The following is a 57,011-nucleotide window of genomic DNA, read 5'->3' on the forward strand; positions in this document are numbered from 1 at the left end:
CCCGGATCTCTTTCTTGTAGGCATGCATAGCGACGACAAAGTCCTCCCGCGGCCACCCCGTGATCGCTGGGATACCCTCGTCCAATCCGCCCGCCTGATGGCATGTCAGACATTCGCCGGAAAGATATTCACCGTAGTCCGGATCGCCGACGATGGCGAGAATGGCGGGATCAAGCGCGTGGTCGGTTGCGGTCGATGTAGGTTCGGCTTCCGGAATGTCGCTCGGCTTGTCTGAGAAATCGCGTAAGTAGGCGATGACATGCGACCGGTCCTCAGCGCTCGGCATGCCGATGAAATTCATCCGCGTCCGCGAAACCAGGCTTTTAGGATTTTCGAGATAGGCGTCCAGACTGTCAGCCGTCCAGATCAGGCCATCGGCCCCGGCACGGATCAGTCCTTCAGAATAGCGGAAAGCCTCGACCGAACCGGCGACGCGGCCAAACACCCCGTTCAGGTGCGGGCCGACAGCGTTTCGGGCTTCCTTACCGACACGGTGGCAGGCCTTGCAGACCTGGAACAGCCTTGCCCCGGTCTTCGCATCTCCGATTTCGCTCGCGGCAACAGGGCCGGACGCAGGTGAGACGGCAAGCATCACGGCAAGGCTGACTGCCTTGATGATGCGAGCCGTCCACACACTCATCCGGACATCCCTTCTTACTCGGCCATCGCTTTCAGGTAAGCGATAACTGCCGTGAGATCGTCTTCCTTCTTAAGGCCGGCGAAGGCCATCTTGGTCCGCTTGATCATCGACTTGGGCTTGGCGAGGAAGGTCGCGAGCGTTTCCTCATCCCAGACCAGCCCATCAGCGCCAGCTTTCTGCATATCCTTGGAGTATTTCTTGAAACCTTCCGCAGTACCAGCGGCTCGTCCAAAGATACCATTCAGGTGCGGGCCGATCTTGTGCTTCGCCTTATCGCCGACAGCATGGCACGCCTTGCATTTCTTGAAGACCTTCTCGCCAGCCTTGACCAGCGCCGGATCCACAGCCGGAGCGGCGGCGACCTGGGTCGCTTCCTCTTTCGTTGCCTCGGTTTCTTCCGCAGCCGGAGCCGCAGAGGAATGTTTCGAGGTCGGGTCGTCCGGCGTCACGTCGACAACCTGCGCACGGGCGGTGATCTTCACCTCCGGCTTGCAGTCCGTCATGCAGGGGGCGCGGTTCTTCCAAACGGCGGTCTCGGGACGGTCATCCGCATAGAAGCCACCGGCGTTCGGCATGACGACCTCTGTGAAGTTCTCCCGGCTGAGCTCGAAATCCTCATCGACCAGATCGTTCAGATAGAGCAGATAGGCCGTCAACGAATAGGTCTCGTCAGCCGTCAGGGACTGGGCATCGCCAAAGGGCATGGCCCGGTGCACATAATCCCAGACCGTCGAGAGATAGGGCCAGTAGGACCCGATCGTCTTGACCGGACGGGCGCTGGTCAGCGTGTCCCGGCCGCCGGCCAGCACGGGCCAGCGATCAACAGCCTCGCCGAAATCACCATGGCAGGAGGCGCATCGTTCCGCAAAAATCGGCTCGCCGTCCACTACCGAGCCGTTGCCTTCGGGCAGGCCCAGACCATCAGGACGGACATCGATATCCCAGGCAATAACCTCGTCCGGAGTGGCCGGTCGACCAAGGCCGGTCGGCTCCGCCAACGCAGGTCCCGCAAGGCCGACCGCGATGGTCAGCGCCGCCAGATTAAGAAATCTCGACATTCTCCGCCTCCCCGTTCGCGTTGACATGCCAGGTCTGAATCCCGTTGTTGTGATAGATTGAGTTTTCACCCCGAACGGCACGCAGCTCGTTCTTGGTCGGCTGCACATAACCGGTGCTGTCGACAGCGCGTGACTGCAGGAGTAGCGGGCTGCCGTCCCAGTCGAACTCGTAGTAAAAACGGTGCATCGACTTGTCCCAGGACGGCCCGTCGATCCGCGCCTGCTGCCAGTTCCGGCCCCCATCCGTGGTGACATGCACTTCCTTGATCGTGCCTCGACCGGACCAGGCGACGCCGGTGATGATCGTCCGGCCCTTGCCGTGCGTGATCGGAGCCTGCGGGCTCGGGTTAGTGATCACCGACTTGGCGTCCATCTCCCAAGTGAAGCGACGGGCTTTCCCGTTCGCCATCAGGTCCGTGTATTTCGAGGTTTCCTCGCGATGGTGCCAGGGCATGTCGCCGACTTCGATCCGGCGCAACCACTTCACCCACATGTTGCCTTCCCATCCGGGCACAACCAGACGCACCGGATAGCCTTGCTCCGGGCGCAGTGCCTCCCCGTTCATGGCGAAGGCGACCAGGCAATCGTCAAGGGCTTTCTCGATCGGCACGGAACGGGTCATCGCCGCGGCGTCGGCGCCTTCCGGCATGATCCATTTAGCGTTGGTCTTGAGACCAGCTTCCTCAAGGATCAGCTTCAGCGGAATGCCGGTATAGATGACATTGTGGATCATGCCGTGGGTGAACTGGCAGCCGTTCAACTGCGCGCCGCGCCACTCCATGCCACTGTTGGCCGCGCATTCCAGAAAATAAGCGCGGTTCTCACGCGGGAAGCGCTTCAGGTCTTCCATCGTGAAGACAAGCTCGCGCTCGACCAGACCGTTGATCATCAGCCGGTACTTGGCCGGATCGACTTCAGCGACACCACTATGATGCCGCTCGAAACAGAGACCGTTCGGCGTGATCACACCATCCAGCTCGTGCAGCGGAGTGAAATTGATCGAACTCACCGGGTCCGCTGTCAGCCAGGGAACATTCCGGCGCCGAACATGGGCCTCATAGGGTGACGGCGTGCCGTAGGGCTTTGCGTCAACGCCCTCGCCAAGCTGGTTTGCCCAAGGTTGAACCTCAAGGATCGCGGGATCGCCCGCTGCCAGTGCCGGCGCCGCGGCGAGTGCGCCACCGGCAGCCAAGCCGCCCTTCAGGAAGGTTCTGCGTGAGGTTGGTGTTTTCTCAGTCATCTTTCCGTCTCCGGCCCGGTCTATCCGGCAATTGTCTTCACGGCTGAATTCGGGGTGATTTCGACCCGTCCCTTTCGGGCGACATATTGCTCGACAAGGTCGTAGATCGGCGGCCCCTCGGTACCCTCGTTTACCGACGCCCAGCCTGCGACCACGTAGGACTTGCCCGGGTCGATGGCCTCGCCGGTCTTCAGCAGGGTCATTCCTGATATACGGCTGCCAATCGGCTTGTTGACGTTGATCGAGTAGCCCATGCCTCCGACACGCACCATGTCGCCGCCCTGCTGATAGTAGGGGTCGGGATTGAACAGGTTGTCGGCGACGTCTTCGAGGATGGTGTGGATCAGTTCGCCCGTCATCTCGCTGCGATAGACGTTGGGATAGGTCATCGACGTCGCGCCGTAGATATCTTCGCGGGTGATATCGTCACCCGGCAGCAAGCTTGGCCCCCAGCGGAAGCCCGGCGACAGCGCAATGTCGGCTTCACGTTCCTCAAGCAGCGCCTGACAGATCAGGTCGTCCCAGGTGCCGTTGAAGTTCCCACGGCGGTACAGCAGGGATTCGGTCTGGCCGATCACTTCGCCGAGTTCCGCCTTGAACGGGGCGCGCTGGGCGTCGACCAACGCAGTCATTTCGGGATCCGGTGCGATCACGTCCGAGAAGATCGGAATCAGGCGGTATTTGAAGCCCTTCACACCACCGTCGCGGACATCCAGATCGAGCCGGGAGACGAACTTGCTGTGGGAGCCGGACGCGACAATCAGCGTATTGCCGACCTGGACCGGCTCCGGCAGGGCGTCATGCGTATGCCCCGACAGGATGACATCGATGCCCTCGACCTGGCTCGCCATCTTGCGGTCGACGTCGAACCCGTTATGGGACAGTACAACGACCAATTCGGCACCATCAGCGCGTACTTCCTCGACCACCTCGCGCATGCGCTGCTCGCGGATACCGAAGGAAAGGTTCGGGAACATCCAGCCCGGATTGGCGATCGGCAGATACGGGAAGGCCTGACCGATGACGGCGATCTTGACGCCGCCGCGCTCAAAAATCTTGTGGGAGTCGTATGCCGGCTCGTTCCATTCACTGTCGAAGATGTTCGCGCCAAGGAAGGGGAACGGCAGTTCATCGACAATCTCGGTCACCCGGTCGATGCCGTAGGTGAACTCCCAGTGCGAGGTCATCGCATCCGGCTTCAGCGCGTTCATGACATTGACCATGTCCTGCCCCTGCGTGCGCAGGGCGGTCATGGAGCCGTGCCAGGTGTCACCGCCGTCAAGGAACAGCGCGTCCGGCCGGTCGGCACGGATTGACTTCAGGACCGTGGAGATCCGGTCGAAACCACCGATCTGGCCATACTCACGGGCGAGGGCCACAAAATCTTCCGAGGTCAGCGCGTAAGCCTCGGGAGTGCCGGCTCTCAGGCCATAGGTGTCTAGGAACTTCTTGCCGGAAATATGCGGCGGCAGGCCAGCGGATTGGCCGACACCGATATTGATCGACGGCTCGCGGAACCAGACAGGCATGAGCTGGGCATGGCAATCGGTCAGATGAACCAGGGTGACATTACCTGTCGTCTCGAAGTCCAGCAGCTGATTCTGGGTAAGCCGCTGTTGTGCGGCGAGCTGGGCCCAGTTCCCGAAACCGCTCAGTCCGACGATTGCAGAGGCGGCAAACGACGTCTGGAGGAAATCGCGGCGCGACAACATGACATGAGGCTCCTTCAACAAGTCCCGTTTCGGAACACAATTCTCCTCACTGAAACACCCTGCATTTCAGGTAAAGGAGCAGATAAAGCGTTTAAAATCCGACCGTGTCCGGAGCCCTAAACGGACCCCGGACACGGAACTGGATCAGTTACGCAGCGCCGGTGTTTCGACCGAGAGGCCTTCACCACGCGATGCAAGATAGAGTTCAAGGGCGGTAAACTCGTCCGAGCCGCGTTTGAACGGTGTTGCGCGGATATTGTCCATGCAACCTTTGAAGCGGCGGTGGATCGAGCCCATGCCCTGCCATTTCAGACGGTAGACAGGGAAGCCGTTGATCTGACCCTGGCTGAGATGGTCAGCCCGGATCATGTTGCCGTAATTGTTCTCGTGGCAATGGGCGCATGACATATCGAGCTGGCCGACGCGGGTGTAATAGAGCTCTTTACCCCGCTTCCACCATTCGGCGGCCGGACCGTCGACCTTCACCTTTACAGGCATGCCACGGGATTGCAGGCCGATAAAGGCCGTCATCGCCACCATCTCCTGGCTTTCCCATTTCCACGGTTTGGCCTTCTGATGCTCTTCGCGAGACCAGTTGATGTGATCCTCAAGCGCGAACAGTGTCTTCTTGCCCTCGTGCCATTTCGGCATTGAGGCCCTCAGGCCCTTCATGCTTTCAGCGGCATCGCCGTGGCAGTCCGCGCAGGATTTTCCATCCGCACCATCAGCCGTTTCCCACAGCTCCGAGCCGTATTCCGCGAAGATCATTGCCGGGTTCTCGAAATCGTCGGTCTGCAGCTCCTGTGTTTCGGCATTCCGGAACCGCCAGCCGGACAGGATTTCTGACAGGGGCGAGTCCGCCGGTGCGTCCAGCTTGGTGACAAAGGCCTGACCGTCAACCACCAGTTCGGCATCTTCGTTGGCCAACGCCACGTTAGCCGTGGCCGCGAAGAGTCCAATGACTCCCATTGCCAAGAGTTTTTTCATGCCATCCTCCCATGTCTCCGTTCGTTCACGCGACGGAGATCTTTTTCTCGATGTCGTAGACGGAACCGTCATCATCGGTCCATTCGAACCGCATGGTTCCGGATTCCGTCAGCTTGACCGAGAACTCAACATAGGGGTTCGCGGCGACGGCAGGTTCCATGTCCATCCAGAACACATCCGTGCCGTTATATTTGGCGACGAACTTGTTGATGATCTTGCGCGGAATCAACTTGCCGGTCTTCCGGTCCTTGCGCTGACCCGACTCCATCGGATGACTGATCAGGGTCTTGATCGTGATTGCCTCACCGGCCTTGGCCTTTTTAGGCACTTTCACGCGGGGTTTGATATTCGCCATGATTCTGTTTCCTCCGTCCTCAGCCGCCGCAGCCGCCGATCGTCACCTTCACTTCGCGCCGGGCCATTTTCGTCGATCCGTCCGCCATTTTCGCGACAGCCACGATATCCTGCGTGCCTGCCAGGCGGATCCGCGTAGACGCGCGGCTCTCGGCGCTGGCCTTGGTAAAGTGAAACGTTCCGACACCCGGACTCGGGTTCCCGGCCGCCAGGATCATGATCTCGGTCGCGCCCGCAGCGGCCACTTCGATCGGCACGGTGTTACCGTTCTCGGCAATTTCCGGAGCGCCGATCTCGACACCACCGGTTTCCGGCATGCCGCCGGCAAATTTCTTGATAGCCGCCTCTACCGCATCTTCACTTGCGTTAGCCGGCACCTGAATCAGGCCGACCGCGGCAAGTCCGGCGGCAAGCGCGAACATGTCACGCCTTGTCATCTGCATTGGGCATTCCTCCGTTTATCGTAGCGTCGCGGGGACACATATGGCCCACCGCCCGGCTTTATTCCTCTTTCAACGTCATCAGGTAAGCGACGACATCTTCAACCTGCTGAGCCGTCAGAACCGTCTTGCCTGCAAATTTCTTGGCGACCCTATTGAGGCCGGCATCACGGTAGAAACCGGGCATGATGGTTTCCGGCGAAAGCGCTTCCTTGGAATTGACGACAATCGCCCGAAGCTCAGCCGCGGACCAGCGACCGGCCACCCCGTCGAGAGGCGGGCCCACTTCGCCGTGATAGGGCTGATCGGCCATCTTGGAATTCGCATGGCAAGCCAAGCAATTACCAAGCTTGCGGCCCATGAACCACTGACGCCCCTTGTCGGGATCGCCCGGCTTGTCGGTCAGCGCTTGCGCAACCGTACCATCGACGATCTTCACGTCCGCGGGTTTGACCGTCTCGGCCGAGACGCCTGAAACACCAAGCATCAATGCCAGCACGGTGGTGACAGCAATTCTCATCACCGAATCTCCTCCCATTTTTTTGTCGGGCAGCGCTTTGGCTGACCTTTAAATTTAGGAGACCGGAAAATTCGTTTGGACGCAACAACAAATTCATATCTTTGAATTTGTTGTTGCGTTACAGGCATCTGCCATCCTGAAGCAGCATCCGGTCGTTCCTACTGCGTCTTCTGCTGTTCCAGGAACCGGCGGGCATGATACTTCTGGAAGTGCTCCTCGCCCTCGTAACCTTTCTCCCGGACCCAGCCGAACATGTTCAGAGTCGTCCATTTTCCGAAGGCTCCGGGCATGGTCGCGACAGCCGATTGCCCGGCATTATCGCCTTCGGGAACCTGTTCAGGCATGAAGAGAATCGTTGGCGTGAACACCACGCCCCACCGTTTTGCCATATCTTTTTCCGGCAACGCCGTGCCATCAAGGTCGGTTACTTCCTCGTCGCCGAAAAGATTGTACTGAACCACGACGAAATTCGACTTGATGAACTCGACCACGTCCGGGTCGGACAAAGGCCCCTCGTGCAATTGCTTGCAATAGATGCAGCCGCGTTGCTCGAAGATCATGGCCAGCCGCTTGCCCTGGCTTTCGGCATCCGCGATATCCTCAGCCACATCCTTAAAAGAGACTGTAAACCAAGGCTTCTTGTGAAGCCCGTCCTCACCGACCTCGGCCAATGCCGGGTGAATGATCAGCAATACTACGAGAAGTCCAAAAATCACACGCGTCATGTCTTGTCTCCTCATCCGATGGTTCCGAATACCGGGAATGTGTCGATCATCCATTGGGCGATAACGCCGACCGTGTTGGTCCCGATCAGGATCGCAAAGACCAGCAGCGTGGCGCCAATGCCTTTCTCGACAATCGCAACGTAGCGGCGGACCGACTTCATCCACGTCATGAAAGGCCCAAAGAAGAAGCCCGCGAGGACGAATGGCATGGTCATGCCGAGGCCGTAACCAAACAGCAGGAAAGCACCTTGCTGGACCGTTTCAGCGGCTCCCGCACTGAACAGGATCATCGCCAGAACCGGGCCGACGCATGGCGTCCAGCCAAAAGCAAACGCCAGACCAACCAAGTAGGGGCCGATCATCCCGGCTGGCGCCGCGACATCCATCCGGGCCTGCCGGTACAACAGCGGGATTTTTACCCACCCAAGGAAATGCAGCCCCATCGCCGCGATCACGGCCGCCGCGACGTAGCGCAAGATATCGAAATACTCGCGCAGCTGCTGTCCGAAGACCGACGCGCTGGCACCAAGCCCGACAAAGACGGTAATCACCCCCGCCGAGAACAAAATAGCGGACAACACAACCTTCCGGCGCGCGGCGCCGTCGCTCTCCTGCTCTTCGAGCTCGTTCATCGAAACCCCGGCAATATAGCAGAGATAGAACGGGACGATCGGCAGGATGCAGGGTGTCAGGAAGGATGCCAGTCCGGCGATGAAAGCACCGCCAATTCCTATGTCGAAGCCCATTTTGAGCCCATTTTCTGTTCTTCCACGTGCGTTTCCCCGACCGCACTTGCGGTCAACACATTCTCACATTAGAATTTGTTATTATGTTCCATGCTCCACTGCGACAAAGCAAGAACTTGTTGGCGGCAGCTGCGATGGCAGTGCTTGCCATGAGTCTTGCCAGCCATACCGCACCGGCCGCCGCTGGCAACGAGTTGCTCATGGTTGAACAGACGGGCTGTGAATGGTGCGAGGCCTGGAATGAAGAAATCGGCGGAATCTATCATCTGACGGACGAGGGTAAACGCGCGCCGTTGCGCCGACAGGACCTGTTCGATACCTGGCCAGCCGACATAACGATCAAGGGATCGGTGCACTTCACGCCGACCTTCATTTTACTGGACAACGGAACGGAGACCGGCCGGATCGAAGGCTATCCGGGCGATGATTTCTTCTGGCCGATGCTCGTCCGGCTCCTCGACAAAAACAAGCGGACAAACCCGCCCAAGGAAGGAAACGACTGATGAAAAAGACCATTCTTGCATGTGCCGCCCTAGCCACCCTGCTGGCGCTCACACCGTTCCATCCTTCAAAAGCTCAGAACGCCGAAGCACTTGTTACTTACGAGTCGATGAAGCCCGAGGTCGCCCTCAATCTCGCGCAAGCCGCACTGAAGATTTGCAGTGAGGCCGGCTATCAGGTGGCTGTTGCCGTTGTCGACCGGACGGGCCTGACCCAGGTTCTCCTGCGAGACCGTTTCGCCGGGCCGCACACAGTATCAACAGCGACCCGCAAGGCCTGGACCGCAGTGAGTTTCCGCGCGTCGACTTTGGAATTGTCTACGCTGGTACAGACCGATGCCGTGATGGCGCAGCTGCCTAACATCACCAACGCCCTCGTCCTCGGCGGCGGCGTCCCGGTTCTGGCTGCCGGCAAAATTATTGGCGGGATTGGGATCTCTGGCGCACCCGGTGCCGATCTGGATGATGATTGTGCCCAAAAGGCTATTGAAACCATCCAGGATTTCCTAGATTTCTAACAGCCTCACAATTGGAGCCTACCTAATGCCCTTGCCTGTTTTGGACAAAACCGCGACCGACGCCGAGATCGATGTCATGATCGAGAACGCGACGCATGCGACAGAGTTCATGAAAGCACTGGCACATGAAGGTCGGCTCCTGATTCTTTGTCAGCTGGCCACGGGTGAGAAATCCGTGACCGAGCTGGAAGAATTGCTCTCCTCCCGGCAAGCTGCTGTCTCACAGCAGCTTGCCCGGCTCCGGCTGGAAGGCCTGGTCAATCACCGTCGCGAAGGCAAGACGATCTATTACAGCCTGAAGGACGAACGGGCGATCCGTATGATCGAGTTGCTCTACGACATGTTCTGCAAGGAAGAGCTCGTCCTCGGAGCCTAGGTATTCGGGGGCGATGCACCCCTTAAAAAGCTCAGGTCGACACCCAGCGCGTGACGCGCCACACTCCCCCGATGTTTGCACTCTCCGATACAGCCGCCGTGACCCTGATCGGCTTTGCGACCGGCGCTGTTCTGGGCCTTGCCGCCAGGATTCCGCGTTTCTGTACCCTCGGTGCGATCGAAGACGCGCTCTATGGCGGAAACCGCGACCGGATCATGATGTGGCCGATGGCTATAGGGGTCGCGGTCGCTGCAACGGCCGTTCTTGCGGCACTCGGGTGGGCAACGATCGAAAACTCCGCTTTTTTCAGGTACGAATTCAGCCTCTCCGCGTCGATCATCGGCGGCCTGATGTTCGGTATCGGCATGGCGCTCGCCGGGAATTGCGGTTTTGGTGCTCTGGCGCGTGTCGGCGGCGGCGATATCCGCTCGGTCCTGATCGTCCTGGTCATCGGCATCGCCGCCTATATGGCCGCAGTCGGCCCCCTGGCAGAACTCCGCACGACACTGTTCCCGCGGACCGAAGCGGCGCATCCGGGTTCCGGGTCCATTGCCGGTTTCATCGCGGAACATACCGGCATTTCAGCGCTCTACATCGCGCTGGCCCTCGCCGTTCTGCTGATCGCGCCCGCACTCACCGACCCGCATTTCATCAGCAACCGCTCCGCCGTCATCTGGTCCGTCCTGATCGGACTGTCCTGCAGCGCAGCCTGGTGGGGCACCAGTTACGTCGCGCATACCGGGTTCGAGCACGTTCCTGTTGAATCCCACAGCTTCACGATGCCACTCGGCGAAATCGTCCTGCAGGTCATGGGGGTTGGCGGTCCATTCGGCGGGTTCTCTGTTGGATCGGTTTCCGGCGTCCTGTGCGGCGCTCTGCTCGGCGCCCGCATACGGAAACAGTTCCACTGGGAAGCCTGCGACGACCCGGGTGAGCTGCGCCGCCAGATCTTCGGTGCGGTCCTCATGGGCTTTGGCGGCGTGATCGCGCTCGGTTGTTCCGTCGGACAGGGCCTTTCCGCATTTTCCGTACTGGCCTGGAGCGCTCCGGTGACAGCCGCATCAATCGGTGTCGGCGCCATTATCGGATTACGCTATCTGGTGGAGGGAAGCCGGATGGCCGACGCCGTGTTACTCCCCTTCCAGAATCTTCTTTCCCTGTTCCGTCGCGGGCCGAGATCTCGCTCCTGAAATACCTATATCCAGTGCCGTCACACCAATAAGCGGCGTCATTTCTCCGCTTCATATTTGAATTGTCAAAGATTTCCTCGTACCTATGCAGGTCGGCCCGACAAAACCGTTCGAATTCTGAACCTGAACGGCTCGGATCGGGAGCCCAGATGAAGCAAAGCGGACATTGCGGACATAGTCACGTGAGCCCCCGGAAGCTGAGACGGGTTGGAATTAGCCAGACGGCACTGGCTAACCACTTATAAAAGAAAGAATAGTTTTAAGTCATGAAGCTCCGCCGCTGGCAGCAAAGTGTTATCGACGACTTCCAGTCCATACGCGAAAGCTACAAACGATTTGTTCTCAAAGCTCCGACCGGGGCTGGGAAAACGGTTCTTGCCCGGGAAATCATCGACAGGTTCTACGATGGCAAGAAAGTCATCATTCTCTGTCACCGGCTGGTTTTGCTGGACCAGCTTCAAGCGGCCTTGACGAAAGGACGTCGCGTTAAAACACTGAAGGTCTCGGATAAAGGGGAGGCTTTCGACGATTACGATGTCCTGCTCTCCACCAGCATGCGGGCGCGGGAAGTGCTCGAAGACGCGATCCCGAAAGCAGACCTGATCATCGTGGATGAGGCCCACCGCGTCTCGCCGAACGGCAGCGGGTACAAGCGCATCATTGATCTGTTCCGTGAGAAGGGGAAAGCCGGCGCTCATTTCATGGGCCTGACGGCATCGCCCGAGCGACGGACTGGCGATCAGCGCGACCAGTTGAGCGCGGCTTTTGACGCCATTATTGACTGTGCCGATATTCGGGACCTGATTGCGGAAGGTATCCTGGTGCAACCGAGATACCGGCCGCATTTCGTTCATGACCTGAATCTGGACGGTATCGAAGTCAGCTCCGGCGAGTATCCCGTATCCCGGCTGACGGACGAAATCATCAGATCATCGATGCTCGATTACGCCACGCAGGCCTATCTGGAAGAGCGGGAGAAGATTCATCCGCTTCCGATCTCAGCCTGGTTTTGCCCTGATATAAAGGTTGCCGAGTTTACCGAAGAGCGCCTCCGCACGATCGGGATCAAGACAGCCATTATAACGGCGGGAACACCTTTGACGGAACGGCGCCGCATCCTTGCCGCGCATGACAAGGGTGAAATCGAGGCCCTCATTTCTGTCGGCGTGCTGATCGAGGGATGGGATAATCCCGAGTGCAATATCATTGTCCATATGCGGCCGACGCTCTCAAAGGTCTTGTGGGGCCAGTCGATAGGGCGCGGACTTCGCTCTTCCCCGAGCAAGACCGAATGTGTCGTCATCGATGTCAGCTCGAACTGGACGACTTTCGGCCCGGTCGAAAACTTGAAATGGACTCTCTGGAGCCCTCCCCGGTCATTCCTGCAGTTTCAAAACCGGTTTAACTGGATTGGCCAGCAACAGGACGATGAGGACAATCCGGAAACCTATCTGCTCTGCAAGAACGAGACGGCCCAAGGGAAGTCATGCTCCCACATCTATAAGAAAGGCCGTTTTGAGGGCGACACCTGCCCTGCCTGCAACAAGTATGCAGCCGTCGATATCTATAAAGCGCAAAAACTGGATTTAACGCTTAACGACAACAAGTTGCATCGCATTTTCTTTTCCAAAGTGCCTGAAATCTATGAAACCCTGAACACCTCAATCTGGGGAACCCTTGAGGGCAGCGCGTGGCGCACGGCAAACGAGAGGGAGATGGTTTATCTCGTCTTTTGCCTGGCCTTCGTTAAGTCATCCCCCGACGTTGCCAGCACCGAGGGACTCTATTGGGAAGACACTCTCCGGACAGAAGCGGAAATACGCCGCGAGCTGATTGATAATAAGCGCTTTGTAACCAAGAAAATGGAGTTCGAGCTTGCCTGGCTGGCAGATGGTCTGGATACCCGCCGTCAGGTACGCACACTGCAAGCAGACTATGGCGTCTCGATCATGGGACCGCTCATGATCGACCTATCCCGCGCCGAATGCGAGGCTAAATACCAGCGCGCCATCAAAATAACGGAACGGATTGTCACTCTGGGATGTTCGGCCAAGGATGATCTGCCGTACTTTGTTGCTTAGTGTGTCGCCTTACTGGCCGGAACGGATCTAGCGGAGCCGTTCAGGCGAATGATCTCCTGAGGGAAACTAGCGGTGTATCGGAACAGGTTTCGTATCCGCCGGCACTTTCAGGCATCCATCGTCAAGGTAGAGCAATCCGGAGCTCCTACCAGGATGCGCGTTCTTTCAGTTGCCAGCGTCACGACGCTAGATGAGGCGCGCCAAGGATGGACGGCCTGTGCCCACATTTTGCTGGATGACCGGAAACCGGCGCGGGAAGAAGGCTTCCATACGGCCGCTGCAAATGCTGGCTACGGCTCCAGTGGTCAGCTCGGATCTTCCAGTTTCACGCCATACTTTTGGAGAAGCATGCTTTCTTTCTCCCCCTTAATCGACAGACGGCCCTCATCCCAGACCCTTATAAGTTCCTGTCTTTTTTCCGCCGGGATTTTCTTTGAAAAAATCGGCCGCTCGACGAGCTTTTTCTCCAGACCGGGGAACGCGATCTGAAGTTCATCATGCAGATTCAACCTATTTAAGACATGCTGGAGGACGAGCTCGTTGTCGGCGTAAAGATCCACCCTGTCTTCAATAATCATCCGCAAGATACGGTCGACCACATCGTCGTATCCGGCGATCACTTCAACGAAGTCCGCGTTATTCGGATCGTCGATATAGGACTGGTAGGACATGCTCATTGAGCTGTAATCCCAACCGGGACCGGTTGCGACGCGCTTGCCTTTTATGGACTGGATGCCGAGGTAGCGCCAGGGATCGTCCCTCCTGACGACAAAGGCCGTCGTATAGGCAAATGTCGGCTCATTCGCATAGACAAAATCGTTCTCTGTGTTCACTGCCTCGACATATTCGGGCAAAATATCGCAAAGACCGTCGGAGACCATTGCGAGTCCTCGCGCCAGAGGGACTTCGAAAAACTCCAGCTCATAGCCTTGCGCGGAATAGACTTCCTCAAACATATCGATGACAACGCCCCGCGCGGAAGATCCGTTCGACGGGAAGATCGTCAGCGGCGGCCACTGGTCATAGCAAACCTTTAACGTCTCCGCATAACCAGCTCTGCCCGTGCCCAACCCGACAGCAAAAAGCACCAGAATAAACAGGCGACCCAGTAAGTTATGCTTGGACACGATCACGACCTTTGTTTTTCGCCTCATAAAGTTTTACATCGGCGCGCTTAAACAGCTCGTCCACTGAAACGTCTCCTGGCTCGGACGATGCCACACCGAGACTGATAGTGTATGTGATTGATTTGCCATCGACATCCAGAACAGAAATCCCGACAGCCTTGCGTATTTCATCTGCGATCCGAAAGGCTTCATCGGCTTCCGTATCGGGTAGGAGTATGGCGAATTCTTCCCCCCCTATTCTCCCGAAAAGGTCGGGCTTTCTCAGCAGCTCCCCAGTCATCTGCGCAAAATGGACGAGCACCTTGTCGCCGACGAAATGACCGTGTGTATCATTTATGACTTTGAAATGGTCTATATCCATCAGAATGAACGACACAAATGATCGATTACGTTGAGAGCTGATCAATAACGGATGAGAATAATCATAAAAACTTCGGCGATTAAGTATTCCCGTTAAATAATCTTTTGCCGCCAGGTATTTTAAATTTTCATTTGCAACAAGCAATTCTTCTGTTCTTTTGGCAACGGCATCCTCAAGCCAATTTCTTTTTTCCTTTTCATCTTCCAATAATTTTTTCTGATGATTCTCTATATCAGAAAACATCATATTCATATGGTCTTGAAGCTTCTTGAGCTCATTATTCTCGACGACAGGAAGACTTATCCTCCTGCCTGTTTTCCGATCCATTCTGATATCATCAACCTGCGATATCAGCTCCGTTAAAGGAACAGACAAAAACCTATCGAATGCCCATACAAAAGAGAAAAACAGAATAGATATGTTTATCACAGAGGCGATGAATATAAGAATAAAATTAAACAATATTCTATCAAATACAACACTGGACGATGAATATACCGTCAACGCCCCCAGTTTTGTTTCTTTTTCATTTTTAAACCACGTCAAATCATATGACGCACTGAAAATAGATAATGGTATGGACATAATATTATAGGATTTTTTGGATAACACCGTCTCCGCATGCTGATTAAAAATGTCTATGCCTTCAACGATCGGCATTTCAAGCAACCCAGATGCGAGCGCTTCAACCTGTTTATCATTATATTGCCAAAGGCTGGTTGAAACAGGAGCACTGACTGTCCGCGCCAACTGTTCCAGTTCATTCAATATTGACTCTTTGGTTTTTACATATTCAGCAAAAAATTGTATTCCCGTTACCAATAATGTAACGGCTAAGTAAATCGAAAAAATAACGCGCAATAATTGTCGAGACAAATTATTCGGGCGAAAGAATCTAAACCGCATCTCTTATTCCGCTTATGCGCTGGGACTGCCGTCGGTCGGCATAACCTAAATGAAATTAAATTCAGTTAATACACAGCGATAATTTATGTGTGGAAACCACACCCGCAGCACACACACCAAACCCGAAAAGCCCAATCCAATCTTCGATATTGCTGATTAAACTGTTGGGAATGCCCGTTAACGCATGCTGAAGGCCGTTCCGTCAAAAAGAGCGGAACCCTTAATCCGCCTTTCTTGTGTCCAGTTTAATGGAGCTCAAAGGAAGGGTCGCGCACGGGTGGCGTGCGAAAAATCTCTGTTCTAGCGGTGCTTCAGAACGGTGCGGTCAACCCGGCGATTGCCCCAACCAAACCCGCCGATGCGCAAGCCAGTGAGCGCCCTGAAGCCGCGCCTCACCCTCAGCAAAGCGAGTTTTTTTGTATCGGGCATTTCAACTTTGAAAATTGGTAGCGGAGGTCCGCTACATCTGTAACCCCACCTCGCTGATCTTTCTCGTAATCACTTGTTAAATAACGTTTTCTGGAGTGACACCTACGTCGACCAGGCCTCCAACGGAGTTCATCGCAACTACCTAGCCTCGAAAACAAGCGCCCGAAAAGCAGAAGCCACGTCTATCGACGCTTTTTGCGATTTCGCGCTTTCAATGCACGTCTCTGACTTCTATTCATACCTGACGCAGGTTCATGCGGTGTAGGTACAGAGAAGCTGATAGTCTCAACATCTGGAAATTCCTGACCTCCCCATGGGCGTTCTGTTATATTTTGAAGGACATCAAAGTTCTTACAATCCTCACGGATTGCTCTGCGCTCTTCCTGTGTCCATGTTGCTTGCTCCGCATATATTAAATCCTCGGAACTGCCGCGACCTTGCTCCGGAGGCTCCATTGAAATCCCAACCACCTGCAAAAGATGCGAATATTTTTCAAGCAACCCTCGTGCGTAGACCTTCGCGGATTCGGTCCGTTTGATGCGATAATGCTCGTAGCCTCCTTTGTTCTCCATCCACTCGAGGTATTTAAAGGTCTGAATAAAAAACGCTGTTTGACAAAATTTCGTCCCTGCATGGCCCATCATGACTCGGAAGAACCGGCGTTCTTCCTTCCCCCTCTCGAGAGCTCCTTTGACTGCTTCCGCGTACGACCTCCTGATGAACCTCGGCGTAAGAGCCATTTGTCGTATGCTCAGTTCACTCATACGAAGACTGAAGTCTTGCCCCTTCAAAGTAATTGATGTTCCTTGGAGCATGTGCTTTGTGAATGACTCGATCAACCTGTCCCATAAATACGAAATCTTATCAGCTTCTATTTTGGCTAAATATTGAGAATTACTGATAAAATTATCATAATGGTGCGTATTTATTGTTAATGGAATGTCTGGATCATTAACCACAAAGTCATGATCTTTATTCTCGTTGACCCGAATTGCATAATAAGCGAGTAGGTTTTCTTCACCGTGAGCCTCAAGAAGACGGCCAGATCGGACGAAGGCTTCCTTTCTTGTCAGGTAGTCAGTGAAATCAGTGACGGTGTCCAGTTCCGCCATTACGATATCGAGCGCATTTTCATTGAACACGTGCACGAAGGACCCACCCGGATCGATGTCTCCAACAGCAAGTGGCCATATTGACGCACATTTATCCGACCAATGATCTGGTCCTAAGATATCTGGTCGAATTATCAGACTGCCGGATGAGCCGGGTAAGTGCCTTCGACATGCCTCAGCACAACCACTCGCAACGACGACTCTGTGAACCTGCCGGACATCTTTGGACGGAAGATCTATCGGAAAGGGGTTTATGCACTCACGATCGAGGAAAAGCCGATCTGGATATTCCGATATCCAACGTTCAGCACCTTTTGCCTGCTTCGCAGAATCTCTTATTGCTCGTTTCGCCCATCGGCACCAGGCAGTCTTCAGATCACCTGACGGCCACGCTATTGTCTTTTCGCTGAAGATGATGATGTGCGGGCCACACACTACGAGCAGGTCGCAGAGTTCCTTCCCATCGCCTTTGTTGCCTAGTTTCTGATCGCGGTACGGGCTCGGATATGACCAGAGGTTCAGGAACGACCTGTCCGCCAGCTTCGCAAGATAGCGTTCCGAATCAGTGTTCCCATCACCTTTAACGATAGGTGGCCGAAGCTGCTCTGGCCGCTCATCAATCCCAGACGGTTTTTTTATCAGGTCCTCTACCCCTTCCAAAAGAGAGCGCTTTCGAGAATCTCCATCAGCAAAACACATCTATCAGGCAAAAAGCGCTTTCGTCGCTCCACCTTTCCGCGATTAATTCGCGGTAACAAGGCCGAGACGAACAAAAAACTTTTCGCCACGTAACAGCGCACAGCTCCAGAGGGCTACACACCCACCACCTAAAATATTGATTTTATTGAGGCCTTGGTAGCGGAGGAGGGACTTGAACCCCCGACACGCGGATTATGATTCCGCTGCTCTAACCAGCTGAGCTACTCCGCCCCATAGGGCTCGCGAGGGCATGGCCGAAGCCGTCTTGTCCGCGCGGAAGCACGCATATAGGCGAGCCGGGCGGGGCTTGTCAACAGAGGGGTGCCCTGCCCGGTCGAATTCTTTATCGGCTCTCCCCGCCAGCAATCAGTTTGCGCCGCAGCCAGCTTGACGCACCGTCCATCATGAACACCATGACGATGATCAGGCTGATGATATAAAAGGTGTTTTCCCAGTCCCGCGAGGTCCGCATGGTCTCCACCAGCACAAGGCCGATACCGCCGGCGCCGAGCGCGCCGATCACCGTTGCCGAGCGGGTGTTGGATTCCACGTAATAGAGGAACTGCGAGGTGAAGACCGGCAGGATTTGCGGGATCACGCCGAAGCGGTAGCGCTGCCAGCGGTTCGCGCCCGTGGCGCCGACGCCTTCCACCTGCTTGCGGTCGATATTCTCCAGTGCCTCCGAGAACAGCTTGCCGAGCGAGCCGGTGTCGGTGAAGGCGATGGCGAGCGAGCCGGTCAGCGGGCCCAGACCGAAGGCCCGGATGAAGATCAGCGACCAGATCAGCATGTCGATGCCGCGCACGAAGTCGAACACCCGGCGCACCACGAAGCGGATCGTGCCGTTAGGGTTGAAGTTGGAGGCCGCGACAAAGGCCAATGGCAGGCCGCAGAAAGCTGCCGTGACGGTGCCGAGGACCGCCATCAGGATGGTCTCGAACAGGGCCACGGCGACATGGCCATGCTGCCACTCAGGATTGCCCCAGAAGCTCGACAGGATGTATTGCCAGTTCGCCTGGTCAGGGTTCAGCCGGTCACCGGAAGTGGACAGCGAGAGCAACTCGCTGAAGCTCCTGCCGTGCAACTCGGAGGTAAAGGGGAACCAGAAATTCTCCCAGCCGTATTGGAACTTGTGGATCTCCAGCTTGGCCCGTGTGAATTGCACTCTGCGAGAGAAGGTCGGGCGGGCATCGAGCTTCACGTCGCGGGCATTGAGCCAGTCCGGCACCGGCCCGTCCGGCAACGTGGTGACGATTTTCTTGCCCACAAGTTCCGCATGAATGGTCCCGTAATCCGGCACCTCGAAAGCGAGACTCTTGCCCTCGACCCGGACGACATAGCCCTCACCGAGATCGACGGTGAATTTATCGGCATCGCCCGTCACCCAGTCCGGCAGTGTTTTGAAAGTCGCGTGCCGCTCCCCCTCGATAGCGACTTCGAAGTCGCCCCGGCGGAAATTCTTGGTAACGTGAGTCTTGTAGGCGACCGCATCGGAGATCAGCAGCGCCCCCTTGGAGAGCTGGGCGCGGGCGAGCAGTGCCGTGATATCGAACGCGGTCCAGGCATAGAACAGGTAGAGCACGACGCCGGCCAGCAACAGCATCGGCACGGCGGATGCCTTTTTCACCGAGATACGCACCGGCTCGGCCATAACAGCGGCGCCCTGATCGGAAATGACAGCCATATCCGCCTCCCCTAGCTGAAATTGTCGGCGCCGACGAAATGCCGACGGAGATAGGATGACAGCTGGTCGATGGCGACAATCGACAGGAACAGCATGAGGAAGAGCGCAGCGGTCTCGGAACCGGCACCCCAGCCGATAGCGCGGGAAAGCTCGGTGCCGATACCACCGGCGCCGACAAAGCCGAGGATGGCGGAAGCGCGCACATTGATCTCGAAACGCAGCAGGAAATAGCTGCTGTAGTTCGGCAGCACCTGAGGGATCACCCCGAAGCGGACCCGCTGCAGCCAGTTGCCGCCGACGGCTTTCAGGCCCTCCAGCGGCTTCACATCGATATTCTCGTTCACCTCGGAGAACAGCTTTCCAAGAGCGCCGGAGGTGTGGAAAGCGACCGCGATTGCCGCCGGCACCGGGCTGGCGCCGAGCACGAAGATCAAGAACAGGGCGATGATCAGCTCCGGGAAGGCGCGCATGATGTCCATGATGCGGCGCACGACCGGAATGGCAGCCGGCGGAACTTCCAGGTTACGGCTGGACAGCAGGGACAGGACTGTCGCGAAGACGGCGCCGATGAGCGTTGCCACGGCTGCAATATTTAGAGTCTCGATCAAGGCCGGCAGGAATTTCGGGAACAGGGCCCAGAAGGCCCATCCCTGATCCCAGGCCTGAGAGACGATCTGCGCCGGGTAGTCGAGAAACTTGGACAGCCCCTGCAGGAAACCACCGGAATTGAGAGCCGATGCCTCGCTGTATCCGGAGAGCACGACGGCGAGCAGCAGCGCGAGGGAAAGCCCGGTATAGAGCCGTCGGCGCCCTTCGAGCGCGAGCACTTCCTGCCGCATCACTTCAACCATGGGGAATGTCCTGCATTGGAAAACTTGGAACTCCCGGACCCGAGGTCCGGAACATGGCCGGGACCGCACAGTGGCGATCCCGGCCCGTGTTCAGTCAGCAAGGCAGTGCCTTACTTCATCTTCCGCTTGCGCGCTTCGATGATGACTTCGTAGGTCTCGTGGGAAACCGGGGCCATGCCCTTGATTTCACCGGCCATGAAGCTGTAGGCGCATTCCGGATCGAGGGAAGCGAGACCGGCGATCAGGCCCGTCACCTTCACTTTAACGTCAGACGGCAGGTCCTTGCGGAGCACGACCGGACCTTCCGGAATGACCTTGGACTTCCAGATCTGAACGAGCTGGGTCATGTCGACGAGACCGGCATCGGCAGCTTTGCGCAGGGCGCCGCTGTTGTAGCCTTCTTCCCAGGCACCCAGGCCGTCGGCCCAGGTCACGCCGGCGTCGATGTCACCGTTGGCAACCGCGACGATGGTCTGCTCGTGACCGCCAGTGAAGACGACCTCACCGAAATACTTGCCGCTTTCCATCGGGAAACCGGCAGCCGGGATTTCGATGGACGGGATCAGATAGCCGGAAGTCGAGTTCGGATCGCCAAAACCGAACTTCTTGCCCTTCATGTCGTCGAGGGACTTGATGTTGCCGTCGACGCGGGCAAAGCCGATTGAGTGATAGCCCATGGAACCGTCGGCATTGATCTTCACCAGGACCGGCTCAACAGCTTCCGGGTCCGTGATGTATGTCTTGGCATAACCGGAAGCACCGAGCCAGGCCATGTCGAGGTTACGGCCGATCAGGCCTTCGATGACGCCGTTATAGTCGGCCGGCGCGAAGATCTTCGTCGGCACGCCGAGCAGCGCTTCGACCTTGCTCCGGACGCACTCGTTGGAGCGCATACGGTCGGACTGGTTCTCACCGCCGAGCACGCCGATGCGGAATTCGGAGATCTTGTCTTCAGCATGGACAGAAACGGCGCCAAACGCTGTCATGGCGACAGCTGCGGCCACCGCGAAATTGCGAACGAAATTCATCCCTAACTACTCCCTAGGTTGGAATTGCTGCCACGGAACATCGGCGGTAGCCGCATTCAGGCCGTAGCTGCATTCGCCTCAGCGACCGTGGCCCCATGGCCCGGTACTGAGGGATCGGATTTGGCCCGCGCGGAGGCGCCGGCCGAAATGCTTGTGGAGGTGACCGCCTCGTTCAGGGCCGCGTCGGCGCCGTAAATCTCGCGCGCCGCTTCCGGGGTCAGCTCGTCGGCCGTGCCGTCGAAAACCACTTTGCCCTGACTCATGCCGATGACCCGGTCGCAATAGCTGCGCGCGGTATCGAGCGTGTGCAGGTTGCACATCACGGTGATGCCGTCGCGATCGTGGATTTCCCGGAGCGAGCCCATGACCACCTCGGCGCTCAACGGGTCTAGGGAAGCGATCGGCTCATCGGCAAGAATGATCTTCGGCGCCTGCATCAGACCGCGGGCGATGGCCACGCGCTGCTGCTGTCCGCCAGACATGGTCTCCACCCGCTGCAAGGCCCGCTCGGCCAGGCCGAGACGGTCGAGTGCGGCCAGCGCATCGTCGATGTCCTGCTGGGAGAAGATCTTGAACATGGAGCGCAGCGTGCCCTGCTGGTTCAGCCGGCCGAGCATCACGTTGGTGACGACATCGAGGCGCGGAACCAGGTTGAACTGCTGGAAGATCATCGCGCAGTCTTTCTGCCAACGCCGCTTGGCGTTGCCTTTCAGGCTGAGCACGTCGGTGCCTTCAACGAGGATCTGCCCGGACGTGGCCGAGGTCAGTCGGTTGAACAGCCGCAGGAAGGTCGATTTCCCGGCGCCGGAGCGGCCGATGACGCCGATCATCTGCGGTTTGTCGACAGCGAAAGTCACGGAATCGACCGCGACCATGTTGCCGAAAGCCTTAGTAACGTTTTTGAATTCGATCATGCCCTACCTCTGAGTCTCGCGCCGTGCGGGGCTGCGAACAGCCCGTCGGGACCGGCCACAAGGGTGACCGGCAGTTCGGACGACACGGTTTGAACGGGTCACACCGCGCGAGATCCGACTGCAGCGTTGGTATCAATCGAGAGGGTCGTTCTCGTGACTCTTTTGCTTCAGTTTCATGAAGCCGTAGAGGGTGCCCAGCCGCTCAGTTGCTGGCGACGGACAAGGAAATGCGCTTGTGGTCGGCGACGATGAAAGTCTCGTAGTCGGCATGCGTGACCGGGAACACCCCCGTCACCGGCAGGCCAAAAGCCATTGCCAGACAATCGGGCGCCGTCTCGCCAAGGGCCGCGATCCGATTGGTCACGATCTTCTTGATGCTTTCGGGGAGCGCCTTGCGCAGAACCACCGGGCCATTCGGCATCAGCGGCGAGCGCCAGAATTCGATGAAATTCGTATGAGAGGAGGCCTGAAATCGCTGCAACGGGCCTGCACCCGATACGGAATCGGCCCCGGAGTCGGACCGCCAAGTCAGCGCGGCATCCACCGCGCCACTCTCCAGCGCTGTGAGCGTGGCGTGATAGCCACCACCGAACTGGACTGACTTCAGATCCCCCTCGGTATTCAGCCCGGCCCGTTCAAGAGCAACAGACGGGACGAAATAGCCCGGCATGGAGCGCCGGTCCGCGAATCCGATGTTTTTGCCTTTCAGCCTATCGAGCGTGTCGATTTCCGCACCCGGACGGGAAAGTGCGACAGCGCGGTATCCCATGGCCCCGCCACGGCCGAGCGTGGCCAGCACCGGCTGCACCGCCCCCGGGTGCGCCCGCCAGAGCGCGCTGTAGGACCGGGTTGAGAGAGCAGCCATATCCACCGCACCGACGATCAGGGCCTGCCGCAGCTCGTCACCGGATGGCAGGGCCAGGATTTGTACAGGTGCCGACAGACCGTCCGCGAGATCGTGCGCGAGGCACTTCTGCGCCGCAAAATCATCTGAAACAGCCTTGCCGCCAAGGACGCCGATCCGGAGCGTGTCTGCCCCGGCTACCGGAGCTGAAAACAGAACCCCTGCAATTGCGGCAATGCCGGTCGCCGCCATCACTGCACGCGCAAATGCCTGTCGCATCGTTCGCTCCATTGCCGTTCTGAAGCCGCCCGCATGCCCGCTCCGGGATACGGAATCCTCACTGCAAGTTGGAGCACTTTAGCCACGGAGCTTGACTGTTTGATGACGGTCCGGGAATCGCGGCGTCAGATCGCGTTCCAGTTTTCCGTAGCCGCGATTTCAGCCTCTATGAAGCCGATGAAGGACCGGACCTTCCGAGACAGGTGGCGATTGGCGAGATAGAGCAGCGATACCGGCAGGCTGCGATCCTCGAACGGCTCCAGCAGCGCCTCAAGACGCCCGCTGCGCAGATCCTCCGCGACGACGAAACTCGGCACGATTCCGATACCCTCGCCCGACAGCAGCAGCCTTCTGACGGCGGAGGCACTGTTCACCCGGACCCGTGGCCGGATCGTCACCGTCAGGCTTTCTCCGCCATCGCGAAACGACCACTGCCCGGGCGTCCGGCGGTTGGTATCGAAAACGCATCTGTGAGCCTGCAACTCGTTTGGATGCATGGGGCGGCCTGCCTCGTCCAGATAGGATGGCGCCGCGCAGGTGATCAGCCGGGTCTCTCCGAGCCGTTTTGCGATCAGGGTCGAATCCTGCAGCACACCGATGCGCACCGAAAGGTCGACGCCCTCGTCGATCAGGGACAGGTGCTGGTCGCTCAGCCGGAGGTCGATCGTCACGCCGGGATTGGCCGCCAGATATTTCTCGACCACTGCCATCAGATACATCTCGCCGAAAAGCACCGGCGCGGTGACGACAAGATTACCGCTCGGCGCGGCGCCCTCGTCCCTCATAACCGAGCGTAATTCGTCGAAATCCTCGATCAGCCGGATACACCGGGGCAGATAGGCCTGCCCGCTTTCCGTCAGAGTGACAACCCGCGTGGTCCGATGCAAAAGCAGAACGCCGAGCGCATCCTCCAGCGCCCGGATGTTCTTGCTGACATTCTGCGCGCTGGTTCCAAGGCGTCCGGCGGCCTTCGAGAAGGACGTCGTGGCGGCCACGGCCGAAAACATCCGCATTTGCTCTATTGAATCCATATTCGCAACATATCGTTTATATTCATTCAATCAACAGAGAGCTTATGGCGACAATAGATCGCAATTAACTATGTCGGACAGGCGGCGCGGTGTGCCGCCCTTTCCTCGAAACGAAAGGACGATCCGATGACCAACCAGAACACCGCGCCTTATGCCGCGCTTATCCTACGCGTATCCCTCGGCGTGCTCTTCCTCGCCCATGGCGCTCTCAAGATCTTTGTCTTCACCCCGGCCGGCACTGTCGGCTTTTTCGACAGCATCGGCCTGCCGGCCATCTTCGCCTACCTGACCATCCTCGCTGAAGTCGGAGGCGGTATCGCGCTGATCGCCGGTTTCGCCACCCGGCTGGTCTCCATCGCCACCCTGCCGATCCTGCTCGGTGCCGTCTTCATGGTGCATGGCGCAAACGGCTGGCTCTACACGAATCCGAACGGCGGCTGGGAATTCCCGGCATTCTGGGCGGCAACTCTCGTGGTTCAGGCTCTGCTCGGTGACGGTGCCTATGCAGTGCGGACGCCGAAAATCCTGACCCTGACGCCCGACAGTTTCGCCCGGCAGAGCTAGATCCATGGCAAGCCTGCCCAGCCTCTTTCTGCCGCACGGCGCCCCCGACCTGCTGCTCAGCACCCACGTCTCGAAAGACTTTCTCGGGACGCTGGGCCGCCGGGTCGGGCGCCCGGCGGCGATCCTCATCGTCTCGGCGCACTGGGAAGCGGCACAGCCTACTCTGACCACAGCCGAAGCCCCGGAAACCGTTCATGACTTCTTCGGCTTCCCGGACGCGCTCTATCGCATTCGGTACCCGGCACGAACCGCTTCGGATCTGATTGACTGGGTAGATGACCTACTGACCGGTCAGGGAATAGAGTTGGAGAAGGATGCCAGCCGCGGTTTCGATCACGGCACCTGGGCTCCGCTCTCACTCGTCTATCCGGATGCCGATATCCCCGTTGTCCAGCTCTCACTGGTACGGGACGGCACAGCACGGCAGCATTTCGAGATCGGCCATACGCTTGCCCCGCTTCGCGAGCGGGACGTGTTGATCGTCGGCTCTGGTTCGGTCACCCACAATCTACGGGAGCTCGGTCCTGAGGGAACACCGCCGCCGGCCTGGGCCACTGCATTCGATGACTGGGTACTCAAAGCGGCCGAAGCCGGAGAATGGGACAGTCTAATGCAGTTTCCGGAAGCACCGGAGACCGGCCGCCGGGCCCACCCGACGCCGGAACACTTCCTGCCGTTCTTCGTAGCGGCAGGTGCAGGAGCCGGAGAAGTCGGGCACAAGCTGCATGGCAGCTACAGCCACGGCTCCATCAGCATGTCCGCCTATGCATTCGGCGGCGGACTGCTATCCGCCGCCTAGACACATCAGACCTACGCTCGCCCGGCAGCCCGCTTCAGGGCCTTGCGGGCGAGCGACCAGCGATGAACCTCGGAAGGGCCGTCATAGATCCGGAAGCCCCGCACTTCGCGGAAAATCCGTTCCACCGGCAGATGCGCGCTGGTGCCGGCACCACCGAGGATCTGCACCGCATTATCGACGATGCGCCAGATCGCCTCGGAGCATTGCACCTTGGCCATGGAGCTTTCCTCCGCCGCATTATCACCCTGATCCAGCAGCCAGGCCGCCTGCATCAGGGACAGCCGGGCTGTGCGGATATCCATCTCGTTATCCGCCAGCATGAAGCCGACACCCTCATGTTTGCCGAGCTTCTGGCCGAACACTTCGCGCCGGTTCGCATAATCCAGTGCCGTGTCGTGCGCCCGGCGGGCGGAGCCGAGCCAGCGCATGCAATGGGTCAGACGGGCCGGGGCGAGCCGGACCTGGGCTTGCCGGAAGCCGCCGCCGGGCTCACCCAGCACGTCTTCCTGATCGACCCGGAGATCCTCGAACCGCATCTCCCAGTGCCCGCCCGCAAAGGAGCTGTCGAGCGTGTCCATCTGCGTTTCCAGATGGATACCCGCCCGGTCGCTCGGCACGATGAACATCGTCGCCCCACCGTCCGCCGGGCCACCCTCGATCTTCGCCATGATGATGACGAAATCCGCGCCCTCGGCACCGGTGATGAACCATTTCCGACCATTGATGACATAGCCGTTTCCATCCACCTTTGCCGTGGTCGCCAGCAGAGAGGGGTCGGCACCTGCGCCGTCCGGCTCGGTCATCGCGAAACAGGAGCGCGCGCCCTTGGCAAGCGGTGCCAGGAACTGTTCCCGCTGTGACGGGCTGGCGGCAACCTCAAGCAGATGGGTGTTGCCTTCGTCCGGAGCGCCGCAATGCAAAGCGGTCGGTCCAAGCAGGGAATAGCCGGCTTCCTCGAAGACAAAGGCACGCTCCAGATGCCCGAGGCCGAGGCCACCGAATTCCTTCGGCGCATGAGGGGCGAACAGCCCGGCGGCCTTGCCGAGATCCGTCAGCTCTTTGCGCAATTCCTCCGTCGGCCCGTGCGCGGTCCAGCGCGGATCGCTCTCGAACGGGATCACCTTCTCTGCGATAAAACTGCGCGTCTTTTCCGCCAGATCTGCGATGTGCGGCGGTGTCGAAAATTCCATGTTTACTCCCTCCCCTGCCCGCGCGCTTCCGGCCCGGACCTCTCTGGGACCAGAGAATACCCGCTCCACCGTCCCCGTCCAGCAGGAGGAACGGCAACAAAAAAGGCGGCCCGAAGACCGCCCTTTTCAGGAAGTGCTAAGTCGGCCGGTCAGGAAGGACCTTGCCGCATGTTGTCCGGCAGCCAGGTTGCGATTTCGGGGAACCCGATCAGCACAAACACCATCAGCACCATGATCAGGAACATCGGAATGGCGCAGCGGGCGATGAAGCCCATCTCGTGCCGGGTCATGCCCTGCAGGACGAACAGGTTGAAGCCGATCGGCGGCGTGATCTGTGCCATCTCGACCACCACGACAATGAAGATGCCGAACCAGAGCAGGTCGATGCCCGCCTGCCGGATCATTGGCTCCACAACCGCCATGGTCAGCACCACCGACGAGATACCGTCGAGGAAGCAGCCGAGCACGATGTAGAAGACCAGCAATGCCATCAGCAGCTCGAAACGGCTGAGATTCATGTCGGCGATCAGGTTGGCCAGCCCGCGCGGCAGGCCCGTGAAGCCCATCGCCAGAGACAGGAAGGATGCACCGGCAAGGATCAGGGCGATCATGGCTGAGGTCCGGGTCGCCCCCATCAGGCTTTCCAGGAACGTCTTCCAGCTGAGCGAACCCTGGCTCGCCGCCAGGATGAGCGAGCCGATGACACCGAAAGCCGCCGCCTCGGTCGCCGTGGCGAGCCCGAGATACATCGAGCCGATAACCACAGCAATCAGGCAGAGAACCGGAATCAGGAAGCGCGAGTTCTTCACCTTGGCGGCGAAGCTCATCTCCGGCTCGTCATCCGGATGATAGTTCTTCGAAACTTTCGAATAGATCGCCACATAAGCCATGAACATGGAGGCCAGCACCATGCCCGGGACGATGCCCGCGATGAACAGCTTGGTGATCGACTCGTTAATGGTCACGCCATAAACGATCAGGGTCAGCGAGGGCGGGATCATCAGGCCGAGCGTCGCCGCTCCGGCCAGCGTTCCGATCACCACCTTCTCCGGGTAGTTCCGCTTGCGCAGCTCCGGGATCGACATCTTGCCGACCGTCGTCAGCGTCGCCGCCGAAGAGCCGGAAACTGCCGCGAAGACCGTGCAGCCGACAATATTTGTGTGGATCAGACCACCGGGCAGCTTCGCCAGCCACGGTGCCAGCCCCCGGAACATGTCCTCCGACAGGCGCGTGCGGTACAGCACCTCCCCCATCCAGATGAACAACGGCAAGGCGGCGAGCGTCCAGGACGAGGAGTGGGTCCAGACGGTGGTGACCATCACGTCGCCCACCGGACGTGTGGTGAACAGTTCCATGCCGACGAACGCGACGCCGAGCAGTGCCAGCCCGATCCATACGCCTGTGCCGAGAAGCAGGAACAGGACGAAGAGAAACAGGGCAATAATCGAGATATCTTCCATATGCCCTACTCCGCGTGGGATTCGACCGACTCATGCACAATCCGGTGCCGGCCGACAAAAACCATGTGAATGAGAAAATCGGTCAGCGAGATCGCCAGAATGACCGAACCGATGACCATCCCGGTCTGCGGCATCCAGAGCAGAGTGGCGTCCTGCCCCTGGCTGATATCCTTGAACTTCCACGACCAGTATACAAACTTCACCGCATACCAGACGAAGTACCAGGCAAGTGCGCTTCCGATGCCGAAACACCAGATTTCCAGAACACGCCGGACACCGGCCGGGACCACATTCAGCAGCATCGAAACACGGATATGCGCGCCGCGCTGCAGGGTGTGCGCAAAGGCGAAGAACGAGGCGGCGGCCATGCAATAGCCGACATATTCGGCTGCCCCCGGAAATACCTCACCGGTCCAGCGCGCCACCATCTGCAGGACGATCAGACTCAAAATGGCGATCAGGAATAACGCGCCGACCGCGCCGGATATGAGATAAAGCCGGTCCAGCCCGGCCCTGAGTTTTGCCAGAAAAACCATGAGGTCTCCTCGGGAGGTAAGCCAGCTCCGGAACAGGTATCCGTGGGCCGGAGCGTCGGATCGACATTAAACCGGGGGCGAAATTGCGCCGCCCCCGGTCCAAAGATGAGGAGTTACTTCATAGCCTTGTAAGCGTCGACAATGGCTTTGCCTTCGGCGCCGGCTGAGTCCAGCCATTCCTTGGTCATGGTCTCACCGATCGCCCGCAGTTCGGCCTGGAGAGTGTCGCTTGCCGGACCGACAGTCATGCCGCCGGCTTTCAGACCATTCAGGGTGAACTGGGTGTATTCGATCGCGCGCCAGGTGCCTGCATATTCGGCGAGCTCCGCGCAGCCGCGCAGGACGCCCTTTTTGGCATCGTCGAGACCGTTCCAGACGTCGCCGTTCACCATCACCGAATTACGCGGCAGCCAGCCATCGACTTCGTAGAAATGGGTCAGGCTCTCCCAGACCTTGCGGTCATAGCCGGTCGCGCCGGAAGAGATCATGGAATCGGCAACACCGGTCGCAAAAGCCTGGCTGATTTCAGCGGCTTCGATCTGCACCGGAAGCATCCCGGTCAGCTCGGCGAGCCGCGCGGTCGCGTTGTTGTAGGAGCGGAACTTGATGCCCTTCATATCGGCAACCGCGTTCACTTCCTTCTTGAAGTAGAGACCCTGCGGCGGCCACGGAACGGCATAGAGCAGGACCAAATTCTGGTCGGCGAGGATCTTTTCAAGCGTCGGCTTCGCCGCTTTCCAGAGCTTCGCAGCGTCATCAAAGGAGGTGGCGAGGAACGGGATCGAGTCGAATGCGAACACCACGTTCTCATTCTGATGAGCGGACAGCAGGCGCTCGCCGATCTGCGCCTGACCGGTCTGGATCGCGCGCTTGATGTCGTTACCCTTGAAGAGAGAGCCGGACGGGTGCGTCACGATCTCGATGGCACCACCGGTACCGGTGGTCACGCATTTCGCGAACTCGGCGCCGGTGGCGGAGTGGAAGTTGGAGCCGGAATAGGCCATCGGCATATCCCATTTTTCCGCCATCGCACCGGCGGAACCGGCAACCGCGAACACTGCCGCGGCAATTGCTGTCGAAAGTTTTTTCATCTCAAGTCTCCCAGTTTATGACCCTGTTCGGCCAGTCATACTCCCCTCACCCCGCAAAGCGTGAAGGAGAGTAACGCGTTAAATCAATATTCGGCTTTTTCCCGCCGATGAGTTGGGCGAGGATCCGCCCTGTTTTCGGTCCTCCTGTCAGACCGACATGCTGATGCCCGTAGCCGAGGAAAGCTCCCCGGATGCCGGGGACTTCCCCGATCACCGGGATCGAGTCCGTCGTAGCTGGCCGGTGCCCCATCCATTCGGTTTCTTCCTTAAACGTCAGATCCGGCATCGCCTTGTGCACCGCGCGGCGCAGCAGCTCGAACGGCGCCCTGGACGGTCCCGCTTCAAGGCCGCCGAACTCGACCACACCGGCAGCCCTGAGGCGGCCTTCCATCGGAGTCAGCACGAACTTGCCGGACGCGACCATGATCGGCGTCTTCGGCATCGCCGAAGGCTCCCAGAATTCAAGGTGATAGCCCCGTTCGGATTCAAGCGGGATATCGAGCCCGAGCAATTTCGACAGCTTGCCGGACCAGGCGCCCATGGCGATCACCACCGCGTCGCCGGAAATCGTCTCGCCACCAGCGCGCACGCCAGTCGCCACACCGTTCTCGCGGACGATATCAGTCACCTCGGCCTGCACCAGCTTGCCGCCTTCCGCGACGACATGAGCCGCGAGCGCTTTCACATAGGCGCCGGGATCGGAGATACGGCCGTGGTTCAGAACACGGACGCCAAACTTGATGCCGTCGCTCAGGACCGATTCCTGCTCGGCCAGCGCGGCACCTTCCAGTTCCTCGAACTGGACGCCATGCGTGCGCCGGATCGACCAGGCGAAGGCATCGCCCTCGTAATGCGCCCGGTCGTTGTAGGCGACCATGTATTCCTGCGGCTTGATCCACTGCTCCGCCCCGGTTCCGGCGGCAAGAGCCTGATGGTCGGCCACGCTATCGCCGATAATGTCGTACAGAGCACTGGCAATCCGCTTTGTATCCGCGGCATTCGCATGGCTCAGATACTTGAACAGCCAAGGCAGCAGTTTCGGCAGATAGGACCATCGCAGGAACAAAGGCTGGTCAGGGTTGAACAGCATTTTCGGCGCCTTGCCTATCAGCCCCGGCCCGGTGACCGGAACGATTGAGCCGGAGGCCAGAAGCCCTGCATTGCCGTAGCTCGTGCCCGCAGCCGGCCCTTCCCGGTCCACCAGTGTCACCTCGTGCCCGTCGCGCTGCAGCCAGATCGCGGTAGACACACCGACGATCCCCGCCCCAACGACAATCACATGTTTCTTCGCGTCACTCACTTGCCCGCCCCCACGGTCGATCGGACAGCATAGTGCGCCAGCTTTTCCACATCCGGAAGTATTCCGAGACCGGGCGTGTCAGGAATTGTGACAACGCCGCCCTGGCTCGGGAAGCTTTCGGCGAGAATGTCGTCCTTCAGGTAATATTGCGCCTGATAAAACTCGCAGCCGAGCCGGATTTCCGGCGTCGCCGCAATCATGTGCGCACCGGCGAGATGGGCGAGGCCGCTCTCGAACATATCCCCGCCATAGGCGGACAGACCCGATGCCGCCGCCATGCGGGCGACCGTCTGCCCCCGGCGCAATCCACCGGCCTTCATGATCTTGATGGAAACCCCATCGCAGATTCCCTCGGCAACGGCGCGGCTCATGTCTTCCGGGCCAAAGACGCTTTCGTCGGCGATCAGCGGCACGTCGATAGAGGCGCGGATCTCCGCCATCAGGTCGAAATGGTGATAGGCCACCGGCTGCTCGATGAAGGTCGGCTCGAAACTCGCGACATCCTGCACCTTGGCGACAGCGCCCTCGACGGCGAGGCCCTGATTGAAATCGACCCTGACGTCCAGATCGGGCCAGTCGGCACACAGCTTCTCCAGCCGCATGATGTCGAACGCATGGTCCTTGAACCCGGCCTTCATCTTGACGATCCCGACACCGTCCTCGGCAAGCCGTTCAAGCAAGGCCAGGTCGGCATTGAAATCCGGATCGGCAAGCGAGACGGAGAGCGGGATCGTGTCGCGCGCCTTGCCGCCGAGCAGCGCCCAGACAGGAACGCCTGCAATCCGCCCGTTAAGGTCCAGCAACGCGCTTTCAAGCGCCGCCTTCGCTTCCGTGCAATGGGCTACCGCCTTGGCCGCGACCTCCATGATCGCGGGGATATCCCCTGCCCTTTTACCGACAACATGGGGTCGGATATACCGGTCGAGCGCCGCATAGCTCGCCTCGGGAGAGCCGGTGAAGACGGACCATGGCGAGGCCTCTCCATAGCCGACCGCCCCGCTTTCCGACGTCAGCCGGAGGACGACGATCTCGATGGCGCCTTCCACCGACCCAATGCCGTGATCCCGGCGGGAAAGCACAGGCAAAGTGAGATGCCAGAGGTCGAGACCTGTGACCTTTTCATCCGCGCGGAACATGATCAGGCAATCCACTCCGAGACCGGTGCCGCGGCTTCATGCAGCGGCTGGGAGATGACATCGACCAGGGTCGGCCCGTCATGTTCCAGGGCCTGTTTCATCACCGATTTGAACTCCGCCGGATCTTCCACCGTCCAGGATTTCACACCGAAGGCGCTGGCAACGGCGGCATGGTTGGTGCGACTGAAGTCGACATTGTAGAAGCGCTTGCCGAAACCTGAATCCTGCCCGGCCTTGATCCAGCCGAAGACCGAGTTGGAGAAGACGATGCTCTTGATCGGCATTTTCTCACGCACGATGGTCTCGAACTCGCCACAGCAGAAGTTGAAGGAACCGTCACCCATGACCGCGAGGGTCTGGGAGGACGGACGGCCGATATAGGCGCCCATCGCGGCGGCCAGCGAATAGCCGAGCGCACCGTGCGCCCTGTTGGTGATGAAGTGCCGTCCGGCCTGAGGCCAGCGGAAATGGGCGGAGAAGTAGGGGCATGGTGTGCCCGGATCGGCGACGATGGTGGCATCGTCATCCAGCAGATCCATCAGATCCGCGATCACCCGTTCCGGCCGGATCGGCCGCTCTGTCGTTGTCGCCAACGGCAGGAAGTTCTTCAGCTTGCCTTCCCAGGCAGACGCGGCACGGGCTTTGCCGTTTTGCATGTTGCGGCCGGCAATTGCCGCGACTTCCACGTTCAGAGCTTCAAGAGCGAGGCGCGCGTCGGAAACGATGGAGACGGCGGTGTTGTAATTGGCACCGATCACCATCGGGTCACTGTCGATATGAATGATGGTCTTGTCCTGGGCGGGCGAGCGCCAGCGTTCCGTGGTCACGGACCCGGCCCGACACCCAATGAAGAGGATCACATCCGCCTCATCTGTCACTGCGCGGGAGCTGGGCACGCCGCCATTGGAGCCGACGACACCGACCGCGTTCGGATCGGTCTCGGCAATGGCGCCCTGACCGGAAACGCTGGTCGCGATCGGCAAATCGAGCAATGTAGCCAGCCGGCCGAGCGCTTCGGTCGCGCCTGCGATCACCGGCCCGCCGCCACAAACGGCCACAGCGGACTTTGCAGAGGCAAGGATCTTCGCCGCTTCTTTCACCGCTGCCATATCCGGGCCGGACGGTTCCGCCGGATAGGTGCGATGCCCCGGATCGGCCCAGATCTCGGCATCCTCAACGGCGCCTTTCTGTGTGTCGAACGGCAGGGCCAGATGAACTGCGCCCGGACGGCCCGTCGTCATCGCCCGGAAGGCCGTGCGCATCATCGCCGGCAGGCGCGAGGCATCGTCCAGAGAGGTGTTCCATTTGGTCAGCGGCCGAAACATCGCGACCTGGTCGAGTTCGGTCAGCGGATAACGCCCCCGCGCCGTCGTCGAGACGTCGGTGGTGATCGCCATGATCGGCACCGAGCTTTCATTCGCCTCGACCACGCCCGGAAGAATGTAGGTCGCCCCACCACCGGACGGACCCTCGCAGACACCCGGACGGCCTGTCACCCGGGCATAGGCATCGGCCATATAGCCGGCATGGCGCTCGTCACGGGTCAGGATGTGCTTGATCCCGTGATCAAGCCGGGCCATCGCATCATAGAAGGGCAGCGTAGTGTCGCCGCAAAGCCCAAACATGTGCTTCACACCATGGGCCTCGAGCATACGGACCATGGCTTCCGCGCCGGTCATCCGGTTGCCCATCGACTTGTCCATTGTATCATTTTCCTCGGGTGGCGCGTGGAATGCGCTGGTGGGATTTTCTTGAACACAGTATTGTATACAGGAATGTATGTTGTAAAAAGGCAGCGCCGGAGTCAAGGCACTCCGGCAAGAAACGGTTCGGATGAAACGTCATGAGTGAAGGCCGGGTCGAAGAGGCCTATATGCGGCTGAAGGAACGGGCGGTGAATTTCCAGTTCCGGCCGGGAGAGCGGATCAACGAGATCGGCATCTCGCGGGAACTGGCGGTCAGCCGGACGCCCCTGCGCGAGGCGCTGAACCGCCTCGTCACCGAACATCTGATCGATTTCAAACCGGGACTCGGCTTCTTCTGCCGGGAGCTGGACGCGCGCTCGGTCTATGAGCTGTACGAGCTGCGCGAGATCCTCGAGCTGGCCGCCGTCCGCAAGGCCTGCGAAAGCGCCAGTGACGCGGAACTAAAAGCCTTGAATGACGATCTTCACGCCAACGGCCTGACCTATGCGGGCAAGACCGTGCGCGAGATGACCGAACGGGACGAGGCCTTCCATGTCGCCATCGCCGAACTCTCCGGCAACCACGAACTCGCCCGCCATCTCGGGCAGATCAACCAGCGCATCCGCTTTATCCGCTGGCTCGACATGGCCAGCCGGGTGAAGGAGACCAAGGGCGAGCACAAGGCAATCATGGAGGCACTGCTGGCCCGCGACGCGGACCGGGCCGCCTGGATCCTCGGCAAGCATATCCGCCGCCGGATGGACCAGATCGTCGCCTCGGTGAAGGAAAGCTTCTCGAATATCTACATGGCCGGCCCGGAAGAGCTGTTCGACCGGCTGTTCGAGCCCCAGGAAGACTGAAGATCAGGAGACCGGAAATGAAAGTACGCGGCGGAAAGGCGATCTACGGCGCCTCTGTCGGCATCCTCATGCTGGAAGCGCAATTCCCGCGCATTCCGGGCGACATGGGCAACGCGCTGACCTGGGATTTTCCGGTGCATTACCGCGTGGTCCGCGACGCCTCCCCCGACCGGGTGGTGCGGCGCGGCGCCGAGGGCCTGCTGGATAATTTTATCGAGGCCGCCAAGGGCCTGGTCGCCGACGGGGTCGACGGCATCACCACCAATTGCGGCTTTCTCTGCCTCTTTCAGGAGGAGCTGGCGAGCGCGGTCGGTGTTCCGGTCGCCGCCTCCTCGCTGATGCAGGTCGATATGGTGAACCGGCTGCTGCCGGCCGGAAAACGAGCCGGCGTGCTCACCATCTCGGCCTCGACACTCACCCCAGCGCACCTCGAAAAAGCCCGCGTCCCCGAAGGCACACCGATCGGCAGCACCGAGGGCGGCCGGGAATTCACCCGCGCCATCCTGAATAACGAGCTCGAACTCGATGTCGAGGCAGCGCGCAAAGACAATGTCGAGGCCGCCCTGAAAATGCAGCGGGACCATCCGGACATCGGTGCGCTCGTTCTCGAATGCACCAACATGCTGCCCTATGCGGCCGATATCCGGAACGCCACCGGCCTGCCGGTCTATTCCATGCTGAGCTTCGTTTCCTGGTTCCAGTCCGGGCTCGTCCCGCGCCGGTTCTGAGGCTCAAAACACGAATGTTCGAACGAAGATGCAACCGCATCTTCGTTCCGACTTCAATCATTCCCATAATGTTCACATGGCGGTGACACGACTGTTCGAATGAGGGTGATACCCACTCCTCCTCACGTGACGAGGAGTGTTGAGGATCGTGAACAAGCCCATCCGAGAAACGCCGGGATCCTTCAGATCGGCGCGGCCGTACCTGTTGCTGCTGCCAGCGTTTTTGTGTCTCGCCGCCTTCACCTACTGGCCGATGCTGCAGGTTCTGCTGGCCTCGCTCTCGGACAAGAAGCGTGTCGGCGACAGCGGTACTTTCGTCGGCGTGGAGAATTATTTCCGGATCTTCCAGGATGCGCATTTTCTCGGTGCGCTCGCGAACAATGCGCTCTATGCCGCCGGCACAGTGATACCAAGCGTACTTTTTGGCTTTCTGTTCGCGCTGGGCCTGCGCGAGACGACGAACCTCTCATCGATCCTCCGCTCCGTTCTGTTCTTCCCGACCCTGGTGCCGCTGGTCGGCGCGGCAGCCGTCTTCATCTTTGTTTTCATGCCGGATATCGGTCTGCTGGACTATTACCTCGCCAAACTCGGGGTCTCCGCCACCAACTGGCTCGGCAACCCGGACCTCGCGCTGGTCTCCCTGATGGCGCTGACCACCTGGAAGAATGCCGGCTACTACATGCTGTTCTTCCTCGCCGGATTGCAGGGCGTGCCGCAGGACGCGGAGGAAGCGGCAAAGATCGAGGGCGCGAACTGGCTGCAGCGGCTCTATTTCGTGATCATCCCGATGCTCGGGCCGACCTTCGCCTTCGTCATGGTCATTGCCCTGATCAGCGCGGTCAGCCAGATCGACCATGTCATCGTCATGACCGACGGTGGGCCGAACAATTCGACCAGCCTGCTGCTCTACTACATCTACCAGCAGGCCCATGAATTCTACGATCTGGGCAAGGCGACCGCGGCCACCGTCGTCACCCTGATCGCCCTGCTGACACTCTCCTTCCTGTCCATGCGCACCGTCGAACGCAAGGTGCATTATGAAACCTGATATCAAGAAGTGGCTTGCCCCGGGAGCGCTGCTCGCTGCCACCATGTGCGCCGTGGTCTTCCTCTGGTCGACACCGTTTCTCTGGATGCTGATCGCCAGTTTCCGGCCGGACGCTGGCGGCGGGCTCGGCATGGCCTCGCTGTTCCCGGATTTCACCCCTACGCTGCAAAGCTACAGATACGCCATCGAGGATGGCTACTGGCCGCTCTGGTTCCTGAACTCAACCATTCTCGTCACCGGCACGCTGGTGGTGCAGCTGGTGACGATCAGCCTTGCCGGTTACGCCTTCGCGCGGATCCGCTTCCCCGGCAAGGAAGCGATCTTCTACATCTTCCTGCTGCAGCTGATGCTGGCGCCACCGGTGCTGATCGTGCCGAACCTGACGACGCTGGTGCATCTCGGTCTCTATGACAGCCTGATCGGCGTCATGGCGCCCTATTGGGGCTCGGCCTTCGGCACCTTCCTGATGCGCCAGACCTTCCGCACGATCCCCAAGGATTTCGAGGAAGCCGCGATCATCGACGGTGCTTCCTGGTGGCAGGTGCTGCGTTACGTCCTGATCCCGCTCTCGCTGCCCGGGCTCACCGCCTTTTCCATCGTTTCGGTGGTCTATCACTGGAACGAATTTCTCTGGCCCCTGATGGTCATCAACGATCCGGACAAGATGGTTCTGACCGTGGGCCTCGTCAGCTTCGCGCAAGGCGCGGAGGGAGCGTCGGACTGGGGGCTTATCGCCGCCGGGACGCTCTTCATCATGGCGCCGCTGTTCATCGCCTTCACGGCGTTCCAGCGGCAATTCGTCAACAGTTTCATGTCATCCGGCGTGAAATAAGGAGCTTAACGATGTTCATCAGGTCTGCGGTTGGCGCGCTCTGCGCCGGTCTCATCGCCTCGTCCGCCGTTGCGGCCGAGCGTATCGAATTCATGTTCCCGGCCCCGGTTCAGGGCAAGCTGTCCCGCGAAATGCAGAAGCTGGTGAAGGAATTCAATTCTTCCCAGGACGGCGTCGAAGTGGTCGGCGTCTTTACCGGCAGCTATGACGACACCAAGGTGAAATCCCAGGCTGCCGCCGAAGCAGGCAAGCCTCCGGCAGTGGTGCTGATGAGCGCCAACTTCGCCACCGAACTGGCGATGAACGACCTGATCGTTCCGATCAAGGAGCTGGCAGGCGACACCGACCTCGACGGCCTGATGCAGGAATTCTGGCCGGCCGTACGTCCGAACGCCTATTTCAACGGTGACGTCTATTCCATCCCGTTCCAGAACTCGACCCCGATCCTTTACTACAACAAGGAGCATTTCAAGGAAGCCGGCATCACCAAGGCGCCGGAAACCTGGGCCGAATGGGTCGATGCCGCGAAGAAGCTGACCAAGCCGGAAGGCGAGCGTTGGGGCATCATGATGCCGTCCAACTATGACTATAACGGCTGGCTGGTACAGGCCCTGACCATGGCCAATGGCGGTCAGTTCTACAACAATGTCTATCCGGGCGAGATCTTCTACGACCACGCTTCCACACAGGGCGCTCTGAAGTTCTGGCGCGACTTTGCGCATCAGCACAAGGCGATGCCGACGGGCGTGACCAACTCCAAGCAGGTCTCCACCTCCTTCTTCTCCGGCAAGGCCTCGATGATCGTGCTCTCCACCGGCGCGCTCACCTTCGTCCGCGAGAACGCGAAGTTCGACTATGACGTCGCCTTCATGCCGCGCAACATCCGCAACTCGGTTCCGATCGGCGGCGCCTCCCTGGTCTCTTTCAAAGGCACCACCGACGCCCAGAAAAAGGGCGCGTGGGAATTCATCTCCTGGCTGACCTCTCCGGAGAAGATCGGCCACTGGTCCCGCTTCACCGGTTACTTCGCTCCGCGCCAGACCGCCTACGATCTGCCGGAAATGAAGAAGTTCACCGCCGAGCACCCGGACGCGCTGCGCGCTGTCGAGCAGCTCGCCTATGCCGGTCCGTGGATCGCGACCTACAACACCGTCGCCGTCCGCAAGGCCGTCGAGGACGAGATGCAGGCCCTTCTGTCCGATCCGGAGCTGACCTTCCGCGAAGCCGCAGCCCGGGCCCAGAAGAATGCCGACGCCGTGCTGGCTCCGTACGCGGAACAGACTGCGCTGACGCTGAAGTAAGCGCTGCCCATATCCGACGGAAAAGCCCCGCTGTCGCCCGCGGGGCTTTTCTTGTCTGGACAGCAGTTTCTCCGGCTGAGATCAGTCCGGCACTCTGACCGTCATTTCCATCTCGACCTGCAGGTCTGGGGCTGATCGACGGGATCGGGCTGATGCATGCCACCGGCCAGGGTCCGAAGCCCACCACCGAACAGGTCGCGGCGGTGTTTAGGTCTATATTGTAGGGGCCGCTCAGCCAGCAGCCGCAGGCCGCGCCACTCCATCCGCCGCAAACAAATGCGCGTCGCCGAGATCGAACCCGATCTCTATCTCGTCCCCCGCAGCGGGCCGGATGCTGTCACGCTGTTTTAGGCATGCGCGCTGGCCGTCGAAAGCGACATGGACCAGCGCCTCGCCACCGAGCGGTTCAACAAGTTCCACCCGGGCGCTCCATTGCACCGGCAGCGGCCCCTCGCTCTGGCAAAGGCGCAGGCGATCCGGCCGGATGCCGATCTCGGACGCGCCGTCCGCGAGCCGTCCCGCGTCGGCTTTCTGCAGCCAGTCCGCCGGAAAGAAATTCATCACAGGGGCGCCGATGAAGCCCGCGACGAACTTGTTGGCCGGATGTGAGTACAACTCGTCAGGGGTGCCGACCTGCTGGATCTCGCCGCCGTTCAGCACCACGATCCGGTCTGCCATGGTCATGGCCTCGACCTGATCGTGCGTCACATAGATCGTGGTCACGCCGAGCCGGCTCTGCAGGGCCTTGATCTCCGTGCGCATGTGATTGCGGAGCTGGGCGTCGAGGTTGGACAGCGGCTCATCCATCAGGAAGACCTCCGGGTGCCGGATGATCGCCCGGCCCATCGCCACCCGCTGACGCTGGCCGCCGGAGAGGGCGCGCGGTTTACGCTCCAGCAATCCGCCGAGGCCGAGCAGCTCCGCCGTCTCGCGCACCGCTGCATCGCGCTCGGCGCGCGGCACGCCCTTCAGGCGCAGGCCGAAACCGATATTCTGGGCCACGCTCATATGCGGATAGAGGGCATAGTTCTGGAACACCATGGAGATGTTCCGGTCCTTCGGCGGCACGTCGGTGACGTCAGTCTCGCCGATGAAAATCCGTCCGGCGGAGACCGTCTCAAGCCCCGCCATCATCCGGAGCAGGGTCGTCTTGCCGCAGCCGGACGGGCCGACATAGACCACGAACTCGCCATCGGCGATCTCCAGATCGAGGCTCTTGATGACCTCGACATCGCCGAAATTTTTCGACACACCCTGATAGCGAATTCTGCTCATTGATCACTCCCGGTTTCGAAGTGATCTTTCTAGCGAAAACAGACTACAGGCGTATGAACGTGAAGAGGCCGGCTCGCAATACGGGCCGGCCTCTGCCGTAAAGTCGTTATAGGTGCTTTCAGGCGGCGGCGCGTTCGGCCGCGGTTTCAGTATCGGTCTCAACCAGCGCCGCATGCAGCGCTGCAATCGCCGTCTCGAACTGGCTCTCTTCCAGGATGAACATCATGTCCACCTTGCGGGACAGACGATGCACGCCGAGCAGCTCGATGCCGGCTTCCGTCAATGCCACAAGCGCGGTTGCGTCGAGCCCTCGCACCGACATATCGCTGCCGATAGCAGAGACAATGGCGACGTTCCGGGTGGAAATCTCCGCCGTCGGGAAAGCCTCTCCGAGATCCGCGATCACCCGCTTCACCGCCTTGCGCGGGCCTGCCAGATAATGCGTGATCGTGTTGGCGTTCGAGGTCTTGGTGACAATGCGGACGCTATGCCGCTTCAGCGCTTCCAGAATGCCAGTGTCGTAGCCTTTGACGCCGACCATTTCCTGCTCGAAGAATTCCAGCGCATGGACATCCTTCAGGCCGGTGACGATCTCGACACGAGGCTCCTCGGAGACATAGTCGCCCCGGAACATGGTGCCCGGATCGGCCGGGTCGAACGTGTTGCGCACACGCAGCGGAATGCTCGCCTGCCGGAGCCCCTTGGCCGCGCGCGGATGCACCGCCTCCATGCCCATGTTGGAAAGCTGATCGGCCACGTCGTAATTGGTCGCCCCGATGGTTCGGACCTTGTCCTCGCCCACCAGCTTCGGGTCGGCGCTAGAAAGGTGAAACTCCTTGTGGATCACCGCTTCCCGGGCCTTGGTCACCACCGCGAGGCGGGAGAAAGTCACTTCCGTATAGCCACGGTCGAACCGGCGCACCATGCCTTCGCGGCAATGTGCATAGCCAGTCACGATCGGCAGCTCGCGGGTGAAATCGACGCCGTCGAGCGCGCCGGCGATCCGTTCGTCCAGATCAGGGTCACTCTCGTCGCGCCAGCCGGTCAGGTCGATGAAGACGGCATTGATGCCGTTATCCTTCAGCAGCAACGTGGTGTTGAAAGCGCTGTGCGCCTCGCCGAGTCCGGCCAGCATTTCCCGCACCGTCTCCATGTGATGGTCGAGCCGGAAATGGCCGTGGCTGCACAGCCGCTGCAGATCGAGCAGACAATTGCGCACGCCCTCGACCCGGTCGCGGACGAAACCATCGGCAAGCCGGCGCGAGGCCGGATCGGCCAGCACGTCAGCGTTCTTGGCGATCATTACATCGCCAAGCTCGGTCAGGGAGTCGCCCCAGGCCCAGTCGGATTCTGAGCCGGCATAATGCGCGAACACACCCGGCGCCCCTGTTTTCTTGTGTTCCAGCAACCGGTCGGTCATCCCGGCATAGGCCGAGACCACGAAGATGCGGCCATAAGGCTCCGCATCCGTGTGACTGCGCAGGAAAACGTTTTTCAGGACCGCTTCAGTGTTGGCAATCGACGTTCCGCCGATCTTCTCCACCGTATGACTATGATACGGCTCGACTGGCTCTAACATGATGTCCCCCGAGGAGTTGCGTATGCGATGCGGCGCGGCCCGATCAGGCCGCGTCCTAGACATCAGCGGCGTAGGCGCCGGTCTCGTCATGCACTTCGCGGCCGGATACCGGCGGATTGAAGCAGCAGGCCACGACCATGCCTTCCGGGCCGCCCCTCAGGACATGCCGGTCATGCAGGTTCAGGGCATACATGGTCCCCACCTTGATCTCGTGGGTCTCGTTCTTGGCAAGATCGGTGATGGAGCCACCGCCGGAGACGCAATAGACGGACTCGAAATGGTTCTTGTATTCGAACGTGTGCTCGCTGTTCGGGAAGATGGTGGTGATATGGAAGCTGAAGCCCATCTTGTCGTCCTTCAGCAGCATGCGAACGCTTTCCCAGCCTTCCGTCACAACATGGCGGTCGGTATCACGGCATTCGTCATAGGTACGGACAATCATCTTTAACTCTCGTCTATTCAGGTGATTTGAAATCTGGTCGGGAGATCAGGCTGCTTCAGATTGCCGAGCCTTGATCGCGCTATCGGCAGCCTTGGCCATAATGTCGAGACCCTGCTCAAAAAGTCCAACATCGATGCTCAGCGGCGCCAGCACCTTGACCACTTCGCCAAAGGCGCCTGAGGTCTCAATGATCAGGCCGTTCTCGAAACAGGCGCGGCAAATCTCGTCCGCCAGCTCTCCGGAGCCGACATCGACACCGCGGAACATGCCGCGGCCCTTGACCTTGCCGCCGGTCTTGATGGCGATCTTCTTCAACCGCTCTTCCAGCAGCTCGGCCTTGGCCTCGACCTTCTGGGAAAAGCTCGCGTCGGACCAGAACTTCTCCAGGGTCACCCGGGCCGTGACGAAGGCATGATTGTTGCCCCGGAACGTGCCGTTATGCTCAGCTGGCGACCAGATATCCAGATCCGGGCGCAGCAGCACCATGGCAAAGGGCAGCCCCATGCCGGAGAGCGACTTCGCCATGGTCACGATGTCCGGCGCAATTCCCATCTTCTCGAAGGAGAAGAAGGTGCCCGTCCGGCCGCAACCTGCCTGGATATCGTCGACGATAAGCAAGGAGCCAAGCTCGCGCGCCAATCGCTCGACGCCCTGCAGCCATTCGGCGCTGGCATCGTTCAGCCCGCCTTCTCCCTGAACCGTTTCCAGGATAAAGGCTGCCGGCGCTTCGAAACCGCTGGACGGATTGCGGTACATTTCCTCAAGCACCTTGAGGGAATCGATACCATTGCCAAGCGCGCCCTCGTACGGCATGCGGTCGACACCATCGAGCGGACGGGACGCGCCCTTGCGGTGATAGCCGTTACCGGTACAGGCGAGTGCGCCAAGCGTTACGCCATGGAAGCCGTTGGTGAAAGCAACGATGCGGTCACGGCCGGTAACCTTGCGCGCCAGCTTCAGCGCCGCTTCGACGGCATTGGCGCCGGTCGGGCCGGTGAACTGGAGCCGGTAATCCATCTCGCGAGGCTGCAGGATGATCCGGTCGAACGCTTCCAGGAACGCGCCTTTGGCTTCGGTATGGAAGTCGAGACCGTGGGTGATGCCGTCGCTTGTGATGTAGTCAACCAGCGCCTGCTTCATGTCTTCATCGTTATGCCCATAATTCAGGGACGAGCAGCCAGCCAGGAAGTCGATATAGGTCTTGCCGTCGGCAGCGGTGATTTCCGCGCCGGAGGCACTGATAAAGTTCGTCGGAAAGCTGCGGCAATAGCTGCGCACGTTCGATTCGACATTCTCGTAAATGGAGAGGTCCGTCGTCATTGTCGGCTCCTTGTAGTCTGGTATTTGTAGTCTGGTATTTCTTGCTGGGCGAGCGGCCAGGAAACGGCAGCCAGCGGCGATCAGGCAGCGCTGGCGTAGCGTTCGCGCTCGATTGGCCCGATGCGGACCAGATGTTCCGTCGCGTGCTCACCGTCGAAATGCTGATCGCGTCGGAAATGGGGATTGTGATTGAGATCGCCTTCGATCTCTCCGGCAATCGATCGGAAGAGAGCCCAGGACGCTTCGTTGTCCTTGGTAATCGTGCTCTCCATATGGGTGACGTCTTCGCAGGCGCCCCGCTTCAGCAAATCGCGCAGCATTGCCTTGGCAAGTCCGCGGCCACGCGCCTGGGGAGCAACCGCGACCTGCCAGACGAACAGGGTTCCGGACTTGGCCGGCGGAAGATAGGCCGATACCCAGCCGATCACGTCACCATCCAACTCCGCAACCACGCAGGTCTCGGCGAAATGCGTGCACTGCAGAAGGTTGCAATACATGGAATTATCGTCAAGCGCGTCCAGGTCACCGATCAGGCTCCAGACTGACGCACCGTCCGTAGATGTAGGACGACGAAAAGTCACGCCGCCCTTTCGGCCAGCCTTATGGCGGGATCCGTCTCTTGATATCTCGATCTTCATAACCACCCCTTTTGAGTAGGTGGCCGTTATTTAGTTAGACTAACTAATTTTGTCAACGACAGCGTCATGTCGCAAACAAGACATTTTTGTTTCTCCTACGTGATTAATCAATTTTTTGGCTGAATTCCAGATCAAACCGAAATGTCGTAATCAGAACTTATTATGCCTAACAAACGAAACAAGCGGAGCAAAAGAGGGAAATATTTATTTAGCCCATAAAACTAAAACAATTTCTCGCTATCCCTCGCTCGGGTCATAGTCGGGCCGCGAATTTTCGGAGACACTATGGACCACCAGTCACAACACGCCCTCGTGGTGCTGCGCCGCATATTGCGAGCAACGGAAAACCGGGCCCGGGCGCTCTCCCGTGAATCGGGGCTTACGGCCTCTCAGCTCCTTTTGCTGCAAACCCTCGCCGACGAGGTCGAGTGCACAGCAGGGACAATCGCATCCCGGCTGGGGATAACCCAGGCCACAACCACATCTCTGGTCCACAAACTGGAGACCAAAGGGTTGGTCGTAAAAAAGCGCGGCCATACAGACCGGCGGCAGGTTTGGCTCAGCTTGAGCGACAAAGGTCGAACCGTCCTTGAAGAAGCGCCCGACGATCTTCAGGAGCTCTTCCGAAGCCGTTTCGATAAGCTTGAGAATTGGGAGCAAATGATGCTGGTGGCCAGCCTTGAGCGGGTCGCAGCGATGCTCGACGCGGAGGAAATCGACGCCGCGCCAGTGCTGGATATCGGCGCCCTCGATCGCGAGGCCTGACTGCCAGCGCCAACAAAAACCGCCCACAACCATATCTGGATCTGGAAGCGGCCATAACAGGGAACGAAGGCGACGATTCGCGTTTGCCGCAAAGATGTGCTTGCCATGAATCAGGGCGAACGCGCGAACGAAAACTTTCACGCGCCGCTCCATGGCACATTGAAACTACTTGATAGCCATACGGTTCCGCTCGACAATTCGCTCATTCTGACGAAAGGTTCGCTTTCGAACGAAAGTCTATATCTTCAAATGAAACTACCCTTCCGGTAAAGGAAGGGCTCAAACGGAAAAAAACAGGGAGGTTACCCGTTATGGATAGACGCGGGATTATCGGTTTTGCAGCTGCAGCTTTCGGCGCCGTGACCATGGGATGGTCGGGCATGTCTTACGCCCTCGATACGCGGTTCCAGGACAAGAATGGCGATCTGGTTGCAGACACGCCGACCGATCCGAGCCAGCAGGTTGACCCAAGCACCATCATCTTCGCCTATACACCGGTCGAGGATCCCGCCGTTTATGCCAAGGTCTGGGACGGCTTCCTGCGTCATATGGAAGACGTAACAGGCAAGAAGGTGCAGTTCTTCCCGGTTCAGTCCAACGCTGCCCAGATCGAAGCCATGCGCGCCGGCCGTCTGCATGTCGCAGGCTTCAACACCGGCTCCAACCCGCTAGCCGTGAACTGCGCCGGTTTCGTCTCCTTCGCCATGATGGCGTCGAAAGACGGGAACTTCGGCTACAACATGGAAATCATCACCTATCCGGGCAGCGGAATCACGAAGGTCGAGGATATCAAAGGCAAGAAGATGGCCTTTACCTCGCAGACCTCCAATTCCGGTTTCAAGGCGCCTTCCGCCATCCTGAAAGCCGACTACGACATGATACCGGAGCGCGATTTCGAGCCGGTCTTCTCCGGCAAGCACGACAACTCCATCCTCGGCGTTGCCAACAAGGATTACCCCGCTGCCGCCATCGCAAATTCCGTATGGCACCGCATGGTCGCCCGCGATGTGATCAAGCAGGATCAGGTCGTCTCGATCTACAAGTCACAGACCTTCCCGACCACCGGCTTCGGCTATGCTTACAACCTGAAGCCGGAACTGCAGGAAAAGATCAAGGAAGCGTTCTTCACCTTCAACTGGGAAGGCTCGGCTCTTAAAGAAGAGTTCAAGCGCTCCGGCGAAGAGCAGTTCATCCCGATCACCTACAAGGAATACTGGGACGTGATCCGGAAGATCGACACGGCCAACGGCGTTTCCTACGCTTGCAAGTAATCCACCCGATTGAACCTGACAGGCGATCGCTCCTCCAAGCGATCGCCAAAACGAGTTGAGGAGCGCCCTTAATGTTGCGACTTGAAGGTCTGTCAAAAGTCTACGGGACAGGCGATCGGGCGCTTACCGACGTGAGTTTCACGGTCGAGCCCGGTCAGGTCGTTGGCCTGATCGGGCCATCGGGAGCCGGCAAATCCACGCTGATCCGGTGCATCAACCGGCTGGTTGAGCCATCGGCAGGGAAAATTTCTCTGGGCGATCTGGATATCACGCAACTGAGCCGTGGCGGCCTGCGTCAGGCTCGCCGGCGGATCGGCATGATTTTCCAGGAATATGCCCTGGTCGAACGACTTACCGTCATGGAGAACGTGCTTTCCGGGCGTCTCGGCTATGTCGGTTTCTGGCGCAGCTTCTTCCGCAAATTCCCGCCGGAAGCCGTCGAGAACGCCTACCGCCTGCTCAACCGAGTCGGTCTGAGCGATCATGTTAACAAGCGGGCAGATGCCCTGTCCGGTGGCCAGCGTCAGCGCGTCGGCATTGCCCGGGCGCTTGAGCAGGACCCGGACCTGCTGCTGATCGACGAGCCGACCGCCTCGCTCGATCCGAAAACCTCGCGCCAGATCATGCGTCTCATCATCGAGATCTGCGACGAGCGTGGTCTTCCCGCCATCATCAACATCCACGACGTGGCCCTCGCCCAGCAATTCGTGCAGCGCATCATCGGGCTGCAGGGCGGCAAGGTCGTGTTCGACGGTAGCCCGGATGAGCTGGATGCAGACGTGCTGACCCGGATCTACGGTGAAGAAGACTGGTCCGCGACAATCCGCAAGGTGGATGAGGACGCGGACGACACAGAGGAAAGCGCCGAGGCAATCGCCGCCGCACTCGACCGCGAACGCCTGGCTGGGCTGACATGACGGCTGCTACCTCACCCTCCTTTCCGACCACCTGGTCGCGCCCGCCCTTCATCAAGCGGTCCTGGCTGCGCTGGACGCTCTATTTCGGCGCGCTGCTCTACATGGTCCTCGCCGTAGGCTCTGTCGAGGTCAACTGGACACGCGTGTGGGAAGGTCTCGATCGCGGCCTGCGCTTCATCCAGGGCTTCCTCCTTCCTGACTTCACCAGCCGCTGGGAAGACATCCTGATCGGCATGGAAGAGAGCCTGACGATGGCCGTCACCTCGACCGTGGTCGGGGTCGCCATCTCAGTCCCGATCGGGATTGGCGCGGCCCGGAACATCGCTCCGTTACCTGTCTATGCTGTCTGCCGGGCCATCATCGCCCTGTCCAGGAGCTTTCAGGAAATCATCATCGCCATTCTGTTCGTTGCGATGTTCGGCTTCGGGCCCTTTGCCGGGTTCCTGACCTTGTCTTTCGCCACTATCGGATTTCTCGCCAAACTGCTGGCCGAGGATATCGAGGATATCGACGAGAGTCAGGCCGAGGCGATCCGGGCGACCGGCGCCGGCTGGTGGCAGATCGTGACTTACGCGATCCAGCCGCAGGTCATGCCGCGCCTGATCGGGCTCAGCCTCTACCGCCTGGACATCAATTTCCGCGAATCAGCGGTGATCGGCATCGTTGGAGCCGGCGGCATCGGCGCCACGCTGAATACCGCTATGGACCGGTACGAATACGACTCCGCAGCTGCGATCCTGATCCTGATCATCCTGATCGTGATGGCGGCGGAATATTCTTCAGGCTACGTGCGGAAATGGCTTCAGTGATGACAAATACTTCCTCCGAACAGGTCACGTCCGGGCCGATCTGGCGCAAACGCACGACCAGGCAGGAACTTGCCCTGTGGCTGGGCTGGCTTGTGCTGGCCGCTTTCTTCATTTTCTGCTGGCAGGTCATGACGAAGACCACGATCTGGGCCTTCGTCTATGACGCCCCGCGTCAAGCGCTGGATATTGGATCACGGATGCTCCCGCCGCGCTGGGAGTATCTTCCGAACCTGCTGGAGCCGCTCTGGGACACCGTCGCCATAGCAACGCTTGGCACCTTTCTTGCGCTTTTCATGGCCGTCCCTGTCGCCTTCCTGGCGGCGCGCAATACCACACCGAGCACGCGGTTCATCCGGCCCGTCGCCCTGCTGATCATTGTTTCCAGCCGGTCGATCAATTCCCTGATCTGGGCCCTGCTGCTGGTGGCAATCATCGGGCCGGGCGTGATGGCCGGGATCGTCGCCATCGCCTTCCGGTCCATCGGTTTCGTCGCGAAGCTTCTTTATGAAGCCATCGAGGAAATCGACGCGGTCCAGGTCGAGGCGGTTTCCGCCACCGGGGCCAGCAAGGCACAGATCATGGATTATGCGGTCGTTCCGCAAATCCTGCCGGCCTTCGCCGGGATCACCGTGTTCCGCTGGGACATCAATATTCGGGAATCCACGGTGCTGGGGCTGGTTGGTGCCGGTGGCCTCGGGCTGCGCCTGCAGGAGAGCCTCAACGTGCTCGCCTGGCCGCAGGTCACACTGATCTTCATCCTTATCCTGATTACCGTGCTGGTCAGCGAGTGGGTATCCGCCAAAGTGCGGCACGCAATTATCTAACACCGGCATCTAACAGCACACAGAACAGCGCCCGACCCGGGCGCGGACAGGCCCATGGAACTACTGATCAACATCGCCGGCGGAGTCGCCCTGCTTCTGTGGGGCGTCCGCATGGTGCGTACGGGAGTGACACGGGCCTTCGGCTCCGGCATCCGCCGTGGGGTTTCCGCAGCCACACGCAACCGGTTCAGTTCGTTCCTGACCGGCCTCGGCGTCACAACCATCCTGCAGAGCAGCACGGCAACGGCCCTGATCGTCGGGTCGTTCGGCGGCCGCAGGATGATTGCCGTTCCCGCCGGGCTGGCCCTTATGCTCGGTGCGGATGTCGGCAGCACCATCGTTGTTCAGGTTCTGGCCTTCGACGTCTCCTGGATGTCGCCGGTCTTCCTGTTCATTGGCGTTACGGCTTTTCTGTCGTCGGAGAACTCTCGCCGCCGGGCAATTGCGCGGTTCTTCATCGGCCTCGGCCTAATGCTGCTGGCCATCAAGATGGTCATGCTGGCGTCGGTTCCATTGCGCGAGGGGCCGACTGTCTCGCTCCTGCTGGCGCCGCTGCAGAGCGAGCCACTGCTAGCAATCCTGTTCGCCGCCCTGCTGACCTGGATTGCTCATTCGAGCCTTACAGTGATCGTTCTGATCATGACCATGGTCTCGCTCGGCGTGGTGGAAATACACCTCGCCATCGCGATGGTGCTCGGCGCGAATATCGGCAGCGCGATAACACCCGTGGCGATGAACTGGGGCTCGGACCCGGTCGCCCGCAGAGTGCCGGTCGGCAACCTGTTGATGCGCACCGTCGGCGTCATTCTGCTGTTCGGCTTTATTCCATGGATCGTGCCGTATTTTGCGAATTTCTCTATCGATTCAGCGCATCTGATCGCCAACGTCCATACCGGCTTCAATCTGGTTGTGGCCGCGATCTTCCTGCCGTTCGTAGGCTGGGTAGCGCGCCTCGTCATCCGCATCCTGCCGGACCGGGCCGGACCGGATGACATCCTCGCGCCGAGGCACCTGGAAGAGGAAAGCCTCGATACGCCGTCAGTGGCGCTTTCCGCCGCCGCGCGGGAAACCCTGCGGATGGGCGATACCGTCGAATTGATGCTGTCCCGAACCATGGACGTACTGCGCAACGGCACCCTCGACCAGATCAAGGAGATCGAGCGCGAGGATGATGTCGTCGACTCCTTGCATGAAGCCGTGAAAATCTACCTCACCAAGTTGTCCCGCCAGGAACTCGACCCAGCCGAAAGCCGCCGTGTTGTCGAGATCCTGACCTTCACCACGAATCTCGAACATATCGGCGACATCATCGACAAGAACCTGCTCGAGTTGGCGGCCAAGAAGATCAAGGACGGCTCAACCTTCTCCAAGGACGGGCTAGAGGAGTTGGAAGCCCTGCACAGCGACGTGCTGTCCAACCTCAAGCTGGCGCTCAGTATCTTCATGACAGGGGACCCGCGCCTGGCCAGACGCCTGATGGAGCAGAAGGTCCATATCCGCGAGCTGGAGCAGAAGTTTTCCGAAGCGCACTACAATCGTATCCGGGACGGCAAGACAGAGTCTCTTAACAGCTCCTCCCTGCATCTCGACGTGCTGCGCGACCTGAAACGGATCAACAGCCACATCACCTCGGTGGCCTATCCGATCCTGGAATCCACCGGCCAGATCGCCGAGAGCCGACTACGGGACGAATAAAGCCGCGTCAGCGCCCCTTCCAGACCGGATCGCGGCCTTCGGCGAAGGCGGTGTAGCCTTCCCGATTGTCTTCCGATGAATAGAGCCGGTCTACAGTCTCGAACTGGCGCTTGGTGATCCGGTTCATGGCGTCCTGGAAGGTCATATCCTCTGCCTCTCGGACAATCTCCTTTATGGCGGAGAAGACCAGCGGCGGCCCATCGGCCAGATGCTTCGCAAGTGCCCGCGCCTCGTCCATCAGGGACGCGCTAGGGTAGACATGGTTCACAAGCCCCCAGCGTGCAGCCTCCTCAACCTCGATCCAGCGCCCGGTGAACAGCATTTCCATCGCAATGTGATAAGGAATGCGTTTCGGCAACTTCACCGTCGCCGCGTCGGCCACGGTACCGGAGCGGATTTCAGGCAGCGCGAAGGTCGCATGATCGGCGGCGAGGATGATATCGGCGGAAAGCGCCAGTTCCAGCCCGCCACCGCAGCAAATCCCGTTCACAGCCGCGATCACCGGCTTGTTCAGACCACGGAGTTCCTGCAGACCGCCAAAGCCGCCGACGCCGTAATCGCCATCAACTTCATCGCCTGCCGCCGCCGCTTTCAGATCCCAGCCCGGGCAGAAGAACTTCTCGCCCGCTCCGGTGACGATGCAGACCCGCAGTTCCGGATCGTCACGGAAGGCGGCGAAAGTGTCCCCCATGATCCGGCTGGTCGCGAGATCGATAGCGTTCGCCTTGGGCCGGTCCAGCGTGACTTCAAGCACATGGCCATCGCGCCGGGTCTTAATCGGGCCTTCACTCATTGTCGTCTCCCATCCTGATCAGGGCATCCACTGCAACCGCGCCCTCTGGCAAACAGAGCAGCGGGTTGATTTCCACTTCGCTGACCCGCCCATCCTGGGCGGCTACGAAATCCTGTACCGCCCGCACGGCGGCGACAATCGCAGCCCTGTCTGCGGGTGGCGCCCCGCGATAACCATCCAGCAACGGCGCGATGCGCAGCCTGTCCAGCGCCGCCTCTATCTCCGTGTCCGACGCAGGCAGCAGCAGGGTCACGCTGTCCTTCAGTATCTCCGTCTGCACGCCGCCGGCGGCAAGCGTCAGCAAATAACCATGCGCCGGATCCAGCGTCACGCCGACCAGCAATTCCGCAACCGCTCCCGAGACCATCCGCTCGACAAGGAACTGCTCAGTCGGCATGGCGTCAGCGGCCGCCCTCACCTCTTCGGTACTTGTGAGCCCGATCCGGACAGCGCCCGCCTCAGTCTTGTGCGCAATCCCGAGGCCTTTCAACACTAGGGGAAAACCAATCTCTCCAGCGGCGGTCACCGCACTTTCCGCATCCGATGCTTCGATGCTTTTCGGCACGGAAAGGCCGTGATGGGCCAGAGCGTCTTTCGCCTCCCGCTCCGCATAAGTACGTAGGTGCTCCGGCACCCCGGGAAGAAGCAGTGGCTCAGCACGCACGTGATCCGCCCCGAGCCAGGCCGCGGCGGCAATCGCAGTCAAGGCCTCATCCATGCCGGTGAATGGCACGATACCCAGGTCAAACAGGGTTTCCGCCACCTTTTCGGGAAGGTTCTCCGGCAGCGACGCCACGATCGCCATCGGCTTTCCGCTGTTCGTCATCGTCTTGTGGACCGCGCGGATCACCTGATCCCATTCGGCCGCCCCACCGAGCTCCACCTTCGGAAAGTCGAGCACCACGATCCCGAGAGCAAGGCTGCCGCCCTGCATCATGGCCGTAAAGGTCCGTTCGATGGCGGCTTCGTCGCCCCAGATATAGGTGTGGTAATCGAGCGGGTTGGCGAGCGTCACTTTCGCCCCGAGGCTCTCGGCAAGATCCGCCCGCTGCCCGTCTTCCAGCGGCGGATAGACCACGCCGCGCGACAGGCCCGTGTCGGCCATCAGGCTGGCCTCACCGCCGGAGCAGGACATGGAAGCGATCCTGTTCGAAGGCAGGGGGCCCGTCACATGCAGCAGCTTCAGGGACTCCAGCAAGGCCGGTAGACTTCGGATCTCTGCGATGCCAAGCCGCTCAAGCAGCGCTGACGCGCCCGCATCGCTTCCCGCGAGGGAGGCCGTGTGAGAGACAGCTCCCGTGCGCGCTTCCTCGGATCGGCCGACCTTCAGCGCCACGATAGGTTTACCGAGTGTGCGCGCCTTCTCCGACAGTGTCTCGAAAGCCCGTAGATCTCCCACACCCTCGATATAAAGACCAAGTGCCGTCACCCGGGGGTCATCCAGCAGACACATACCGACTTCGGCGAAACCGGTCTGTGCCTGATTGCCGACGGTCACGACATAGGCAAGCGGCAAGCCGCGCCGCTGCATGGTCAGATTGATCGCGATGTTGGAGGACTGGGCGACAATGGCGACACCACGGTCGACCGGCTTTCCGCCATGCAGGTCCGGCCAGAGCGCCGCACCGTCGAGATAATTGATCAGCCCATAGCAGTTCGGGCCGAGCAGGACCATGTCGCCCGCGACCTCCAGCAGCTTTTCCTGCAGGGCCGCACCGTCACCGGTCTCCCTGTCCGCCTCGCGAAAACCGCTGGCGAAACAGACGGCACCGCCCGCGCCCATCTCCGACAGCTCCGCCACCGCATCGACGGTGGCATGGCGGTTGATGCCGATAAAGGTGGCGTCAGGAGCGTCCGGCAGATCGGCAATCGAAGCGTAAGTCGGAGCGCCCGCGATCTCCACCCGCTTTGGATGGATCGGCCAGAGCGCCCCCTCGAAGCCGATCTTGCGGCATTCGGCAACGACATTGGCACACCAGGCGCCGCCCCCGATCACCGCGATGGATTGAGGCCGGAGCAGCCGTTCAAGAGCCGATGACATGCGGCGTCAGGCGCCCAGCGGCCGGAGAAGTTCCCGGCTGATGATGTGACGCTGGATTTCAGACGTGCCGTCCCAGATCCGCTCGACCCTGGCATCCCGCCAGAACCGCTCGATCGGGAAATCGTCCATCAGACCCATGCCGCCATAGATCTGCAGGGTGGCATCCGTCACCCGGGCCAGCATCTCCGAGGCATAGACCTTGGCGCTGGCGATCTCCCGGTTTGCAGGCAGCCCCTGATCGAGCCTCCAGGCCGACGCGAGTGTCAGCCAGTCGGCCGCATCGATCTCCGTGATCATGTCCGCGAGCTGGAAGCTGATGCCCTGGAACTTGCCGATGGCCTGACCGAACTGCTTGCGCTCGGCGGCATAGGCAAGCCCCATGTCGAAACAGCGCCGGGCCCGGCCGACGGCCATGGTGGCGACCGTGATACGGGTAGCGTAAAGCCATTCGTTCATTACCTCGAACCCGCCATCGACCTCGCCCAGAACCTGGGCATCCGGCAGACGGCAATCGTCGAATTCGAGGATCATGTTCTTGTAGCCGCGGTGGCTGACGGACTTGTATCCGTCGCGGATGGTGAAGCCCGGCGTGCCCCGGTCCACCAGGAAAGTGGTGATCCGCTTCTTCGGGCCGCGCGGGGTGTCGTCCTCACCGGTCGCCACGAAGACGATGATGAAATCCGCATGGTCGGCGCCGGAGATGAAATGCTTGCTGCCGTTCAGCACCCAGTCGCCACCGTCCCGCTTCGCAGCACAGGTCATGCCGCGCACGTCCGAGCCCGCTCCCGGCTCCGTCATGGCCAGCGCATCCATCCGCTCGCCCTTGACCGCCGGAGTCAGGTAACGCTCGATCTGGTCGCCCTTGCAGGCCATCAGAATGTTCTGCGGACGGCCAAAGAAATGGGTCAGCGCCATGGAACCGCGGCCAAGCTCGCGCTCGACCAGCGCGAACTCAAGATGGCTCAATCCGCCGCCGCCGACACTTTCGGGAAAGTTCGAGGCGTAGAAGCCAAGATCGAGGGTCTTCTGCTTGATCGCCTCGGCCAGCTCGGGGCGGACCTCGCCAGTCCGCTCGACCTCTGCCTCATGCGGGTAGATCTCGTTCTCAACGAAACCCCGCACCGTGGAGACGATCATCTCCTGCTCTTCTGTCAGCCCGAAATGCATCAGAGCACCTCCGAAGGATCCGGTTGCGGCAGCTTGGCATGGGTCGCCGCGAGGGCTTCCAATTTTTCCAGAACGGACGCATCCGGCACGGAGGAGCTGCGGGTTGTCAGATCCACATGGATCATGAGCTGCTCGCCCGTCGCCAGTTCCTCGCCCGTCTCGTTCTTCATGCGGTGGAAGACGCGGTACTTCTTGCCCTTGCCTTCAAGCACCTGACTGTCGACATGGATGCGCTGACCGGCGAGGGTTTCGTTCAGGTAGCGGATGCGGCTGTCGACCGTGAAATAGCTTTTGCCGCTGTCGATATAGGCGGCATCGGCGCCGACCAGCTTCATCATCGCGTCGGCCGCGTCCGAGAAGACCTGGCCATAGCGGCTCTCGTTCATGTGGCCGTTATAATCCGTCCAGTCGACCGGGACGATCCGGTCGACTGAGCGCACCAGTGCGCCTTCAGCCGCCGGTTTGGCCAGCGTGTCTTCATGTTCGGCGATCAGTTTGCCGACAGCTGCGCCCTGACCTTTCAGAGCCCGCATCATGGCGACGAGGTTGTTGTCCCGCAGCCTTTCCAGCTCACGGATAGACAGTGCGCCGGACTGGGCGTCGGACTGGTCCGCGATCTGTTTCACCAGATCGTCGGTCAGCTCCGGCACGTCCATCAGCTTGGTCCAGGGCCATTGCAGGCACGGGCCGAACTGGGCGATGAAGTGGGCCATGCCCGCTTCGCCGCCAGCAATCCGGTATGTCTCGAACAGGCCCATCTGCGCCCAGCGCAGGCCGAAACCGTAGCGGATCGCATTGTCGATCTCTTCGGTGGTCGCGACACCGTCCTTCACCAGCCAGAGCGCCTCGCGCCAGACAGCTTCGAGGAAGCGGTCGGCGATATGGGCGTCGATCTCGGCCCGGACCCGAAGCGGGTAGCAACCAACGGAACGCAACAGGCCCTCGGCCTTCTCGATCACTCCGAGGTCCGCCCCCGGCCCCGGCACCACTTCGATCAGCGGCAGCAGATAGACCGGGTTGAACGGATGGGCGACAAAGATACGTCCCGGATTTACAGCCCCCTCACCCAGCTCCGAGGGTTTGAAGCCGGAAGTAGAAGAGCCGATCGGCGTCTGCACACCGGTGGCCGCCTCGATCTCCGCGAAAACCTTGTGTTTCAGGTCAAGCCGCTCGGGTACGCTCTCCTGGATCCAGTCAACACCGGTGACCGCATCCGCAATGGTCTCGACATGGCTCAGCGCGCCTTCCGCCGGGAGCGCCGTTTCATACAGCATCGGCAGGGCATGCCGGGCATTGCCCAGCACCTCCGCCATTTTGCGCTCGGCTTCCGCATCCGGATCGAACAGCCGCACATCCCAGCCGTTCAGCAGGAAGCGCGCCGCCCAGGCACCGCCAATGACGCCGCCGCCAATAATGGCGGCCGTTTTGCGTGCAGTGCTCATTTCGGCGCCCGCTTCACGAGGCCGAGTTTCTTGCGGACGGCGTCCGGCCCAATCACAGTCGCACCGAGATTTTCGATGATGGTGACCGCCTTCTCGACAAGCTGAGCGTTGGTCGCAAGCTGTCCCTTGGCAAGCCAGAGATTGTCTTCCAGGCCGACCCGGACGTTACCGCCCGCCAGCACAGAAGCCGCAACATAGGGCATCTGGTGACGCCCGAGAGCGAAGGCCGACCAGTTCCAGTCCGCCGGCACGTTGTTGACCATGGCCATCAGCGTGTTCAGATCGTCCGGCGCGCCCCACGGCACGCCCATGCAGAGCTGCACCAGGGCGGGGCTTTCCAGCACACCGTCATCAACCAGTTTCTTGGCGAGCCAGAGGTGGCCTGTATCGAAAGCCTCGATCTCCGGCTTCACACCGAGCTTCGTCATCATCGAGCCCATCGCCTCGAGCATGCCCGGGGTGTTGGTCATGACGTAGTCTTTTTCAGCAAAATTCATCGTGCCGCAATCGAGCGTGCAGAGCTCCGGCAGGCACTCGGCGATGTGGGCAACCCGCTCCTCGGCACCGATCATGTCCGTGCCCTCAATCAACGGCAGCGGCTGGGACGGGCTGCCGAACACCAGATCCCCGCCCATGCCGGAGGTCAGGTTCAGCACCACGTCGACCTCGGAGTCGCGAATACGGTCCGTCAGTTCGCGATAGAGCTTCAGATCACGCGCCGGCGCGCCGGTTTCAGGATCGCGCACATGGCAATGCACCACGGCCGCGCCTGCCTTTGCCGCCGCGATCGCGCTCTCAGCGATCTGCTGAGGACTCCGCGGCACATGAGGGCTGCGATCCTGCGTGCCTCCGGAACCTGTTACGGCACAGGTAATGAAAACCTCACGGTTCATGTCGAGCGGCATCGCGATCTCCCAAAAGCAGTCTTTCAATCAACATCAGCCTAGGATGCGTTGACAGGGACCATCATGCCGTTTTAGCTCATTATCATGCCCATTTGGATCAATCAGAGCGACGGCACCCAGGAAATCGCGGTCCTGCTGTTCAACCGCTTTTCCAATTATTGCCTCGCCAACACCGTCGAGCCGATGCGGGCGGCGAACGATGCGCTCGGCCGCACGGCCTATCGCTGGCGGCTTCTCAGCCTGGAT

The 57,011-nt window shown here is 59.9% G+C and carries 55 protein-coding genes and 1 tRNA gene (2 of these 56 cut by a window edge); 19 read left to right on the forward strand and 37 right to left on the reverse strand.

The genetic code is table 11. The features are described 5' to 3' along the window. From VOI22_RS20795 to VOI22_RS20840, 10 genes are all read right to left on the reverse strand, one after another. On the reverse strand, nt 1-640 hold the 5' portion of the coding sequence (locus tag VOI22_RS20795; RefSeq protein WP_323798368.1) for a c-type cytochrome. It extends 86 nt beyond the left edge of the window; 640 of the gene's 726 nt are visible here — the first part of the coding sequence; its start codon is at nt 638-640; its stop codon lies off the left edge, out of view. Nucleotides 641-654: 14 nt separating this feature from the next. Beyond that, nucleotides 655-1,698 (reverse strand): c-type cytochrome, encoded by a 1,044-nt coding sequence (locus VOI22_RS20800; protein WP_323798369.1) that lies wholly within the window; start codon nt 1,696-1,698, stop codon nt 655-657. Continuing rightward, a complete protein-coding gene (soxC, locus tag VOI22_RS20805) occupies nt 1,682-2,938 on the reverse strand; it encodes a sulfite dehydrogenase (RefSeq protein ID WP_323798370.1) in 1,257 nt (418 codons plus the stop codon). Before soxC ends, VOI22_RS20800 begins: the two co-directional genes overlap by 17 nt. A gap of 20 nt (nt 2,939-2,958) precedes the next feature. Continuing rightward, nucleotides 2,959-4,650: a thiosulfohydrolase SoxB gene (soxB, locus tag VOI22_RS20810; protein ID WP_323798371.1), complete on the reverse strand. Its 1,692-nt coding sequence runs from the start codon at nt 4,648-4,650 to the stop codon at nt 2,959-2,961. Between the two features lie 144 nt (nt 4,651-4,794). Next, on the reverse strand, nt 4,795-5,637 hold the full coding sequence (soxA, locus tag VOI22_RS20815; protein WP_323798372.1) for a sulfur oxidation c-type cytochrome SoxA: 843 nt from the start codon (nt 5,635-5,637) through the stop codon (nt 4,795-4,797). Between the two features lie 25 nt (nt 5,638-5,662). After that, a complete protein-coding gene (gene soxZ / locus VOI22_RS20820) occupies nt 5,663-5,992 on the reverse strand; it encodes a thiosulfate oxidation carrier complex protein SoxZ (RefSeq protein ID WP_323798373.1) in 330 nt (109 codons plus the stop codon). Between the two features lie 19 nt (nt 5,993-6,011). Further along, nucleotides 6,012-6,434 carry a thiosulfate oxidation carrier protein SoxY gene (gene soxY / locus VOI22_RS20825; protein WP_323798374.1) on the reverse strand — a complete coding sequence of 141 codons (423 nt, stop codon included), beginning with the start codon at nt 6,432-6,434 and terminating at the stop codon, nt 6,012-6,014. Nucleotides 6,435-6,492: 58 nt separating this feature from the next. Next, a complete protein-coding gene (soxX, locus tag VOI22_RS20830) occupies nt 6,493-6,951 on the reverse strand; it encodes a sulfur oxidation c-type cytochrome SoxX (RefSeq protein WP_323798375.1) in 459 nt (152 codons plus the stop codon). A gap of 158 nt (nt 6,952-7,109) precedes the next feature. Next, nucleotides 7,110-7,676: a thioredoxin family protein gene (locus VOI22_RS20835; protein ID WP_323798376.1), complete on the reverse strand. Its 567-nt coding sequence runs from the start codon at nt 7,674-7,676 to the stop codon at nt 7,110-7,112. Nucleotides 7,677-7,687: 11 nt separating this feature from the next. Further along, nucleotides 7,688-8,422 carry a cytochrome c biogenesis CcdA family protein gene (locus tag VOI22_RS20840; protein WP_323798377.1) on the reverse strand — a complete coding sequence of 245 codons (735 nt, stop codon included), beginning with the start codon at nt 8,420-8,422 and terminating at the stop codon, nt 7,688-7,690. A gap of 134 nt (nt 8,423-8,556) precedes the next feature. On the opposite strand from VOI22_RS20840, the gene VOI22_RS20845 reads away from it, so the two are divergent. From VOI22_RS20845 to VOI22_RS20865, 5 genes are all read left to right on the forward strand, one after another. After that, nucleotides 8,557-8,925, forward strand: a complete 369-nt coding sequence (locus VOI22_RS20845; RefSeq protein ID WP_323798378.1) for a transcriptional regulator — start codon at nt 8,557-8,559, stop codon at nt 8,923-8,925. Further along, entirely contained in the window at nt 8,925-9,440 is a 516-nt protein-coding gene (locus VOI22_RS20850) for a heme-binding protein (protein ID WP_323798379.1), read from the forward strand. Before VOI22_RS20845 ends, VOI22_RS20850 begins: the two co-directional genes overlap by 1 nt. Before the next feature lie 25 nt (nt 9,441-9,465). Continuing rightward, nucleotides 9,466-9,816 carry a metalloregulator ArsR/SmtB family transcription factor gene (locus tag VOI22_RS20855; protein WP_323798380.1) on the forward strand — a complete coding sequence of 117 codons (351 nt, stop codon included), beginning with the start codon at nt 9,466-9,468 and terminating at the stop codon, nt 9,814-9,816. 50 nt (nt 9,817-9,866) lie between these two features. Further along, nucleotides 9,867-11,006 carry a YeeE/YedE family protein gene (locus VOI22_RS20860; protein ID WP_323798381.1) on the forward strand — a complete coding sequence of 380 codons (1,140 nt, stop codon included), beginning with the start codon at nt 9,867-9,869 and terminating at the stop codon, nt 11,004-11,006. A 266-nt stretch (nt 11,007-11,272) separates the two neighbouring features. Beyond that, nucleotides 11,273-13,087 (forward strand): DEAD/DEAH box helicase, encoded by a 1,815-nt coding sequence (locus tag VOI22_RS20865; RefSeq protein ID WP_323798382.1) that lies wholly within the window; start codon nt 11,273-11,275, stop codon nt 13,085-13,087. Nucleotides 13,088-13,392: 305 nt separating this feature from the next. Here VOI22_RS20865 and VOI22_RS20870 read toward each other — a convergent pair whose 3' ends face one another. The 10 genes from VOI22_RS20870 to VOI22_RS20915 form a co-directional block, all read right to left on the reverse strand. Then, nucleotides 13,393-14,214, reverse strand: coding sequence for a transporter substrate-binding domain-containing protein (locus tag VOI22_RS20870; RefSeq protein ID WP_323798383.1), 822 nt, complete (start codon nt 14,212-14,214; stop codon nt 13,393-13,395). Continuing rightward, nucleotides 14,201-15,481 carry a GGDEF domain-containing protein gene (locus VOI22_RS20875; protein WP_323798384.1) on the reverse strand — a complete coding sequence of 427 codons (1,281 nt, stop codon included), beginning with the start codon at nt 15,479-15,481 and terminating at the stop codon, nt 14,201-14,203. Before VOI22_RS20875 ends, VOI22_RS20870 begins: the two co-directional genes overlap by 14 nt. A gap of 611 nt (nt 15,482-16,092) precedes the next feature. Further along, the gene (locus VOI22_RS20880; RefSeq protein ID WP_323798385.1) at nt 16,093-17,058 is read right to left on the reverse strand and encodes a hypothetical protein; all 966 of its coding nucleotides are present in this window, start codon (nt 17,056-17,058) and stop codon (nt 16,093-16,095) included. An 817-nt stretch (nt 17,059-17,875) separates the two neighbouring features. Further along, nucleotides 17,876-17,952 (reverse strand) — tRNA-Met (locus VOI22_RS20885). Nucleotides 17,953-18,064: 112 nt separating this feature from the next. Next, entirely contained in the window at nt 18,065-19,405 is a 1,341-nt protein-coding gene (phnE, locus tag VOI22_RS20890; protein WP_323798386.1) for a phosphonate ABC transporter, permease protein PhnE, read from the reverse strand. A gap of 11 nt (nt 19,406-19,416) precedes the next feature. Continuing rightward, nucleotides 19,417-20,256, reverse strand: a complete 840-nt coding sequence (gene phnE / locus VOI22_RS20895) for a phosphonate ABC transporter, permease protein PhnE (protein WP_323798387.1) — start codon at nt 20,254-20,256, stop codon at nt 19,417-19,419. Between the two features lie 110 nt (nt 20,257-20,366). Then, complete coding sequence (phnD, locus tag VOI22_RS20900) at nt 20,367-21,284, reverse strand: phosphonate ABC transporter substrate-binding protein (protein WP_323798388.1); 918 nt, start codon at nt 21,282-21,284, stop codon at nt 20,367-20,369. A gap of 56 nt (nt 21,285-21,340) precedes the next feature. Continuing rightward, nucleotides 21,341-22,198: a phosphonate ABC transporter ATP-binding protein gene (gene phnC, locus VOI22_RS20905; RefSeq protein ID WP_323798389.1), complete on the reverse strand. Its 858-nt coding sequence runs from the start codon at nt 22,196-22,198 to the stop codon at nt 21,341-21,343. 202 nt (nt 22,199-22,400) lie between these two features. Continuing rightward, a complete protein-coding gene (locus VOI22_RS20910; protein ID WP_323798390.1) occupies nt 22,401-23,321 on the reverse strand; it encodes a PhnD/SsuA/transferrin family substrate-binding protein in 921 nt (306 codons plus the stop codon). A gap of 125 nt (nt 23,322-23,446) precedes the next feature. After that, a complete protein-coding gene (locus tag VOI22_RS20915) occupies nt 23,447-24,352 on the reverse strand; it encodes a LysR family transcriptional regulator (RefSeq protein ID WP_323798391.1) in 906 nt (301 codons plus the stop codon). Between the two features lie 126 nt (nt 24,353-24,478). Between VOI22_RS20915 and VOI22_RS20920 the strand changes: the two genes are divergently transcribed. After that, nucleotides 24,479-24,916 (forward strand): DoxX family protein, encoded by a 438-nt coding sequence (locus tag VOI22_RS20920; protein ID WP_193171859.1) that lies wholly within the window; start codon nt 24,479-24,481, stop codon nt 24,914-24,916. Nucleotides 24,917-24,920: 4 nt separating this feature from the next. After that, a complete protein-coding gene (locus VOI22_RS20925) occupies nt 24,921-25,715 on the forward strand; it encodes a class III extradiol ring-cleavage dioxygenase (RefSeq protein WP_323798392.1) in 795 nt (264 codons plus the stop codon). A gap of 11 nt (nt 25,716-25,726) precedes the next feature. Here the strand turns inward: VOI22_RS20925 and VOI22_RS20930 are convergent, their stop codons facing one another. The 7 genes from VOI22_RS20930 to VOI22_RS20960 all read right to left on the reverse strand — a co-directional run bounded on the left by VOI22_RS20930 (nt 25,727) and on the right by VOI22_RS20960 (nt 34,131). Next, on the reverse strand, nt 25,727-26,905 hold the full coding sequence (locus VOI22_RS20930) for an acyl-CoA dehydrogenase family protein (RefSeq protein WP_323798393.1): 1,179 nt from the start codon (nt 26,903-26,905) through the stop codon (nt 25,727-25,729). Nucleotides 26,906-27,054: 149 nt separating this feature from the next. Then, on the reverse strand, nt 27,055-28,365 hold the full coding sequence (locus tag VOI22_RS20935) for a TRAP transporter large permease subunit (RefSeq protein ID WP_323798394.1): 1,311 nt from the start codon (nt 28,363-28,365) through the stop codon (nt 27,055-27,057). A gap of 5 nt (nt 28,366-28,370) precedes the next feature. Beyond that, entirely contained in the window at nt 28,371-28,901 is a 531-nt protein-coding gene (locus VOI22_RS20940) for a TRAP transporter small permease (protein ID WP_323798395.1), read from the reverse strand. A gap of 113 nt (nt 28,902-29,014) precedes the next feature. Beyond that, nucleotides 29,015-29,992, reverse strand: a complete 978-nt coding sequence (locus VOI22_RS20945; RefSeq protein ID WP_323798396.1) for a TRAP transporter substrate-binding protein — start codon at nt 29,990-29,992, stop codon at nt 29,015-29,017. Between the two features lie 46 nt (nt 29,993-30,038). Further along, the gene (locus tag VOI22_RS20950) at nt 30,039-31,292 is read right to left on the reverse strand and encodes an NAD(P)/FAD-dependent oxidoreductase (protein WP_323798397.1); all 1,254 of its coding nucleotides are present in this window, start codon (nt 31,290-31,292) and stop codon (nt 30,039-30,041) included. Further along, on the reverse strand, nt 31,289-32,428 hold the full coding sequence (locus tag VOI22_RS20955) for an enolase C-terminal domain-like protein (RefSeq protein WP_323798398.1): 1,140 nt from the start codon (nt 32,426-32,428) through the stop codon (nt 31,289-31,291). Before VOI22_RS20955 ends, VOI22_RS20950 begins: the two co-directional genes overlap by 4 nt. A gap of 2 nt (nt 32,429-32,430) precedes the next feature. Then, the gene (locus tag VOI22_RS20960; protein WP_323798399.1) at nt 32,431-34,131 is read right to left on the reverse strand and encodes a thiamine pyrophosphate-binding protein; all 1,701 of its coding nucleotides are present in this window, start codon (nt 34,129-34,131) and stop codon (nt 32,431-32,433) included. 140 nt (nt 34,132-34,271) lie between these two features. Here VOI22_RS20960 and VOI22_RS20965 point away from each other — a divergent pair, with 140 nt between their 5' ends. The 5 genes from VOI22_RS20965 to VOI22_RS20985 all read left to right on the forward strand — a co-directional run bounded on the left by VOI22_RS20965 (nt 34,272) and on the right by VOI22_RS20985 (nt 38,882). After that, on the forward strand, nt 34,272-34,973 hold the full coding sequence (locus VOI22_RS20965; protein WP_323798400.1) for a GntR family transcriptional regulator: 702 nt from the start codon (nt 34,272-34,274) through the stop codon (nt 34,971-34,973). 17 nt (nt 34,974-34,990) lie between these two features. After that, entirely contained in the window at nt 34,991-35,701 is a 711-nt protein-coding gene (locus VOI22_RS20970) for an aspartate/glutamate racemase family protein (RefSeq protein WP_323798401.1), read from the forward strand. 148 nt (nt 35,702-35,849) lie between these two features. Continuing rightward, nucleotides 35,850-36,749: a sugar ABC transporter permease gene (locus VOI22_RS20975; RefSeq protein WP_323798402.1), complete on the forward strand. Its 900-nt coding sequence runs from the start codon at nt 35,850-35,852 to the stop codon at nt 36,747-36,749. Beyond that, a complete protein-coding gene (locus VOI22_RS20980; RefSeq protein ID WP_323798403.1) occupies nt 36,739-37,581 on the forward strand; it encodes a carbohydrate ABC transporter permease in 843 nt (280 codons plus the stop codon). Before VOI22_RS20975 ends, VOI22_RS20980 begins: the two co-directional genes overlap by 11 nt. A gap of 11 nt (nt 37,582-37,592) precedes the next feature. Beyond that, the gene (locus VOI22_RS20985) at nt 37,593-38,882 is read left to right on the forward strand and encodes an ABC transporter substrate-binding protein (protein WP_323798404.1); all 1,290 of its coding nucleotides are present in this window, start codon (nt 37,593-37,595) and stop codon (nt 38,880-38,882) included. Nucleotides 38,883-39,113: 231 nt separating this feature from the next. On the opposite strand, the gene VOI22_RS20990 is transcribed toward VOI22_RS20985, so the two are convergent. The 5 genes from VOI22_RS20990 to ectA form a co-directional block, all read right to left on the reverse strand. Continuing rightward, nucleotides 39,114-40,157, reverse strand: coding sequence for a sn-glycerol-3-phosphate ABC transporter ATP-binding protein UgpC (locus tag VOI22_RS20990; protein ID WP_323798405.1), 1,044 nt, complete (start codon nt 40,155-40,157; stop codon nt 39,114-39,116). Between the two features lie 118 nt (nt 40,158-40,275). Continuing rightward, nucleotides 40,276-41,736 carry an aspartate kinase gene (locus tag VOI22_RS20995; protein WP_323798406.1) on the reverse strand — a complete coding sequence of 487 codons (1,461 nt, stop codon included), beginning with the start codon at nt 41,734-41,736 and terminating at the stop codon, nt 40,276-40,278. Between the two features lie 55 nt (nt 41,737-41,791). Next, complete coding sequence (locus tag VOI22_RS21000; protein WP_193171873.1) at nt 41,792-42,178, reverse strand: ectoine synthase; 387 nt, start codon at nt 42,176-42,178, stop codon at nt 41,792-41,794. A gap of 45 nt (nt 42,179-42,223) precedes the next feature. Next, nucleotides 42,224-43,498 (reverse strand): diaminobutyrate--2-oxoglutarate transaminase, encoded by a 1,275-nt coding sequence (ectB, locus tag VOI22_RS21005; protein WP_323798407.1) that lies wholly within the window; start codon nt 43,496-43,498, stop codon nt 42,224-42,226. 80 nt (nt 43,499-43,578) lie between these two features. Further along, nucleotides 43,579-44,079 (reverse strand): diaminobutyrate acetyltransferase, encoded by a 501-nt coding sequence (gene ectA, locus VOI22_RS21010; RefSeq protein ID WP_323798408.1) that lies wholly within the window; start codon nt 44,077-44,079, stop codon nt 43,579-43,581. A 342-nt stretch (nt 44,080-44,421) separates the two neighbouring features. On the opposite strand from ectA, the gene VOI22_RS21015 reads away from it, so the two are divergent. The 6 genes from VOI22_RS21015 (at nt 44,422) to VOI22_RS21040 (ending at nt 50,417) form a co-directional block, all read left to right on the forward strand. Next, nucleotides 44,422-44,901, forward strand: a complete 480-nt coding sequence (locus VOI22_RS21015; RefSeq protein ID WP_323798409.1) for a MarR family winged helix-turn-helix transcriptional regulator — start codon at nt 44,422-44,424, stop codon at nt 44,899-44,901. 311 nt (nt 44,902-45,212) lie between these two features. Next, entirely contained in the window at nt 45,213-46,172 is a 960-nt protein-coding gene (phnD, locus tag VOI22_RS21020) for a phosphate/phosphite/phosphonate ABC transporter substrate-binding protein (protein ID WP_323798410.1), read from the forward strand. Nucleotides 46,173-46,243: 71 nt separating this feature from the next. Beyond that, on the forward strand, nt 46,244-47,089 hold the full coding sequence (gene phnC / locus VOI22_RS21025; protein ID WP_323798411.1) for a phosphonate ABC transporter ATP-binding protein: 846 nt from the start codon (nt 46,244-46,246) through the stop codon (nt 47,087-47,089). Continuing rightward, nucleotides 47,086-47,898, forward strand: coding sequence for a phosphonate ABC transporter, permease protein PhnE (gene phnE / locus VOI22_RS21030; protein ID WP_323798412.1), 813 nt, complete (start codon nt 47,086-47,088; stop codon nt 47,896-47,898). The genes phnC (VOI22_RS21025) and phnE (VOI22_RS21030) overlap by 4 nt, the downstream gene beginning before the upstream one ends. After that, nucleotides 47,898-48,722, forward strand: coding sequence for a phosphonate ABC transporter, permease protein PhnE (gene phnE / locus VOI22_RS21035; protein ID WP_323798413.1), 825 nt, complete (start codon nt 47,898-47,900; stop codon nt 48,720-48,722). The genes phnE (VOI22_RS21030) and phnE (VOI22_RS21035) overlap by 1 nt, the downstream gene beginning before the upstream one ends. A 54-nt stretch (nt 48,723-48,776) precedes the next feature. Then, a complete protein-coding gene (locus VOI22_RS21040; RefSeq protein WP_323798414.1) occupies nt 48,777-50,417 on the forward strand; it encodes a Na/Pi cotransporter family protein in 1,641 nt (546 codons plus the stop codon). A gap of 7 nt (nt 50,418-50,424) precedes the next feature. Here the strand turns inward: VOI22_RS21040 and VOI22_RS21045 are convergent, their stop codons facing one another. Genes VOI22_RS21045 through VOI22_RS21065 form a run of 5 tightly spaced genes read right to left on the reverse strand, consistent with a single transcriptional unit; the run spans nt 50,425 to nt 56,765 of the window. Beyond that, nucleotides 50,425-51,210, reverse strand: a complete 786-nt coding sequence (locus VOI22_RS21045) for a carnitinyl-CoA dehydratase (protein ID WP_323798415.1) — start codon at nt 51,208-51,210, stop codon at nt 50,425-50,427. After that, nucleotides 51,203-53,251: an acetate--CoA ligase family protein gene (locus VOI22_RS21050; protein ID WP_323798416.1), complete on the reverse strand. Its 2,049-nt coding sequence runs from the start codon at nt 53,249-53,251 to the stop codon at nt 51,203-51,205. The genes VOI22_RS21045 and VOI22_RS21050 overlap by 8 nt, the downstream gene beginning before the upstream one ends. A 6-nt stretch (nt 53,252-53,257) precedes the next feature. Further along, entirely contained in the window at nt 53,258-54,418 is a 1,161-nt protein-coding gene (locus VOI22_RS21055; RefSeq protein ID WP_323798417.1) for an acyl-CoA dehydrogenase family protein, read from the reverse strand. Continuing rightward, complete coding sequence (locus VOI22_RS21060) at nt 54,418-55,860, reverse strand: carnitine 3-dehydrogenase (RefSeq protein ID WP_323798418.1); 1,443 nt, start codon at nt 55,858-55,860, stop codon at nt 54,418-54,420. Before VOI22_RS21060 ends, VOI22_RS21055 begins: the two co-directional genes overlap by 1 nt. Further along, entirely contained in the window at nt 55,857-56,765 is a 909-nt protein-coding gene (locus tag VOI22_RS21065) for a 3-keto-5-aminohexanoate cleavage protein (RefSeq protein WP_323798419.1), read from the reverse strand. Before VOI22_RS21065 ends, VOI22_RS21060 begins: the two co-directional genes overlap by 4 nt. 84 nt (nt 56,766-56,849) lie before the next feature. Here VOI22_RS21065 and VOI22_RS21070 point away from each other — a divergent pair, with 84 nt between their 5' ends. Further along, nucleotides 56,850-57,011: the 5' portion of a GlxA family transcriptional regulator gene (locus VOI22_RS21070; RefSeq protein WP_323798420.1), read on the forward strand. It continues 780 nt past the right edge of the window; 162 of the gene's 942 nt are visible here — the first part of the coding sequence; the start codon lies at nt 56,850-56,852; its stop codon lies off the right edge, out of view.

This window comes from Nisaea sp. (assembly GCF_034670185.1).
GTDB lineage: Bacteria > Pseudomonadota > Alphaproteobacteria > Thalassobaculales > Thalassobaculaceae > Nisaea.

Excerpts from the sequence above, each read along its gene's own strand:
- VOI22_RS21015 (WP_323798409.1), top strand. The coding sequence starts at position 44,422 with ATGGACCACCAGTCACAACACGCCCTCGTGGTGCTGCGCCGCATATTG.
- VOI22_RS20980 (WP_323798403.1), top strand. The coding sequence starts at position 36,739 with ATGAAACCTGATATCAAGAAGTGGCTTGCCCCGGGAGCGCTGCTCGCT.
- phnD (WP_323798388.1), bottom strand. The coding sequence starts at position 21,284 with ATGAATTTCGTTCGCAATTTCGCGGTGGCCGCAGCTGTCGCCATGACA.
- VOI22_RS21045 (WP_323798415.1), bottom strand. The coding sequence starts at position 51,210 with ATGAGTGAAGGCCCGATTAAGACCCGGCGCGATGGCCATGTGCTTGAA.
- soxY (WP_323798374.1), bottom strand. The coding sequence starts at position 6,434 with ATGCAGATGACAAGGCGTGACATGTTCGCGCTTGCCGCCGGACTTGCC.
- phnD (WP_323798410.1), top strand. The coding sequence starts at position 45,213 with ATGGATAGACGCGGGATTATCGGTTTTGCAGCTGCAGCTTTCGGCGCC.
- VOI22_RS20840 (WP_323798377.1), bottom strand. The coding sequence starts at position 8,422 with ATGGGCTTCGACATAGGAATTGGCGGTGCTTTCATCGCCGGACTGGCA.
- VOI22_RS20970 (WP_323798401.1), top strand. The coding sequence starts at position 34,991 with ATGAAAGTACGCGGCGGAAAGGCGATCTACGGCGCCTCTGTCGGCATC.
- VOI22_RS20850 (WP_323798379.1), top strand. The coding sequence starts at position 8,925 with ATGAAAAAGACCATTCTTGCATGTGCCGCCCTAGCCACCCTGCTGGCG.
- phnE (WP_323798387.1), bottom strand. The coding sequence starts at position 20,256 with ATGGTTGAAGTGATGCGGCAGGAAGTGCTCGCGCTCGAAGGGCGCCGA.
- soxC (WP_323798370.1), bottom strand. The coding sequence starts at position 2,938 with ATGACTGAGAAAACACCAACCTCACGCAGAACCTTCCTGAAGGGCGGC.
- soxA (WP_323798372.1), bottom strand. The coding sequence starts at position 5,637 with ATGAAAAAACTCTTGGCAATGGGAGTCATTGGACTCTTCGCGGCCACG.
- VOI22_RS21065 (WP_323798419.1), bottom strand. The coding sequence starts at position 56,765 with ATGCCGCTCGACATGAACCGTGAGGTTTTCATTACCTGTGCCGTAACA.
- VOI22_RS20915 (WP_323798391.1), bottom strand. The coding sequence starts at position 24,352 with ATGGATTCAATAGAGCAAATGCGGATGTTTTCGGCCGTGGCCGCCACG.
- VOI22_RS20865 (WP_323798382.1), top strand. The coding sequence starts at position 11,273 with ATGAAGCTCCGCCGCTGGCAGCAAAGTGTTATCGACGACTTCCAGTCC.
- soxX (WP_323798375.1), bottom strand. The coding sequence starts at position 6,951 with ATGAGAATTGCTGTCACCACCGTGCTGGCATTGATGCTTGGTGTTTCA.
- VOI22_RS21060 (WP_323798418.1), bottom strand. The coding sequence starts at position 55,860 with ATGAGCACTGCACGCAAAACGGCCGCCATTATTGGCGGCGGCGTCATT.
- VOI22_RS20910 (WP_323798390.1), bottom strand. The coding sequence starts at position 23,321 with ATGCGACAGGCATTTGCGCGTGCAGTGATGGCGGCGACCGGCATTGCC.
- phnE (WP_323798412.1), top strand. The coding sequence starts at position 47,086 with ATGACGGCTGCTACCTCACCCTCCTTTCCGACCACCTGGTCGCGCCCG.
- VOI22_RS20995 (WP_323798406.1), bottom strand. The coding sequence starts at position 41,736 with ATGTTAGAGCCAGTCGAGCCGTATCATAGTCATACGGTGGAGAAGATC.
- VOI22_RS20965 (WP_323798400.1), top strand. The coding sequence starts at position 34,272 with ATGAGTGAAGGCCGGGTCGAAGAGGCCTATATGCGGCTGAAGGAACGG.
- phnC (WP_323798411.1), top strand. The coding sequence starts at position 46,244 with ATGTTGCGACTTGAAGGTCTGTCAAAAGTCTACGGGACAGGCGATCGG.
- VOI22_RS20925 (WP_323798392.1), top strand. The coding sequence starts at position 24,921 with ATGGCAAGCCTGCCCAGCCTCTTTCTGCCGCACGGCGCCCCCGACCTG.
- VOI22_RS20990 (WP_323798405.1), bottom strand. The coding sequence starts at position 40,157 with ATGAGCAGAATTCGCTATCAGGGTGTGTCGAAAAATTTCGGCGATGTC.
- VOI22_RS20835 (WP_323798376.1), bottom strand. The coding sequence starts at position 7,676 with ATGACGCGTGTGATTTTTGGACTTCTCGTAGTATTGCTGATCATTCAC.
- VOI22_RS20960 (WP_323798399.1), bottom strand. The coding sequence starts at position 34,131 with ATGGACAAGTCGATGGGCAACCGGATGACCGGCGCGGAAGCCATGGTC.
- phnC (WP_323798389.1), bottom strand. The coding sequence starts at position 22,198 with ATGATCGAATTCAAAAACGTTACTAAGGCTTTCGGCAACATGGTCGCG.
- VOI22_RS21040 (WP_323798414.1), top strand. The coding sequence starts at position 48,777 with ATGGAACTACTGATCAACATCGCCGGCGGAGTCGCCCTGCTTCTGTGG.
- VOI22_RS20800 (WP_323798369.1), bottom strand. The coding sequence starts at position 1,698 with ATGTCGAGATTTCTTAATCTGGCGGCGCTGACCATCGCGGTCGGCCTT.
- VOI22_RS20875 (WP_323798384.1), bottom strand. The coding sequence starts at position 15,481 with ATGCGGTTTAGATTCTTTCGCCCGAATAATTTGTCTCGACAATTATTG.
- VOI22_RS20945 (WP_323798396.1), bottom strand. The coding sequence starts at position 29,992 with ATGAAAAAACTTTCGACAGCAATTGCCGCGGCAGTGTTCGCGGTTGCC.
- soxZ (WP_323798373.1), bottom strand. The coding sequence starts at position 5,992 with ATGGCGAATATCAAACCCCGCGTGAAAGTGCCTAAAAAGGCCAAGGCC.
- VOI22_RS20845 (WP_323798378.1), top strand. The coding sequence starts at position 8,557 with ATGGCAGTGCTTGCCATGAGTCTTGCCAGCCATACCGCACCGGCCGCC.
- VOI22_RS21050 (WP_323798416.1), bottom strand. The coding sequence starts at position 53,251 with ATGTCATCGGCTCTTGAACGGCTGCTCCGGCCTCAATCCATCGCGGTG.
- VOI22_RS20930 (WP_323798393.1), bottom strand. The coding sequence starts at position 26,905 with ATGGAATTTTCGACACCGCCGCACATCGCAGATCTGGCGGAAAAGACG.
- VOI22_RS21055 (WP_323798417.1), bottom strand. The coding sequence starts at position 54,418 with ATGCATTTCGGGCTGACAGAAGAGCAGGAGATGATCGTCTCCACGGTG.
- VOI22_RS20935 (WP_323798394.1), bottom strand. The coding sequence starts at position 28,365 with ATGGAAGATATCTCGATTATTGCCCTGTTTCTCTTCGTCCTGTTCCTG.
- phnE (WP_323798386.1), bottom strand. The coding sequence starts at position 19,405 with ATGGCTGTCATTTCCGATCAGGGCGCCGCTGTTATGGCCGAGCCGGTG.
- VOI22_RS20940 (WP_323798395.1), bottom strand. The coding sequence starts at position 28,901 with ATGGTTTTTCTGGCAAAACTCAGGGCCGGGCTGGACCGGCTTTATCTC.
- VOI22_RS20985 (WP_323798404.1), top strand. The coding sequence starts at position 37,593 with ATGTTCATCAGGTCTGCGGTTGGCGCGCTCTGCGCCGGTCTCATCGCC.
- VOI22_RS20920 (WP_193171859.1), top strand. The coding sequence starts at position 24,479 with ATGACCAACCAGAACACCGCGCCTTATGCCGCGCTTATCCTACGCGTA.
- phnE (WP_323798413.1), top strand. The coding sequence starts at position 47,898 with ATGACAAATACTTCCTCCGAACAGGTCACGTCCGGGCCGATCTGGCGC.
- VOI22_RS20855 (WP_323798380.1), top strand. The coding sequence starts at position 9,466 with ATGCCCTTGCCTGTTTTGGACAAAACCGCGACCGACGCCGAGATCGAT.
- ectB (WP_323798407.1), bottom strand. The coding sequence starts at position 43,498 with ATGACGACGGACCTCTCCATTTACGAGAATGTCGAATCGAACGTGCGC.
- VOI22_RS21000 (WP_193171873.1), bottom strand. The coding sequence starts at position 42,178 with ATGATTGTCCGTACCTATGACGAATGCCGTGATACCGACCGCCATGTT.
- soxB (WP_323798371.1), bottom strand. The coding sequence starts at position 4,650 with ATGTTGTCGCGCCGCGATTTCCTCCAGACGTCGTTTGCCGCCTCTGCA.
- VOI22_RS20955 (WP_323798398.1), bottom strand. The coding sequence starts at position 32,428 with ATGTTCCGCGCGGATGAAAAGGTCACAGGTCTCGACCTCTGGCATCTC.